Annotated in this window: 50 protein-coding genes and 1 pseudogene (2 of these 51 cut by a window edge); 38 read left to right on the top strand and 13 right to left on the bottom strand. The window is 61.0% G+C overall.

The features are described 5' to 3' along the window. Positions 1-144, bottom strand: the start of a protein-coding gene (locus tag ASC85_RS05400) for a TolC family outer membrane protein (protein WP_057448547.1). Its footprint begins 1,215 nt before the window's first position; the window shows 144 of its 1,359 coding nt (coding positions 1-144); it begins with the start codon at positions 142-144; its stop codon lies beyond the left edge, outside the window. A 184-nt stretch (positions 145-328) separates the two neighbouring features. Then, positions 329-583 carry a hypothetical protein gene (locus ASC85_RS32055; protein WP_156395614.1) on the bottom strand — a complete coding sequence of 85 codons (255 nt, stop codon included), beginning with the start codon at positions 581-583 and terminating at the stop codon, positions 329-331. 14 nt (positions 584-597) lie between these two features. On the opposite strand from ASC85_RS32055, the pseudogene ASC85_RS32925 reads away from it, so the two are divergent. Continuing rightward, positions 598-2,093 (top strand): annotated as a pseudogene (locus tag ASC85_RS32925) (retention module-containing protein); the annotation flags it as partial. A gap of 1 nt (position 2,094) precedes the next feature. Then, positions 2,095-6,369: Ig-like domain-containing protein (locus tag ASC85_RS05395; RefSeq protein WP_236712325.1), on the top strand; the 4,275-nt coding region annotated here is incomplete at its 5' end. 250 nt (positions 6,370-6,619) lie between these two features. Here ASC85_RS05395 and ASC85_RS05390 read toward each other — a convergent pair. Both ASC85_RS05390 and ASC85_RS05385 read right to left on the bottom strand, forming a co-directional pair. Then, positions 6,620-7,015, bottom strand: coding sequence for a YbaN family protein (locus tag ASC85_RS05390; RefSeq protein ID WP_057448545.1), 396 nt, complete (start codon positions 7,013-7,015; stop codon positions 6,620-6,622). Between the two features lie 8 nt (positions 7,016-7,023). After that, entirely contained in the window at positions 7,024-7,611 is a 588-nt protein-coding gene (locus ASC85_RS05385) for a UPF0149 family protein (protein ID WP_003198997.1), read from the bottom strand. 432 nt (positions 7,612-8,043) lie between these two features. On the opposite strand from ASC85_RS05385, the gene recQ reads away from it, so the two are divergent. The 3 genes from recQ (at position 8,044) to ASC85_RS05370 (ending at position 12,795) form a co-directional block, all read left to right on the top strand. Further along, the gene (recQ, locus tag ASC85_RS05380; RefSeq protein WP_057448544.1) at positions 8,044-10,170 is read left to right on the top strand and encodes a DNA helicase RecQ; all 2,127 of its coding nucleotides are present in this window, start codon (positions 8,044-8,046) and stop codon (positions 10,168-10,170) included. Between the two features lie 118 nt (positions 10,171-10,288). Continuing rightward, the gene (locus tag ASC85_RS05375; RefSeq protein WP_003199001.1) at positions 10,289-10,723 is read left to right on the top strand and encodes a MarR family transcriptional regulator; all 435 of its coding nucleotides are present in this window, start codon (positions 10,289-10,291) and stop codon (positions 10,721-10,723) included. A 119-nt stretch (positions 10,724-10,842) separates the two neighbouring features. After that, positions 10,843-12,795 (top strand): FimV/HubP family polar landmark protein, encoded by a 1,953-nt coding sequence (locus ASC85_RS05370; RefSeq protein WP_057448543.1) that lies wholly within the window; start codon positions 10,843-10,845, stop codon positions 12,793-12,795. A gap of 178 nt (positions 12,796-12,973) precedes the next feature. Here ASC85_RS05370 and ASC85_RS05365 read toward each other — a convergent pair whose 3' ends face one another. Continuing rightward, a complete protein-coding gene (locus ASC85_RS05365; protein ID WP_057448542.1) occupies positions 12,974-15,175 on the bottom strand; it encodes a patatin-like phospholipase family protein in 2,202 nt (733 codons plus the stop codon). A 71-nt stretch (positions 15,176-15,246) separates the two neighbouring features. Here ASC85_RS05365 and ASC85_RS05360 point away from each other — a divergent pair, with 71 nt between their 5' ends. Further along, positions 15,247-15,534 carry a SelT/SelW/SelH family protein gene (locus ASC85_RS05360; protein ID WP_003199006.1) on the top strand — a complete coding sequence of 96 codons (288 nt, stop codon included), beginning with the start codon at positions 15,247-15,249 and terminating at the stop codon, positions 15,532-15,534. Here ASC85_RS05360 and ASC85_RS05355 read toward each other — a convergent pair. After that, positions 15,528-16,418 (bottom strand): DMT family transporter, encoded by an 891-nt coding sequence (locus tag ASC85_RS05355; RefSeq protein WP_057448541.1) that lies wholly within the window; start codon positions 16,416-16,418, stop codon positions 15,528-15,530. The two genes, ASC85_RS05360 and ASC85_RS05355, sit on opposite strands and share 7 nt — an antisense overlap. A 253-nt stretch (positions 16,419-16,671) precedes the next feature. Beyond that, complete coding sequence (locus tag ASC85_RS05350) at positions 16,672-17,421, bottom strand: helix-turn-helix transcriptional regulator (RefSeq protein ID WP_057448540.1); 750 nt, start codon at positions 17,419-17,421, stop codon at positions 16,672-16,674. A 135-nt stretch (positions 17,422-17,556) separates the two neighbouring features. Between ASC85_RS05350 and ASC85_RS05345 the strand changes: the two genes are divergently transcribed. Then, positions 17,557-18,372, top strand: coding sequence for a UDP-2,3-diacylglucosamine diphosphatase (locus ASC85_RS05345; RefSeq protein ID WP_057448539.1), 816 nt, complete (start codon positions 17,557-17,559; stop codon positions 18,370-18,372). 104 nt (positions 18,373-18,476) lie between these two features. Here ASC85_RS05345 and ASC85_RS05340 read toward each other — a convergent pair whose 3' ends face one another. Both ASC85_RS05340 and ASC85_RS05335 read right to left on the bottom strand, forming a co-directional pair. Continuing rightward, positions 18,477-19,067, bottom strand: a complete 591-nt coding sequence (locus tag ASC85_RS05340) for an HD domain-containing protein (protein WP_057448538.1) — start codon at positions 19,065-19,067, stop codon at positions 18,477-18,479. Positions 19,068-19,081: 14 nt separating this feature from the next. After that, positions 19,082-19,393 (bottom strand): DUF962 domain-containing protein, encoded by a 312-nt coding sequence (locus tag ASC85_RS05335; RefSeq protein WP_057448537.1) that lies wholly within the window; start codon positions 19,391-19,393, stop codon positions 19,082-19,084. Positions 19,394-19,553: 160 nt separating this feature from the next. Between ASC85_RS05335 and ASC85_RS05330 the strand changes: the two genes are divergently transcribed. Further along, the gene (locus ASC85_RS05330) at positions 19,554-20,615 is read left to right on the top strand and encodes an AraC family transcriptional regulator (RefSeq protein WP_081001127.1); all 1,062 of its coding nucleotides are present in this window, start codon (positions 19,554-19,556) and stop codon (positions 20,613-20,615) included. Here ASC85_RS05330 and ASC85_RS05325 read toward each other — a convergent pair. Further along, positions 20,572-22,026 carry a TrkH family potassium uptake protein gene (locus tag ASC85_RS05325; protein ID WP_057448536.1) on the bottom strand — a complete coding sequence of 485 codons (1,455 nt, stop codon included), beginning with the start codon at positions 22,024-22,026 and terminating at the stop codon, positions 20,572-20,574. The two genes, ASC85_RS05330 and ASC85_RS05325, sit on opposite strands and share 44 nt — an antisense overlap. Before the next feature lie 161 nt (positions 22,027-22,187). Between ASC85_RS05325 and ASC85_RS05320 the strand changes: the two genes are divergently transcribed. Beyond that, a complete protein-coding gene (locus ASC85_RS05320) occupies positions 22,188-22,751 on the top strand; it encodes an NAD(P)H nitroreductase (RefSeq protein WP_046062975.1) in 564 nt (187 codons plus the stop codon). Positions 22,752-22,854: 103 nt separating this feature from the next. Here the strand turns inward: ASC85_RS05320 and ASC85_RS05315 are convergent, their stop codons facing one another. From ASC85_RS05315 to phhA, 3 genes are all read right to left on the bottom strand, one after another. Beyond that, positions 22,855-24,048, bottom strand: coding sequence for an amino acid aminotransferase (locus ASC85_RS05315; protein ID WP_057448535.1), 1,194 nt, complete (start codon positions 24,046-24,048; stop codon positions 22,855-22,857). Then, entirely contained in the window at positions 24,048-24,404 is a 357-nt protein-coding gene (locus ASC85_RS05310) for a 4a-hydroxytetrahydrobiopterin dehydratase (protein ID WP_057448534.1), read from the bottom strand. The genes ASC85_RS05315 and ASC85_RS05310 overlap by 1 nt, the downstream gene beginning before the upstream one ends. A gap of 98 nt (positions 24,405-24,502) precedes the next feature. Then, complete coding sequence (gene phhA / locus ASC85_RS05305; RefSeq protein ID WP_013692527.1) at positions 24,503-25,288, bottom strand: phenylalanine 4-monooxygenase; 786 nt, start codon at positions 25,286-25,288, stop codon at positions 24,503-24,505. A 431-nt stretch (positions 25,289-25,719) separates the two neighbouring features. Here phhA and ASC85_RS05300 point away from each other — a divergent pair, with 431 nt between their 5' ends. From ASC85_RS05300 to fliM, 29 genes are all read left to right on the top strand, one after another. Next, positions 25,720-27,279 carry a sigma-54-dependent phenylalanine hydroxylase transcriptional regulator PhhR gene (locus tag ASC85_RS05300; RefSeq protein WP_024617476.1) on the top strand — a complete coding sequence of 520 codons (1,560 nt, stop codon included), beginning with the start codon at positions 25,720-25,722 and terminating at the stop codon, positions 27,277-27,279. 339 nt (positions 27,280-27,618) lie between these two features. Next, positions 27,619-28,356 carry a flagellar basal body rod protein FlgF gene (locus ASC85_RS05295; protein ID WP_003199043.1) on the top strand — a complete coding sequence of 246 codons (738 nt, stop codon included), beginning with the start codon at positions 27,619-27,621 and terminating at the stop codon, positions 28,354-28,356. Positions 28,357-28,405: 49 nt separating this feature from the next. Next, the gene (gene flgG, locus ASC85_RS05290) at positions 28,406-29,191 is read left to right on the top strand and encodes a flagellar basal-body rod protein FlgG (RefSeq protein WP_057448533.1); all 786 of its coding nucleotides are present in this window, start codon (positions 28,406-28,408) and stop codon (positions 29,189-29,191) included. 72 nt (positions 29,192-29,263) lie between these two features. Further along, positions 29,264-29,959 (top strand): flagellar basal body L-ring protein FlgH, encoded by a 696-nt coding sequence (gene flgH, locus ASC85_RS05285; protein WP_003199049.1) that lies wholly within the window; start codon positions 29,264-29,266, stop codon positions 29,957-29,959. Positions 29,960-30,004: 45 nt separating this feature from the next. Beyond that, positions 30,005-31,075, top strand: coding sequence for a flagellar basal body P-ring protein FlgI (locus tag ASC85_RS05280; protein ID WP_161798353.1), 1,071 nt, complete (start codon positions 30,005-30,007; stop codon positions 31,073-31,075). 10 nt (positions 31,076-31,085) lie between these two features. Further along, positions 31,086-32,387, top strand: a complete 1,302-nt coding sequence (gene flgJ, locus ASC85_RS05275; RefSeq protein ID WP_057448532.1) for a flagellar assembly peptidoglycan hydrolase FlgJ — start codon at positions 31,086-31,088, stop codon at positions 32,385-32,387. Positions 32,388-32,397: 10 nt separating this feature from the next. After that, positions 32,398-34,413 carry a flagellar hook-associated protein FlgK gene (flgK, locus tag ASC85_RS05270; protein WP_057448531.1) on the top strand — a complete coding sequence of 672 codons (2,016 nt, stop codon included), beginning with the start codon at positions 32,398-32,400 and terminating at the stop codon, positions 34,411-34,413. Between the two features lie 13 nt (positions 34,414-34,426). Further along, positions 34,427-36,013: a flagellar hook-associated protein 3 gene (locus ASC85_RS05265; protein WP_057448530.1), complete on the top strand. Its 1,587-nt coding sequence runs from the start codon at positions 34,427-34,429 to the stop codon at positions 36,011-36,013. Positions 36,014-36,315: 302 nt separating this feature from the next. After that, complete coding sequence (locus ASC85_RS05260; protein ID WP_057448529.1) at positions 36,316-37,245, top strand: ketoacyl-ACP synthase III; 930 nt, start codon at positions 36,316-36,318, stop codon at positions 37,243-37,245. 251 nt (positions 37,246-37,496) lie between these two features. Next, positions 37,497-38,942, top strand: coding sequence for a flagellin N-terminal helical domain-containing protein (locus ASC85_RS05255; RefSeq protein WP_057448528.1), 1,446 nt, complete (start codon positions 37,497-37,499; stop codon positions 38,940-38,942). Positions 38,943-39,016: 74 nt separating this feature from the next. Further along, complete coding sequence (locus ASC85_RS05250; RefSeq protein ID WP_038858647.1) at positions 39,017-39,367, top strand: flagellar protein FlaG; 351 nt, start codon at positions 39,017-39,019, stop codon at positions 39,365-39,367. A gap of 80 nt (positions 39,368-39,447) precedes the next feature. Beyond that, a complete protein-coding gene (fliD, locus tag ASC85_RS05245) occupies positions 39,448-40,833 on the top strand; it encodes a flagellar filament capping protein FliD (RefSeq protein ID WP_057448527.1) in 1,386 nt (461 codons plus the stop codon). A 151-nt stretch (positions 40,834-40,984) separates the two neighbouring features. After that, positions 40,985-41,389: a flagellar export chaperone FliS gene (gene fliS / locus ASC85_RS05240; RefSeq protein WP_038858644.1), complete on the top strand. Its 405-nt coding sequence runs from the start codon at positions 40,985-40,987 to the stop codon at positions 41,387-41,389. A gap of 24 nt (positions 41,390-41,413) precedes the next feature. Next, positions 41,414-41,710 carry a hypothetical protein gene (locus ASC85_RS05235; RefSeq protein WP_057448526.1) on the top strand — a complete coding sequence of 99 codons (297 nt, stop codon included), beginning with the start codon at positions 41,414-41,416 and terminating at the stop codon, positions 41,708-41,710. A 168-nt stretch (positions 41,711-41,878) separates the two neighbouring features. Continuing rightward, positions 41,879-43,354 carry a sigma-54 dependent transcriptional regulator gene (locus ASC85_RS05230; protein ID WP_057448525.1) on the top strand — a complete coding sequence of 492 codons (1,476 nt, stop codon included), beginning with the start codon at positions 41,879-41,881 and terminating at the stop codon, positions 43,352-43,354. Positions 43,355-43,464: 110 nt separating this feature from the next. Further along, positions 43,465-44,673 carry a sensor histidine kinase gene (locus tag ASC85_RS05225; protein WP_057448524.1) on the top strand — a complete coding sequence of 403 codons (1,209 nt, stop codon included), beginning with the start codon at positions 43,465-43,467 and terminating at the stop codon, positions 44,671-44,673. Between the two features lie 5 nt (positions 44,674-44,678). After that, positions 44,679-46,073 carry a sigma-54-dependent transcriptional regulator gene (locus tag ASC85_RS05220; RefSeq protein ID WP_057448523.1) on the top strand — a complete coding sequence of 465 codons (1,395 nt, stop codon included), beginning with the start codon at positions 44,679-44,681 and terminating at the stop codon, positions 46,071-46,073. Positions 46,074-46,322: 249 nt separating this feature from the next. Further along, a complete protein-coding gene (gene fliE, locus ASC85_RS05215; protein ID WP_003199082.1) occupies positions 46,323-46,649 on the top strand; it encodes a flagellar hook-basal body complex protein FliE in 327 nt (108 codons plus the stop codon). A gap of 15 nt (positions 46,650-46,664) precedes the next feature. After that, complete coding sequence (fliF, locus tag ASC85_RS05210; protein ID WP_057448522.1) at positions 46,665-48,449, top strand: flagellar basal-body MS-ring/collar protein FliF; 1,785 nt, start codon at positions 46,665-46,667, stop codon at positions 48,447-48,449. Beyond that, complete coding sequence (fliG, locus tag ASC85_RS05205; RefSeq protein ID WP_003199086.1) at positions 48,442-49,461, top strand: flagellar motor switch protein FliG; 1,020 nt, start codon at positions 48,442-48,444, stop codon at positions 49,459-49,461. Before fliF ends, fliG begins: the two co-directional genes overlap by 8 nt. Before the next feature lie 7 nt (positions 49,462-49,468). Continuing rightward, entirely contained in the window at positions 49,469-50,314 is an 846-nt protein-coding gene (fliH, locus tag ASC85_RS05200) for a flagellar assembly protein FliH (RefSeq protein WP_057448521.1), read from the top strand. Then, entirely contained in the window at positions 50,304-51,662 is a 1,359-nt protein-coding gene (gene fliI, locus ASC85_RS05195) for a flagellar protein export ATPase FliI (RefSeq protein ID WP_057448520.1), read from the top strand. The genes fliH and fliI overlap by 11 nt, the downstream gene beginning before the upstream one ends. Before the next feature lie 6 nt (positions 51,663-51,668). Continuing rightward, the gene (gene fliJ / locus ASC85_RS05190; RefSeq protein ID WP_003199091.1) at positions 51,669-52,118 is read left to right on the top strand and encodes a flagellar export protein FliJ; all 450 of its coding nucleotides are present in this window, start codon (positions 51,669-51,671) and stop codon (positions 52,116-52,118) included. A 102-nt stretch (positions 52,119-52,220) separates the two neighbouring features. Beyond that, a complete protein-coding gene (locus tag ASC85_RS05185) occupies positions 52,221-52,526 on the top strand; it encodes an STAS domain-containing protein (RefSeq protein WP_003199093.1) in 306 nt (101 codons plus the stop codon). A gap of 5 nt (positions 52,527-52,531) precedes the next feature. Beyond that, a complete protein-coding gene (locus ASC85_RS05180; protein ID WP_057448519.1) occupies positions 52,532-54,238 on the top strand; it encodes an ATP-binding SpoIIE family protein phosphatase in 1,707 nt (568 codons plus the stop codon). A gap of 31 nt (positions 54,239-54,269) precedes the next feature. Next, positions 54,270-54,614: an Hpt domain-containing protein gene (locus ASC85_RS05175; RefSeq protein ID WP_057448518.1), complete on the top strand. Its 345-nt coding sequence runs from the start codon at positions 54,270-54,272 to the stop codon at positions 54,612-54,614. 88 nt (positions 54,615-54,702) lie between these two features. Next, entirely contained in the window at positions 54,703-56,094 is a 1,392-nt protein-coding gene (locus tag ASC85_RS05170) for a flagellar hook-length control protein FliK (RefSeq protein ID WP_057448517.1), read from the top strand. A gap of 227 nt (positions 56,095-56,321) precedes the next feature. Continuing rightward, positions 56,322-56,825, top strand: a complete 504-nt coding sequence (fliL, locus tag ASC85_RS05165) for a flagellar basal body-associated protein FliL (protein ID WP_013692537.1) — start codon at positions 56,322-56,324, stop codon at positions 56,823-56,825. 9 nt (positions 56,826-56,834) lie between these two features. Beyond that, positions 56,835-57,671, top strand: partial view of a flagellar motor switch protein FliM gene (fliM, locus tag ASC85_RS05160; RefSeq protein ID WP_003199105.1) — the 5' portion only. It continues 132 nt past the right edge of the window; the window shows 837 of its 969 coding nt (coding positions 1-837); it begins with the start codon at positions 56,835-56,837; its stop codon lies off the right edge, out of view.

The raw sequence follows: 57,671 nt of genomic DNA, 5'->3' as shown, positions 1-57,671 counted from the left end.
CAGACGGCTGTCCACCCGTTGTGCCAGCTCTGGGTGAGTGGCAATGGTGCTCTGGATCGCTTCGGTCAGGGACATGGCCTGCGCCTGAGAAGAGCAGGCCATGGCCAGCAAAACCGCGCTGCAGAGGGGGGTTAGAACGCGCATGGGGTGCATCTCCTGAGGTCTGTAGTGCTTCGCTTGTCGCCAAAATATTGACGTGTTTAAGATCAAAACCGTTTCAACCTTGTAACAACACAGCTAAGAACATCCTGAGCAAAAGCTAAGAAGAATTTCTCATAAGGCTTATGCCGAAAAAAACTTATGTGCTTAAAAAAAACCGGCACATTGTTCAAAGCGAAAGCCTTTGAATATGCGGGTTCTGACGGCTTTTAGGCGTCAATAAAAGTTCCATGCAGATTTTTAAGCAACGTGAAGAAGTGTCGAAAGAGCGATCTGTGAAGTGGTTTTTGGTGACGGTTTTTTGTCGTTTAGGCGAATTGCCAGCACCTTCTGCTTTCACGAAAGCTGGCAGATTTTCCAGCTTTTGGTCGCCAAACCTGAGGACGGATTCTTCACCCAGACAGGTGCCGATTGCGGTCGGCAACGGAGGAAATGCACATGGCAGCGCTCATCGGTATCGTCAGCAAAGTGGTCGGGCAAGTTTTCGCAGAAGCGGTCGGTGGCCTGCGGCGGCCTCTGGTCGAAGGCGATCGGCTTTATGCCGGCGAACACCTGGTCACCGGTGCCGAAGGGGCCGTGGCTGTTCATATGCAGAACGGCCAGACGTTGACTCTGGGCCGCGGAAGCAACCTGACTCTTACCCCGCAGTTGCTCGCCAACCATGCGCCTCATGTCGACACGCCTGACGCGGCGACACCGAGTAACGCGCAACTGACCGATGTGCAAAAGCTGCAGCAAGCCATCGCCGCCGGTGCCGACCCGACCCAGACCGGTGAAGCCACGGCCGCCGGCCCCGAGGGTGGCAACCCGGGGGGCGTGGGCGGCGGGCACAGTTTTGTGCTGCTGGAAGAAGTCGGTGGGGAGGTCGATCCGCAGATCGGTTTTCCGACGGCCGGGTTCAACGGGATTCCCGAGTTTCCACAGCTGCGCCTGGCCGGCGATCCGGACAACACGGGCGACGATGCAACCGTGCCGCCGGTGACACCGGATAACCCAGTGACCCTCGACGGGGTTGATGTCGAGGGCGGTGAGCTGACCACCAACGAAGCCAATCTGGCCGATGGTTCGGCCAGCAATCCGGGGGCGCTGGTGCAAAATGGCACCTTCACGGTTTCCGCGCCTGACGGGCTGAGCAGCCTGAGCATCGGCGGTATCAACGTGATCAGCGGCGGCGTGCCCGCGGGCTTCCCTCAAACCATCACTTCGGCGCTGGGCAACACGTTGACCATCACCGGCTATGACCCGGCCACGGGGGTGGTCAGTTACACCTACACCCTGACGGACAACGAAACCCATCCTGCCGGTGGCGGTGCCAACAGCATCACCGAGCAGTTCCCGGTGGTGGCCGTCGACACCGACGGTGACACGGCCACTGGCACCCTGGACGTCAACATTACCGATGACGTGCCCCAGGCGATCGACGACAGCCACGCCAACACGGCGTCGGAAACCCTGGTAACCCTCACCGGCAACGTATTGCCCAACGACCATCAGGGCGCCGACCGGATCCCCACCGGTCCCGACAGCGGGCCGATCATCGGCGGAACGTTCACCGGCACCTACGGCACCCTGGTGCTCAACCCCAACGGCACGTACACCTACACCCTGGACACCAGCGACCCGCAATTCGTCGCGCTGCATGGCGGGGGCAGCGGCACCGAGACGTTCACGTACACGCTGACCGACGCCGACGGTGATACCAGCACCGCGAACCTGGTGCTGCAGGTGCATAACAACGACGACCCAGTGGTGTTGGTGGGCCTTGATGCTGAAGGTGGTGAGCTATCGCTGCAGGAAAAAAACCTCAGCGATGGCAGCAGTCCGGATGCATCGGCCCTGACTCAAAGCGGTACATTCACCGTGACTGCGTTGGACGGTGTGCAGACCTTGAGCGTCGGCGGCATTAACGTCGTCACCGGTGGCGTGGCGGCTGGNAAAAACCTCAGCGATGGCAGCAGTCCGGATGCATCGGCCCTGACTCAAAGCGGTACATTCACCGTGACTGCGTTGGACGGTGTGCAGACCTTGAGCGTCGGCGGCATTAACGTCGTCACCGGTGGCGTGGCGGCTGGTTTCCCACAATCGATTACCACCGCACTCGGCAATACGCTGACCATCACCGGCTACAACGCCACCACCGGCGTGGTCAGCTACAGCTACACCTTGCTGGACAATGAAGCTCATCCAAACGCCAACGGCGCCAACAGCCTCAGCGAACAATTCGCCGTAGTCGCCACTGACGACAACGGCACCACCGCCAACGGCAACCTGGACGTGAACATCGTTGATGACCTGCCGACCGCCCATGCCGACTCCGCCTCGGTGGATGAGGGCGGGACGGTCAGTGGCAACGTCCTGAACAACGACGAAGGTGGTGCCGACGGACCGGCTGCGAGTGGTGCCGTGATCGGTGTGCGTGCAGGCAACGACACCTCGACTCCGGCGATTGGCGGCCTGAACACCCAGATCAACGGCACCTACGGCTACCTGACCCTGGACGCCAACGGCAACGCCGTCTATCACAGCAACCCGAACACTGTCAGCGTCCCGGGTGCGACCGATGTGTTCACCTACACCGTGCGTGACGCCGATGGCGACGAAAGCACCACCACCATCACCATCGATGTCCACGATATCTGCCTCGTCGCCACACCCGACCACGAAATCAGCGTCTACGAAAAAGCCCTCGACCTGAACCAGGACGGCCAGGACCTGGCCCCTGGCACCGTCACCGGCAGCGCCCCGAGCGCCACCAGCGAGACCGCCAGTGGCAGCCTTGTCGGCTCGATCAGCGGTGCCGTTGGCGCAGTGACCTTCGCGCTGGTGGGCAACGCCAACGGTGCCTACGGCCAACTGTCGCTTCAGCCCGACGGCTCCTACACCTACACCCTGACCTCGCCAGCCTCCACCACGCCTAACGCCAACGATGACCCGAACGTGTTGAGCGAAAGCTTCACCTACCAGGCCACGGACTCGTTGGGCAACACCGTTACCAGCACCATCGTCATCGACATCGTCGACGATGTGCCCAACGCCCATGCCGATTTCGCCTCGGTGGTGGAGGGCGGCACGGTCAACGGCAACGTGCTGGACAACGACGTGCTTGGCGCGGACGGCGGCATGGTGATCGGCGTGCGCGCCGGCAATGACACCTCGAACCCTGCCGTCGGCGGCCTGAACACCCAGATCAACGGCACCTACGGCTACCTGACCCTGGACGCCAACGGCAACGCCGTCTATCACAGCAACCCTGACGCAGTCGGCGCCGCGGGTGCCACCGATGTGTTCACCTACACCGTGCGCGACGCCGATGGTGATGAAAGCACCACCACCCTCACCATTGACGTGCACAACAGCTGCCTCGTCGCAGAAACCGACCACGACATTACTGTCTACGAAAAAGCCCTCGACCTGACCCAGGACGGCCAGGACCTGGCCCCCGGTACCGTCACCGGCAGCGACCCGAGCGCTACCAGCGAAACCGCCAGCGGCACCTTGGTCGGGTCAGTCAGCGGTGCCACTGGCGCCGTCACTTATACTCTGGTGGGCAACGCCAGCGGCGCCTACGGCCAGTTGCTGCTCCACTCGGACGGTTCCTACACCTACACCCTGACGTCGCCCGCCACGACCACGCCCCATGCCAACGATGGCCCGAATGCGCTGAGCGAAAGCTTCACCTATCAGGCCACGGACTCCCTGGGCAACAGCACCACCGGCAGCCTGGTGGTCAGCATCGTCGATGATGTACCGAAGGCCGCTGCGTCCGAGCGTTCGGTCACCGCGGTGGAGATCGATTCGAACCTGCTGATCGTGCTCGACGTGTCCGGCAGCATGGCCGATGACTCCGGTGTGCCGGGGCTTTCGCGGCTGGATCTGGCGAAACAGGCGATCAGCGCCTTGCTCGATAAATACGATGACCTGGGGGATGTGAAAGTCCAGCTCGTGACGTTCAGCAGCAGTGCCACCGACCAGACTTCGGTGTGGGTCGACGTGGCGACCGCCAAGTCGCTTCTCTCCAGCCTGTCGGCGGACGGCGGGACCAACTACGACGCGGCAGTGGCGACGGCCAAGACCGCGTTCGTCACGTCCGGGCAACTGACTGGCGCGCAGAACATCGGCTACTTCTTTTCGGACGGCAAGCCCAATTATGGCCTGGAAACCGGCACGGCAGACGAGGCGGCGTGGAAAGCCTTCCTTGATTCCAATGGCATCAAGAACTACGCCATTGGCCTGGGCGACGGTGTCAGTAACGACTACCTCGACCCGCTGGCCTACGACGGCAGCGCTCATACCAACACCAACGCCGTGGTGGTCACCGACCTGAACCAACTCAATTCGGTGCTCTCCGGCACGGTGCAAGGCGCGCCGGTTACCGGCAACCTGCTGGGCGAAGGCGGTTCGTTCGGCGCCGATGGCGGGTTTGTCAAAAGCCTGGTGGTCGATGGCACCACGTACAGCTACGACCCGGCGGCCAACGGTGGCCACGGTGCACTGAGCGCCAGTGGCGGGGTCAACCACGGCAGCTTCAATACAACCACCAACACACTGAGCATCGCCACTGCCCATGACGGTACCCTGGTGGTCAACCTTGATACCGGTGCGTTCAGCTACACCTCCCAGACCGCCACCAGCACCTTGATCACCGAGCACATCGGCTACACCGTCAGCGACAACGATGGCGACCTGGCCAGTTCCAACCTGGTGATCAACGTCGTGCCCGACAGCCCGCCGATCGCTGTCGACGACAACATCATCACCAACGTGCTGTCAGGCAACATCGTGATCCCGGGTGAGTTGCTGCTGGGTAACGACAGCGACGCCAACGGCGATCCGCTCACCGCGTCACCCACCAGTTTCAATACCGGTTGGAGCGCCAAAGGCGGGGACTTCACCGGCAGCACCGGCGCGGTCAGTTTCACCGGCAACAACGTGCAGTCGATCAACCTCAGCCGCAGTGCCTTTGTCGCCAATACCGCGAGCATGACGGCGATGCTGGTGGTCAGCGGCGCGCTGGGGATGGTGTCCAACAACAACGCCAACGATGAAGATCGGCTCAACATCAGCCTCAAGCAGGGCGAAACCCTCACTCTGGACCACAACCTTTCGGCCGGTCGCATTGCGATGGAGTATTCACTCAACGGCGGGCCTTTCATTGCCATCAGCGACGGCGCCTCGTTCACTGCGGCGGCGGATGGCAACTACCAGATCCACGTCACCAACATCCCCAATCCCGGCGGCGGTAATTCCAACGCTGCGGAAAACTATCAACTGACCCTGACCGTCGACTATGCCGGGGCGCAGGACAAAACACCGGATTACCACGGCAGCTACACCGCCAGTGACAACCACGGTGGCAGTGACAGCGCGGCGGTAGATATCAGCTATCAGTCGGGCCATACCTTGACCGGCACCACCGGGGACGATGTGCTGATTGCCGGCAACGGTGACAACACCCTCAATGCCGGCGATGGCAACGACATCCTCAGCGCAGGCTCGGGCAACAATACCCTGCACGGTGAGGCAGGCAATGACTTGCTCTACAGCGGCGCGGGCAACGACCTGCTCGACGGTGGTACGGGCAACGACACTGCGAGCTATGCCCACGCCACCGCCGGGGTCACGGTGAACCTGGGATTGTTGGCGGCGCAGAACACCGTGGGCGCTGGCACCGATACCCTGACAGGCATCGAAAACCTGGTCGGTTCGAACTTCAACGATACCCTCACCGGTGACAGCGCCAGCAACCGCATCAACGGCGGATTGGGCCATGACGTGCTCAATGGCGGTGGCGGTGATGACCTGCTGATCGGCGGCCTGGGCAACAACACCCTGACCGGCGGTAGCGGTGCCGATACCTTCCAATGGCAGGCAGGCAACAGCGGCCACGACGTGATCACGGACTTCGCGCCCGGCATCGACAAACTCGATCTGTCCCAGTTGTTGCAAGGGGAGAACGGCAGCACCGCGTCACTGGATGATTACCTGCATTTCAGCGTGAGCGGCAGCGGTGGGTCAGTCGTCACCAGTATCGATGTCAGTGCCATTGCCGGTGCCACGCCGAACCAGACCATCGACCTGGCCGGCGTCAACCTTGCCAGCCACTATGGCGTCACGCCGGGTGTGGACGGGATGATCGCGGGCGGGGCGGATACGGCGACCATCATCAACGGAATGCTCAACGATCATTCCTTGAAGGTGGACACGGTGTGAGTTGAGCTGAAACGACAAAACCCGTCATGTCCAGTCTGGACATGACGGGTTTTGTCATTGTGGCGAGGGAGCTTGCTCCCGCTCGGCTGTGTAGGAGCTGTCGAGTGCAACGAGGCTGCGATCTTTCCACTGCCAATTGAGTCTGGAGTGAAAGATCAAGATCAAGATCAAGATCAAGATCAAAAGATCGCAGGCTTCGCCAGCTCCTACAGAGCCCAGCGGGAGCAAGCTCCCTCGCCACAGTGGAGGCTCAGGGTTTGCGCAATGTCTTCTGCTTGAGGATATAAACCGTTACCAGCACCGCACTGGTGAGCATGAACCCCCGGGCCCACGGCAGGGGCACCAGGTAGCAGGAAAAGAGGATGCTCGCCCACATCAGCCCGATGGCATAGACCTTGCCCTTGAGCGGGATGCCGTTGCCGCTGAGGTAGTCGCGGATCCACGGGCCGAGGCGGGGATGTTCTACCAGCCATTGGTAGAAGCGTGGCGAGCTGCGGGCGAAACAGGCCGCCGCCAGGAGCAGGAAAGGGGTGGTGGGCAGAACGGGTACGAAGATGCCGATGACCCCCAGCACTACGCTCAGCCAGCCGATGGCCAACAGAACGTAACGCAGGATCAGCGGGCGATTGCCGACAGGCGAGGGCACCCGGTCACTCAGTGGTGGCGAGGCTTGAGGATCGCCGGTTTCTCGTCCGGTGCGTTGCACAGCAGGTACAGGGCCGTGAGGGCTTCGGGGATCTGGACGATCATGTCGTCCATCAGGTTGGCGTCGGCGGCAATGTCGGAAAATTCCGGTTGCTCGTCGAACAGGCCGGAACCGACCATGATCGGCAGCAGCATTTCGCTGACTTCCTCTTCGGCGGTTTCGAACCAGGCGGCTTCGCGCAGGAACACGCCTTCCATGAAGCCGATGCACCAGCCACGCAATTCCGAATCGTCCGGGTCATCGCCCAGGTCCAGGTCGCACGGCAGTTCGAATTCTTCGTCGGAGGCCAGTTGGCGGGCGATGTGGGCCTTGAGGCCGACCAGCGTGGCTTCGATTTCGGCACGCTGGGCTTCGTCGCTGTAATGCGGCTCTTCGGCGAACAGGGCGTCGATCCACTCACGGTCCGGCACCGTTTCTGCGCAGATCGACAGGGCGGTCAGATAGCCGTGAGCGGCCACGTAGTCCAGCGCCTCTTCGTGCAGCTCATCGGCGTCGAGGAAGACTTGCAGGCGGGTCAGTTGCTCAGCGAAGGACATTACGGGCTACCTTGGGGAATAAACAATGCGGGAATTCTAGGCCTTCTTGAGCGCCCAGGCCAGCCGCGTGGCGTATTTGCCTCGACTTGGGCGCACGGGCGGGCCGCGATACCTGTAGGAGCTGCCGAAGGCTGCGATCTTTTGATCTTGACCTTGCTCTGTTGGTTGTTCGCTTTAGACACAGTTGGCAGGGGAAAGATCGCAGCCTCGTTGCACTCGGCAGCTCCTACAGGGCGCATGGCGTGCAATCGCCTACATGATCGCCTCTGGTCAGCAGCCCCCTTTGCAACGAAGGCCTCGGGTATACTGCCGCGTTTTGTGATGCCCTGCGGCGTCCCGCCGGTTCGAAACGCACACTTACGATTTGCCGGTGCAGCGTTTGTGATTCTGAACCAGCCTTGCAGGGATGTTTCGGTGATTTTTGGAGTTTCTATGCTCGAACAGGCTCAACGCGTCCTCAAGGACATCTTCGGCTACGACAGTTTCCGTGGCCGCCAGGGTGCCATTATTGAGCGCGTGGCCAGCGGTGGCGATGCCCTGGTGCTCATGCCAACCGGCGGCGGCAAATCCTTGTGCTTCCAGGTCCCGGCGCTGTTGCGCAACGGCCTGGCCGTGGTGGTCTCGCCGCTGATTGCATTGATGGACGACCAGGTCGCGACCCTCGAGGAGCTGGGGGTTGCCGCTGCTTCGCTGAACTCCACCCTCAGCGCCGAGCAACAGCGGGACCTGGCGACACGCATCAAGCGCGGCGAAGTGAAGATGTTGTACCTGGCCCCGGAACGCCTGGTGCAGCCGCGCATGCTGGCGTTCCTGCAGAGCCTGGAAATTGCCCTGTTCGCCATCGACGAAGCCCACTGCGTGTCCCAATGGGGCCATGATTTCCGTCGTGAATACCTGCAACTGGGGCAGTTGGCGGAACTGTTCCCCGACGTGCCGCGTATCGCCCTGACCGCCACCGCCGACAAGCGCACCCGGGAGGAAATCGTCGAGCGCCTGCATTTACAGAACGCCGAGCGCTTCCTGTCCAGCTTCGACCGTCCGAATATTTTCTACCGCATCGTACCCAAGGAGCAGCCGCGCAAGCAGTTGCTGGCGTTCCTCGCCGAGCGCCGCAGCGATGCCGGCATCGTCTACTGCCTGTCGCGCAAAAAGGTCGATGAAGTGGCGGCGTTCCTGTGTGAGCAGGGGTTCCCGGCGTTGCCGTATCACGCTGGCCTGCCCAACGACCTGCGGGCCTATCACCAGAAGCGCTTCCTCAACGAGGAAGGCCTGATCATGGTGGCCACCATTGCGTTCGGCATGGGCATCGACAAGCCCAACGTGCGTTTTGTCGCGCACCTGGATCTGCCCAAGTCCCTCGAGGCGTATTACCAGGAAACCGGGCGTGCCGGCCGTGATGGCTTGCCGGCCGACGCCTGGATGGCCTACGGCCTGCAAGACGTGGTGATGCTCAAGCAGATGCTGCAGAACTCCGAAGGCGATGAGCGCCACAAGCGCCTGGAGCAGCACAAGCTCGACGCGATGCTCTCGCTGTGCGAAGAAACCCGCTGCCGTCGCCAGACCCTGCTGGCCTATTTTGACGAAGACATGCCCCAGCCTTGCGGGCATTGCGACAACTGCGTCGATGGCGTGGAAACCTGGGACGCCACCGAGCCGGCTCGCCAGGCCTTGTCGGCGATTTTCCGCACCGGCCAGCGCTACGGTGTCGGGCATCTGGTGGACGTGTTACTGGGCAAGGACAACGAGAAGGTCCGCAGCTTTGGCCACCAGCACCTGTCGGTGTTCGGCGTGGGCAAGGCGCGCACCGAGGGTGAGTGGCGTTCATTATTCCGACAACTGGTGGCCCGCGGTCTGGCCGACATAGACCTGGAAGGCTACGGCGGCCTGCGCCTGAGTGCGACGTGCCGGCCGTTGCTCAAAGGTGAGGTCTCCCTCGAACTGCGTCGCGACCTCAAGCCGGCAACGGCGGTCAAGAGCAGCAAGAGCCAGGCCAGCCAACTGGTGCGTGGCGAAGAACGCGATCAGTGGGAAGCCTTGCGCACCTTGCGGCGCAAGCTGGCCGAGGAGCACGGCGTGCCGCCGTACGTCATCTTCCCCGACTCGACGCTGCTGGAAATGCTCCGCAGCCAGCCCACCTCCCTGGCGGAAATGGCCCGGGTCAGTGGCGTGGGCGCGCGTAAGCTGGAGCGGTATGGCGAGGCCTTCCTCCAGGTCCTGGGTGGCGAGGCCGAGGCACCGAAAGTAGTGGCCGATGTACGCCACGAACTCATCACGCTGGCCCGGGCCGGCATGACGCCATTGCAGATCGCCGGGCAACTGCAGTGCTCGGAAAAGAACGTCTACACGATGCTGGCCGAAGCCATTGGCAAACAGCAGTTGTCCCTGGAGCAGGCGCTGGATCTGCCCGAGGAACTGATGGGCGAGGTACAGGACGCGTTCCTGGATGGCGAAGGTGAGTTACCCCCAGTGTCTGAAGTCGCCGCACTGTTTGTCGGACGGGTTCCCGAAGGCGTGCTGTACTGCGTCAGGGCTGCATTGCAGTCGGAATTTGAAGTCTGATCAGTGAGTTGCGTGCCTTTAACGATTCAGTACAAGGTGAACCTTGCTTGAATCCAAAGCTCATGCTTAGCTGACTAATAATTAGTTTTTCTCTATTTCAGATCTGATGAGTTTTTTTATGCCGTTAACCGATCAACACCGTTTTGGCATGCAGTTGGCGCAAATGTCTAGAGGCTGGCGTGCCGAACTGGATCGCCGCCTGGCCGGGCTGGGCCTGTCCCAGGCGCGTTGGCTGGTGCTGTTGCACCTGGCCCGTTTCGAACAGGCGCCGACCCAGCGTGAATTGGCCCAGAGCGTCGCCGTCGAAGGCCCGACACTGGCCCGGTTGCTCGACAGCCTGGAAACCCAGGGGCTGGTGCAGCGCCAAGCCGTGGCCGAGGACCGTCGGGCCAAGAAAATCGTGCTCTGCGCACCGGCCCTACCGTTGATCGAACAAATTGAAACCATTGCCACGCAATTGCGTCGTGAGCTATTCGAAGGGGTCGACGAAGCGGACATGCGCGTGTGCATGCGGGTCCACGGTACGATCCTGGCCAACCTGGAAAAATCCTGAGGCAGATCCCTGGCGTCAGACTTTTGAGATTCGCCGGTTAGCGAACTATAACCAGTACTAAGCGTTCCTATTGTGAGCGTTTACGCTGCGGTTGGTTCTGGTAATCGAAAGGGATACCCATGCTTGAAAGTTTGCAGTCCACGTTGCGCAGTTGGGTCAACGTGTCGGTCGTCGTGGGTGCCCTGGGGTATTCGGCCTTGGCGTCGGCGCTGGGACTGGGGGACATCACGCTCCATTCCGCCCTGAACCAGCCGTTGCGCGCCGATATCGCCCTGGTCGATGTGGCCGGGATCGGCGAGGGCGATCTGTCGGCCAGCCTGGCGAGCCCGGACGATTTCAATCGTGCGGGTGTGGAACGGGCGTTCTTTCTCAATAACCTGCGCTTCACGCCGGTCTTGCGTGGGGAGCGCAGCTTCATCCGGGTGACCTCCAGCAAACCGGTGGAGGAACCGTTTCTCAATTTCCTGGTGCAGCTCAATCAGCCCAACGGGCGCCTGCTGCGCGAATACACCGTACTGATCGACCCGCCGGGCACGCCGGGTATCGTGCCGGTTCGTGAAGAACCGTCCGAGGCCCCGCAGTCCATCAAGCCGCCTCCGGCGGTACAGGGCAAGCGCTACACCGTGGTACCGGGAGACAACCCCTGGCTCATCGCCAAACGCCTGCATGACGCCGGCAGCAACGCGTCGGTCAATGAGTTGATGCAAGGAATCCAGGCCTTGAACCCCGGCAGTGACCGGCTTTCCATCGGCCAGCGCTTGTTGTTGCCCGACTCGGCCGTGCTGCCGACGTCTACTGCAACCCCCGCCGGCCAGGCCCCCGCCGCGTCCGATGAGCAATTGGCCGCCAGCGTGCTGCAAAACCAGCAGCAACAGAAGACTATCGATGAACTGCAGGCCCGGCTCCAGGCCCAGGACGAGGAAATCGCTGGCCAGCGCCAGCAGATCAGCGAATTGCAGGCCCGGCTGACCGAGGTTGCGCCAGCCCCTGTTGCACCGACACAGCCGCAACCGGCGCTTCCTGCAGCAGAACCGGCGCCGGACGTGCAACCCGCTACAGAACCGGTAGCAGAGCCAGAGGGCATCAATTGGACATGGGTGGCGGGGCTGGTGGGCCTGTTGGGGTTGCTGGCGCTGTTATTGTTCGTTCGGCGTCGGCAGCAGCAGGCCGAGTTGGAGCCGATGACCGGGCGTCCCGAGCCGATGTTGGAGGAGGGCGAGGAAAGCTTTGCAGCAATCCCCGATACGGAGCCGTCCGAGACCGCAGCATCGTTCAACAACGGGGATACGCCCATGGGCGATGTGCTGGAGGGCGTCGGGATCTACTTGACCTACGGTCGATTCACCGAGGCCGCAGGGCTGTTGCGCGCCGCGTTGCTGGCGGAGCCGGAACGCACCGACCTGGGCCTCAAGTTGCTGGAGGTACTGGGCAAGCAGGGCGATGTCATCGGTTTCCAGGCCCAGGAACATCATCTACTGGCACAGGGTATCGATGCCGGGACGTTGGAGGAGATCCGCGGGCGCTACCCCAAGGTTGCCATGATCGCCGCGCCGACGGTGGCGTCGGTACAACCTCAGGTACCGGTTCTTGCACCTGCACCGACACCTGCTCCTGAACGTGAGCCGGCGCCCGGTGACGAGTTCGAGTTGGACCTGGATGCACTGTCCATGGAAACCAGCTGGGACCTCGCCGATGCCCAGGACAACACTGCGGATACAGAGACTGTTTCACCCCATGCCGCCGAGGGCTTGTCGCTTTCAGGGTTCGACGAGCCGGAGTTGCAATGGGAATCGCCACTGGAAACCGAGTCGCTGGACGATGCCTTCCTCGATAGCTTTGCCGACGAAGAACAGTCGCTGGAACTCGAGCCGCTGGCCCTTGAAGCTGTTTCCCTGGACACCTTGTCCCTCGAACCTCAGGCCCCGGAACACTCGGTCAAGCTGGAACAGGCACAGAATTGCATCGACGACGGAGACCTGAAAACCGCGGTCTCCCTGCTTGAAGAACTGCTCGAGGAGGGCGACGAACCCCTCAAGCAGACCGCCCGGGTGCTGCTGGCAGGGATTCGCTAAGGTTGCAGCACAGTCAACATCACCGACACTGACCCACCGCTATCGCGAGCAAGCTCGCTCCCACAGGGAGTTGTGGTGAACAGCCATTGCGCGGACATCCCGGACCCCATCCCATGTGGGAGCGAGCTTGCTCGCGATAGCGGCCTATCAGGCTGTCAAATCCTGTCCAGGCAGCCCCTCAAAACGTCTGCCCCAGGTTCAGGTACACCGCCTGCTCATCATCGTCGTTAAAGCCATAGCTGAAATTCAGCGGTCCCAGCGGCGTATCGAAACCGAGGAAAATGCTGGCCGCGTTGATGTAGCCGCTGTCGAATTCGTTATCGTTGTTCCAGGCCCGGCCGCGTTCCAATGAGCCGCCGATGTACAGCGGGAAGTCCAGTGGCAGGTAGGCCCGCGGTGTGAGGCGGCGGTAATACACTGCGCGCATCAGGCTGATGTTCTGCCCGGATACCCCGTCTTCGCGAAAGCCTGACAGTTGCCGCGCGCCACCGAGCACAAAGCTGGACGTCACCACTTCAGCGGTGTCCAGTGTTCGACCATAGCGTCCGCCCAGGATGAAGGTGTCCGGGCCGCTGCTCAGGGCCTTGTCCAGCTTGAACTCCCACTGGCGGTAACGCTGGTCGGAACCCAGCCCCGGTTCGTATTGGCGCCAGCTCAGGCCGATGTCTTCCCCTTCGTGGGGGAAATACACGTTGTCGAAGGAGTCGAAGGAATACTTCAGCTCATAGAAACCTTCATTGAAGTTTTCGCTGGGTTGGTCATGGTCGCCAATACGCACATCCGCCTTGCCCCAGGCCTGGCCGACACCGAAGCGGATTTCGCCGTTGTTGCCGATCTGGCGGCCCACGTTCAGCCCGAAGCCATAGCGCTCGACGCGATACTGGGCCACCGGATCGTTGTCCAGGATCGACTCCACGTTGCGGGATTCGAATTGCCCGTAGGGGGCGATGAAGTAGCGTGAACCGACATCCAATGGCTGGTAGAACTCGCTGTACAGCTCCTGCTTGTCGCCGATCTGCGCCCGGGTCAACCATTCGGCACCGAGGCGATTGATGCCGTTGACCCGATAGCTGGCCCCCAGGTTGAAAGCGCTGTCGCCGCGCATGTCGTCCGACAGGCTCAGCCCCAGCCGCAGGTAGTCGGTGCCGGTGCGTCTTCCCCGGGCGCTGATCACCAGCGTGTGATCCGGGCCCTTGCGGGCCACGCGGTATTGCACCTGTTCGAAGTAATCCAGGCCGTAAAGCGTGCCCATGTCGGTCTGCAGGCGTCCCAGGTCCAACGGCTCACCGATCTTCTGGCGAACGTAATAGCGGATCACGTCATCGCCGACTTTCGAGTCGTTTTCCACGCGAATGGCGGTGATGACCGGTGTGCGTTCGTTGGGAGTGCGCGCGGCCATGAGCTCGGCGTCGGGCGCCTCGGATGGGCGTAGAGGAGCCAGGCGTGCCTCGAGTATCTGCGTGGCACGGTAACCGGCGTCGATCATGTCCTGGGCCCGGCCGAAATCGGTGGAGCCGAAGCTCGCCAGCGCCGGTTGGATCAGCACGTCGTCTTTCTTCAGCGTTGCCAGTTGCTCTTCAGAGTTGCGCCGGGTCATCAGGGTGGTCGATTGGTTCAGCACATCGACCACCGTGACCAGTTGCTTGCGGTTGCGCAGCGGCGTGCCGATGTCGACCACGATGGCCACGTCCACGCCCATTTCCCGGGCCACATCCAGCGGGATGTTGTCGGACATGCCGCCGTCTACCAGCAGCCGGCCGTCCAGTTCCACCGGGGCGAATACCGCCGGGATCGACATGCTGGCGCGAATGACCTTGGGCAAGTGGCCTTTGCGAAACACGACTTTTTCGCCCGTGGCGATGTCCGTGGCGACTGCGCGAAACGGGATCGGCAGTTTGTCGAAATCTCGCGTGTCGCTGGCGTGGGCCAACAGGCTTTCGAGCAGCAGGGCCAGGTTCTGGCCCTGGATGACCCCCAAGGGCAGGCCGAGGCTGCCGTCGTCACGAAAACTCAGTTTCTGTTTGACCAGGAAGTCCCGGTCATCCTGCTTGCGCCGGAATGGTACGTCCTTGCGTGGCGGCGCATCGGACAGAGCCTGTTGCCAGTCGATGCCCAGGGCGAGCTTTTCCAGTTCGTCGATCTTGTAGCCCGAGGCATACAGCCCGCCGATCACCGCGCCCATGCTGGTGCCGGCGATGGCATCGATCTTGATGCCTTGCTCTTCCAGGGCCTTGAGCACGCCGATGTGGGCCAGCCCCCGTGCGGCACCGCCGGACAGCACCAGGCCGATTTTCGGGCGTGGCGCTTCGACGGCGGGCTCGTTGGCATGGCCGAGCAGGGGCAACAGCAACAGAAGCAGGAGAGGCAGGAGGCGGCGCATCGTCAATCTCGGGGCGGGCGATCAAAGGCGGGTATTATAGCGACGCCTTCGAACCCAGGAGTCCACCCGCAATGACCGAACACAAACCGGAAGTCGTCATCACCTATTGCACCCAGTGCCAATGGCTGCTGCGCGCCGCCTGGCTGGCCCAGGAGCTGCTCAGCACCTTTGGCGATGACCTGGGCAAGGTGTCGCTGGTGCCGGGCACCGGCGGTGTGTTCCACATCAGTTGCGACGGCACGCAGATCTGGGAGCGCAAGGCCGATGGTGGGTTTCCCGAGGCCAAGGTCCTCAAGCAGCGGGTCCGCGACCGGATCGACCCGGAGCGGGACCTGGGCCACAACGATCGGGTTCAGTGAGACGCGGCTTGGGCGCCAACCCCCGGTTTCTTTGAACCGCTCAGTTGGCTTGAGATCACGATGGCCGTGATGATCACCACGCCGCCCAGCAGCATGCGCAGGGTCGGGCTCTCATCGAACAGCCACCAGGCCATGGCGATGCCGTAGACCGGCTCCATGGCGAACACCACCGCTGCCGTGCGCGCCTTGATCACCGCCAGGCTGGCGACGAACAGACTGTGGGCCAGGCCGGTGCAGAACACGCCGAGCAAGCCGATCCACAACCAGTCGATGGGGCGAACGTCGCTCAATTGTGGCGCGGCCATCGGCAGCAGACACAACCCGACCACCACGTTCTGGCACAGCGCTGCCTGCACCGGCGGGACGTGCGCCGAACCGGCGCGGTTGGTCAATGAGAGCAGGGAAAAGAGCAACCCCGAGAACATGGCCCACAGCAGGCCAGTGGTGGCGCCGCTGGCCAGGTCGAAGTTCGGCGTGACCAACACCAGGCCGACGCTCACCAACACCACCAACCAGATTTCATTGGCGCGAATCCGCTCGCGGAAGATCAGCCCTTCAAGCAGTACCGTGAAGGCCGGGAAGCTGGTGAACCCCAGCGTGGCGACCGCCACGCCGGCAACCTTCACGGCGATGAAGAAACTCACCCAATGCCCGGCCAGCAACAGCCCTCCAAGGAGCAATCGCCGACCATCCTGGGCCCGCAGTTTCTGCCAGCGGCTGTTGCTGGCGAACCGGGCGAACATCGCCAGGGCGAGCACGGCGAAGACGGCGCGACCAAACACAATGATCGTTGGCGAGGCTGCGGCGAGTTTGCCGAATACACCAGTGAGGCCAAACATGAGTGCGCCGATGTGCAGGGCGCCGAGGGCGGTACGAGGTGTCATTTCAATCCTTTCAACAGATAAGCCAAAACCGACGGACAAACATCAATCCCCTGTAGGAGCTGCCGGAGGCTGCGATCTTTTGATCTTTTGATCTTTTGATCTTTTGATCTTTTGATCTTTCGCTTGAGATTCAAGTGTCTTGGGAAAGATCGCAGCCTCGTTGCACTCGTCAGCTCCTACAGCTCCTACAGGGCATTTAAGCGTTTGGGAGGTGGTGGCGTCTGTCGCGATCCTAGCGATTTTTAGCGCGAAGCTAGCGCTGACGCCGCAGCTTGCCCGGCGAGACGCCGAATTCGCGCAGCACCGCAGCGGCGAAGGCACTTTGGGAGCTGTAGCCGACGCGGTGGGCGATCTCGCCGATGGGCAACTGCGAATCACGCAACAACGCCACGGCCTTGTGCAAGCGGCGGCTGCGGATGTAATCCATCGGGGTTTGCCCGCACTCGGCGACGAAGCGTGCGTGCAGGCGGGCGCTGGAGAGGTCGGCGATTCGCGCCAGGTCCGCCACTTGCAGCGGATAGGCGGCGTTCTGGTCGATGTGGGCGTTGAGTGCGGCGTAGGGCAGGCGCCGGCCGCCGAGGGTTGCCTGGCGAGCGTTATTGAGACTCGCCAGCAGCAGCACCGCGCCTTGCTGGGCGATCACCGGATCGTCCACCGGGCTGCCCGCCAACCAACTGACCAACTGGCTTTGCCCCGCATCCAGGGGCAGGCGCGCGGTGTCGTCGAGCAAACGGCGGCTGGCGTCGGCGTGATCCCCCAGGCATTGCCCGACCCAATCATCACTGGGCACATCCAACACCAGGCAGCGGCTGCCGTGGGGGCTGCCGCAGCCGTGATGCGCGCCGGCCGGTACCACCACGAAGCTTTGTTGCACCACCTGGCTGCCATGCCCTTCGACCTCGAAATCCAGCGCGCCAGACAGCCCGAACACCAGTTGGGCATGGTCATGGCTGTGGGCGATCAAGTCGTGGCTGTAGTGGCGTAGCGTGAGGATCGGTCTCATCGCGGTCTCCCGTGTCAGGCCGCCAGCATACACCGAGGGCGCCACGCCCGGCGCTGTCATGCAATGGACTTGTGTTTGTCATGGGCCATTAACCGCTGGCGTGCACAGTGGCAAAAACGATCAGAGGGTTGCCCAATGACCAGCGCCGAGCTCGCCAGACCCAGCCGCAAACAGCGTGTTCGCACCCTGTGGATTTCCGATGTGCACCTGGGTACCCGGGATTGCCAGGCCGAGCACCTGTCGCAGTTTCTCAAGGGCTACCACGCCGACAAGATCTACCTGGTGGGTGACATCATCGACGGCTGGAAACTGCGCGGTGGCATGTATTGGCCCCAGGCCCACACCAACGTCATTCGCCGCTTGCTGACCATGAGCAAGCGCGGCACCGAAGTGATCTACGTCACCGGCAATCATGACGAATTCCTGCGGCGCTATTCGAAGCTGATCCTGGGCAATATCCAGTTGGTGGACGAAGCGGTGCACGTCACTGCCGATGGTCGGCACCTGTTGGTGATCCATGGCGACCAGTTCGATGTCATTACCCGGTACCACCGTTGGCTGGCGTTCCTCGGGGATTCGGCCTACGAGTTCACCCTCACGCTGAACCGCTGGCTCAACCATTGGCGGGCCCGTTACGGCTACGGCTACTGGTCGTTGTCGGCGTACCTCAAGCACAAGGTCAAGACCGCCGTCAGCTTCATCAGCGATTTCGAAGAAGCCATCGCCCATGAATGTGTGAAGCGCGAACTGCATGGTGTGGTCTGCGGGCATATCCACCATGCCGAGATGCGCATGGTGGGCGAGGTGGAATACCTCAATTGTGGCGATTGGGTCGAATCCTGCACGGCGCTGATCGAGCACTGGGACGGGTCGATCGAGTTGTATCGGTTGGCGGAGGCCCAGGCGCGCGAAGCGCAGCTGAAAGCACTGAAAGTCGCCGAACCTGCTTGAGCCCGTAGGAGCTGACGAGTGCAACGAGGCTGCGATCTTTCCCCTGACGCTTGAGTCTCAAGCGAAAGATCAAAAGATCGCAGCCTCGTTGCACTCGTCAGCTCCTACAAGGCCGGTGTGTCAGCCATCGCCGCCTTGTAGATCGACTGCTTCGGCGCGGCAAACACCCTTTCGAGCATCGGCTCGAAGAAACTCAACGGCAGGGTGTCGTACTCGGGATCGAACGCCGCCGCGTCATATTTCGCACAAAAGTCGACGGTCGCCTGGTACTGCGGATGTTCGAAAAACTGCTCTCGCAGGTGTCGGTCCATGCCCAGGTGATGGAAGAAGTAGTAGCCCTGGAAAATCCCGTGTTTTTCCACCATCCACAGGTTTTCGGCACTGACGAAGGGCTTGAGGATCGCCGCGGCGATGTCCGGGTGGTTATACGAACCCAGGGTGTCACCGATGTCGTGGAGCAGGGCGCAGACCACGTATTCCTCGTCCCGCCCGTCACGGTAGGCGCGGCTGGCGGTTTGCAGGGAATGGGTCAGGCGGTCCACCGGGAACCCGCCGAAATCACCGTCCAGCAGCTTCAAGTGGGCCAGGATCCGCGCCGGCAATTGCCGGGCGTAGGCGCTGAAATCGGCTGCGATGATCGCCCAGTCTTCCTGGGTGCCGTCCTGCATGTGGGTAAAACGTGCATGAGTGTTCATAGGCAATCCTTTGGCTAGAACGCCACCTTGCCCAGCAGCATGTCGCGGTACATGACGAAATCGCCGAGCAGGCTGTAGAGCGGATGCTGGAAGGTGGCGGGACGGTTTTTTTCGAAGAAGAAGTGCCCGACCCAGGCAAAGCCATAGCCGGCCACCGGCAGGGCGAGCCACAGCCACCCGCTACCCACAACGAGGGCCATGACGAACACCAGGATGACCAGGGAGGTGCCGATGAAATGCAATCGTCGGCAGGTGCTGTTGCTGTGTTCGCTGAGGTAATACGGGTAGAACTCGGCGAAGGTATTGAATCGTTTGGCATTTTCCAAGACTGCAGGCTCTTTGGTTATTGTTCTGGCAACCGATAAATCCAGCGGCTTACTTTGAGTCTAGAGCGATCACTTGCAACAGCCAGTGACAATGGGCGCCACTTTAGTATCCTTCGCAAATCCAGCCGTACCCTGCGGCTCGTCATGCAAGTAAAACGTCATGAACGAACGAACGACTTCTTCAAGCTGGGCGATGGGGATTGTCAAGGCGTTGGAAATCGACGGCCTGGATTGTCGGGTGCTGTTCAAGCAACTGGGGCTGGACTTTGATGCGCTGGACGATCCGGATGCACGCTTCCCCCAGGACTCGATGACGCGGCTCTGGCAACGGGCGGTGGAATTGTCCGGTAACCCGGCCATTGGCTTGAACATGGGTAAAGTGGTGCGCCCGGCCTCGTTCCATGTGGCGGGCTACGCCTTGATGTCCAGTCGCACGCTGGCGGAGGGTTTCCAGCGACTGGTGCGATACCAGCGGATCATTGCCGAAAGCGCCGACTTGAGTTTTCGTCGGTTGGAAGAAGGCTATGGGCTGATCCTGACGGTGCATGGCGACCATCTGCCCCCCACTCGCCAAAGTGCCGAAGCGTCCCTGGCCTGTGCGTTGGCCCTGTGCAACTGGCTGACCGGGCGCACCTTGCACCCGGTAAAAGTGTTGTTCCAAGGCACCGAACCCCTGGACCCGGCGCCTTATCAGCGAGCCTTCTGCGCGCCGCTGGTGTTCGGCGCGTCTTATGACGCGCTGATTTTTCAACGGGCCGACATGGAGGCGCCGCTGCCGACGGCCAACGAAGCCATGGCGCAGTTGCATGATCGGTTTGCCGGTGAGTACCTCGCGCGTTTTTCGGAAAGCCGTGTGACCCACAAGGCGCGACAAGTGTTGTGCCGACTGTTGCCCCAGGGCGAGCCCAAGCGTGACGTGGTGGCGCAGACGCTGCACCTGTCACAGCGCACCCTGCAGCGGCGCTTGCAGGAAGAGGGCACCAGTTTCCAGAGTTTGCTTGAGGACACCCGTCGCGAATTGGCCGAGCAGTACCTGGCGCAGCCGGGCATGACGCTGCTGGAGATCGCCTATCTGCTGGGGTTTGCCGACCCGAGCAATTTTTTCCGGGCCTTCCGCCGCTGGTTCGACGCCACGCCTGGCGAATACCGGGCACGGTTGGCGAGCCAGCCTGAAGCGGTCAGTGACGCCAGAACGCCGGGATACACAGCACGAACACCGTGATGATCTCCAGTCGGCCCAGCAGCATGCCTCCTGACAGAATCCACTTGGCGGCGTCCGGCAGCGGTGCGAAGTTGCCGGCCGGCCCGATGGTTTCCCCCAGCCCCGGGCCGACGCCGGACACGGTACTGGCCGCACCGGTCAGCGCCGTCATCCATTCCACGCCCAGCAGCGACAGCAGCAGGGCGATCACGCAGATGGTGATGGCGAAGAAGAACGAGAACGTAAGGATCGAGCGGACGATCTCCTCATCGAGGCGATGACCGTTGTATTTCTGCTTGATCACCGCGCGGGGGTGGATCAGTTGATTAAGGTTGGCCCGCAGCAGGATGTAGGCGACCTGGAAGCGAAAAATCTTGATCCCGCCGGCCGTCGAGCCTGAACAACCGCCGACGAACCCCAGGTAGAAAAACAGCATCAGTGAAAAATTGCCCCACAGGCTGTAGTCGCCGAGGGCAAAACCGGTGGTGGTGACGATGGACGTCACGTTCAGCGCCACGTGCCGCAGCGCCTCCAGCCAATGCAGGTCGGTGGTCGCCCAATACCAGGTGCCAAGCACCAGCCAGGTCACCAGCAACACCCCGATGAGCCCCTGGACCTGCTGGTCCTTGATCAGTGCCCGGCGATTGCCCCGCAACATCGAGACATAGAGGGCAAACGGCAGGCTGCCGAGGATCATGATGACAATGATGACCCAGTGCACGGCCGGCTGGGTCCATTTGGCCAGGGACAGGTCCGAGGTGGAAAAACCGCCGGTGGAGATCGCCGACATCGCGTGGTTGATGGCATCGAACAGGCTCATCCCGGCCCACCAGAGCGCCAGGGTGCCGAGAATGGTGATGCCCACATAGGACGCCACGATCAGCCGCGCCACCATGTGGGAGCGGGGCATGACTTTTTCCGAGCGGTCCGACGATTCGGTCTGGAACAGCCGCATGCCACCGATGCGCAGCAAGGGCAGGATCGCCACCGCCATGCCGATGAAGCCGATACCGCCGAGCCAGTGCAGCAGCGAGCGCCACATCAGGATGCCCGGGGACATGCTGTCCAGGCCACTCAGGACGGTGGCGCCGGTGGCGGTGATGCCGGACATGCTTTCGAAAAACGAGTCGGTGTAGCTGATCTTCTGGGTCAGCAGGAACGGCAGCGCGGCAAACACACATACCACCAGCCAACTGCTGACGGTCAGCAGGTACATGTCCCGAGGACGCAGGTGGATGTGTTCCGGGCGTCCAGGAAGAATCAGGGCCAGGCCGGCAACAAAGGTGATCATGCTCGACCAGAGGAAAGACGGCAGGTCGCTGGTGCGCTCGTAGATCAGCAGCGTGGCCATGGGCACGACCATGAAGATCGCCAGGGTGATCAGGAAGATGCCGATGATGAAACCAATGATCCGCAGGGTCGGCAACGCCATGAAGTCCGCTCAGGCTGAAAAGGAAGGGCGCCATTCTACCCGTGGCAAGCGCCCTGTAAACCGGCACCCGGCGCCGAGTGGGCGCCGGGCCGCGGAATTTGCGCTAACGAACTCGCCGCACAGCCACTAGAATAGCCGGACATTTTTTCAGGAGGTGGCCGATGCAGGCTCTCGACGCTTTGCTCAACCGTGTTTCCGTCCCGCGCCTGGTGGACCCTGCCCCCACGCCGGAGCAGCGCGAGCTCATGTTCGCCGCAGCCATGCGGGCACCGGATCACGGCCAGTTGCGGCCCTGGCGTTTTTTGACGGTCGAAGGGCAGGCGCGCAATCGCATGGGCGAACTGCTGGCCGAAGCTGCGCGGTTCAATGACCCGCTGGTACCGGAAGCCGTCGTGGAAAAGGCCCTCAACGGCCCATTGCGCGCGCCCCTGGTCGTGGTGGTGATCGCCCGTCTGCAGGACCATTTCAAGATCCCCAAATCCGAGCAATTGCTGGCGGCCGGCTGCGCGGCCCATGGCATCTTGTTGGCGGCGTATGCCCAAGGGGTTGGTGGCGTTTGGCGCACGGGTGAACTGGCGTATTCGCCGCATGTGGCCAGGGGGCTTGGCCTTGAGGACGGGGAAGAGGTGATTGGTTTCCTCTACCTGGGCACGCCGCAGAAAGAAGCGCGCACGGCGCCGAAGGTGGAAACCGCCGAATTTGTCAGCGAGTGGACAGGCCTGTAGGAGCTGCCGAGCGAAGCGAGGCTGCGATCTTTCCCCAGACACTTGAGTCTCAAGTGAAAGATCAAAAGATCGCAGGCTTCGCCAGCTCCTACAGCGTGTGCTCCTACTTGCAAACGTCAGCAATCGCCTCGGCCAGCAGGTCCAGGCGTGTGGCGTCGATGCCAGCCACGTTGGCCCGGCCGGTGCCGACCATGTAGACGCTGTGGCGCTCGCGCAGATGCTTGACCTGTTCTGGCGTCAGGCCGGTGTAGGAAAACATCCCGCGTTGCACGCCGATATGGGCGAAGCGCTCGCGCAAGCCATGGGGTTCGAGGGCCTCCAGCAAGCCGCTGCGCAATTGCGCGATGCGCAGGCGCATGGCCTGGACTTCATCGGCCCACAGGCTCTTGAGTTCCGGGTTGCCGAGAATGGTCGCCACCACGGCCGCACCATGATCCGGTGGTGTCGACCACAGGTTGCGGGCAATGTTTGCCAGTTGGCTGCGGATGTCCACCAGCTTCTCGGCATCCCGGGCACAGACGATCAGTGCACCCGTACGATCGCGGTAGAGGCCGAAGTTCTTCGAGCAGGAACTGGTGACCAGCATTTCCGGCAGGGCCTGGGCAAACAGCCGGACCGCCCAGGCATCCTGCTCCAACCCATCGCCGAAGCCCTGGTAGGCGAAGTCGATCAGCGGTAGCAGGTCGCGGCTGCGCACCACCTCCAGCACCTGACGCCATTGCTCATGGGACAGGTCGAACCCGGTGGGGTTGTGGCAACAGGCGTGCAGCAGCACTACATCACCTTTGGGCGCCTGGTTCAGGGCCGCCAGCATTGCTTCGAAATCCAGGCGGTTATCAGCGCCCACATAAGGGTAGTGACTGACCTTGACCCCGGCCGCGGCGAAAATGGTTTCGTGGATCGGCCAGGTTGGGTTGCTCAGCCATACGCCACGGCCCGGCAGGCATTGAGCGATGAAGTCGGCACTCAGGCGCAGCGCACCGGTGCCGCCCGGTGTCTGGGTGGCGCCGGCACGTTTTGCGCTGATCAGCGGAGAGTCGGCGCCCAGCACCAATTCGTTGATCAACTGGCCGAATGCAGCGTCGCCGTGGCCGCCGATGTAGGTCTTGGTGGTCTGGCGATCCACCAGCCATTGTTCAGCCTGTTTCACTGACTGAAGAATCGGCGTCAGGCCCTGGGCGTCCTTGTAGACCCCCACGCCCAAGTCGAACTTGCTGGGATTGCTGTCCGCCCCGTAGGCCTCCATCAGGCCTAGGATCGGGTCGCCGGGCACCCGGCCGATGGCATCGAAATGCATTACTTGCGGCCCTCGGCGGTCTTGGCCACGTCATCGGTGCGGGCGGCCATGATGAAGTCGTTGCGGTGCAGGCCCTTGATGGAGTGGCTCCACCAGGTCACGGTGACTTTGCCCCATTCGGTGAGCAGGCCAGGGTGGTGGCCTTCGGCCTCGGAAATTTCACCGACAGCGTTGGTGAATGCCAGGGCGTGCTTGAAGTTCTTGAACAGGAAAATTTTTTCCAGCTGCATCACGCCGTCGCGCACTTCGATGTTCCAGTCGGGGATCTGCTTGATCAGTACCGGCAGTTCTTCGTCGCTGACTTGTGGGGCGTCGGCGCGGCAGGCTTCGCAATGGGCTTGGTTCAGAGTGTTCATGGTGTGTTCCTGGATCGAATTTTTGAAAACGTCGATGCACCCACGCTAAAGCAAAGCCGCGTTGTGCAACAGACTCAATTGAGATTAAAAGACGCGGTTCACGCAGCCTTTGGTGGGAATTTCGGGGCGTGCAAGCCCAGTTCCCGACCGCGCTTGACCATGCCCATGATGTCTTCGTGGGCCAGGTCGAACAGGCGCTTGAGCTCGGGCAGCACGAAATACACCGGTTGCAGGATGTCGATGCGATACGGCGTGCGCATGGCTTCCAGTGGATCGAAGGCCTGGTGCTCGGGCTCGTCGGACAGGCAGTACACGGTTTCCTTGGGCGAAGACAGGATGCCGCCCCCGTAGATGCGCCGGCCCTGCGGGGTTTCCACCAGGCCGAACTCGATGGTCATCCAGTACAGGCGCGCCAGGTAGACGCGTTCTTCCTTGGAAGCCTGTAGGCCGAGTTTGCCGTAGGTGTGGGTGAATTCGGCAAACCAGGGGTTGGTCAGCAATGGGCAGTGGCCGAAGATCTCGTGGAAAATGTCCGGTTCTTGCAGATAGTCCAGCTCTTCGCGGGTACGAATGAAGGTCGCCACCGGAAACTGTTTGCTGGCGAGCAATTCGAAAAAGGTCTGGAAGGGGATCAAGGCCGGTACCCGGGCGACTTGCCAGCCCGTGGTCGCGCCCAGCACTTGGTTGATTTCGCCCAGTTGCGGGATACGGTCGTGGGGCAGGCCAAGCTTGTCGATGCCGTCCAGGTATTCCTGGCACGCACGGCCTTCGATGACTTTCAGCTGGCGGGTGATCAGCGTGTTCCACACCGCGTGTTCTTCAGCGGTGTAGTGGATAAAACCTTGCGCATCGGGCTCGCGGGCCACGTACTGCGTCTGCTTCATGCTGCTCTCCTGCTGATTTCCCTCTGGGGGAAGACGTGTTGTTGTTATGTCCAGCGATGTATTAGAGATAACTCGAAGCGGGGAGATGTGCAGCACTCTGACAAAGGTGGGACAGGTGAAAGAATGGCAAATTCGTAAAGTTTTCGTTACGAATTGACGGGTGTACCGATGTTGTCGGGATTTTCAGGTGGGAATCTGCCTACAGCTGTCACATAATCTTGACGATTATTTCCGCTGCCGGTCAGAAAACCTCAAGGCAAAGGCCGTGCTGCGCCGTAGGAGCTGCCGAAGGCTGCGATCTTTTGATCTTGATCTTTTCGCTTGGGATTCAACTGTCTGGGAAATGATCGCAGCCTCGCTTCGCTCGGCAGCTCCTACAAGCGAGAACAAGCTCCCTTGCCACGAATTTCCAATACACATCGGGCCTTTTCATGCGCATCAAAGTCCATTGCCAGAACCGCATCGGCATCCTGCGGGACATCCTCAACCTGTTGGTGGAGTACGGCATCAACGTCGCCCGGGGGGAGGTGGGTGGCGAGCATGGCAACGCGATCTACCTGCACTGCCCAAACCTGATCAACATCCAGTTCCAGGCGCTGCGTCCGAAATTCGAAGGCATTGCCGGGGTATTTGGCGTCAAGCGGGTAGGGCTGATGCCCAGCGAGCGTAGGCACATGGAACTCAACGCCTTGCTCGGCGCCTTGGAATTCCCGGTGCTGTCCATCGACATGGGCGGTTCCATCGTTGCGGCCAACCGGGCGGCGGCGCAGTTGCTCGGGGTGCGAGTGGACGAGGTGCCGGGGATTCCCTTGTCCCGCTATGCCGAGGATTTCGACTTGCCGGAACTGGTGCGGGCCAACCAGTCGCGCATCAATGGCCTGCGGGTCAAGGTCAAGGGCGATGTGTTCCTGGCCGACATCGCACCACTGCAATCGGAACACGACGACAGCGAAGCCATGGCCGGTGCGGTGCTGACGCTGCACCGGGCCGACCGGGTGGGCGAACGTATCTATAACGTGCGCAAACAGGAGCTGCGCGGCTTCGACAGTATTTTCCAGAGTTCGAAGGTCATGGCGGCGGTGGTTCGTGAGGCCCGGCGCATGGCACCGCTGGACGCGCCGCTATTGATAGAGGGTGAAACCGGCACTGGCAAGGAGCTGCTGGCTCGCGCCTGTCACTTGGCGAGCCCGCGCGGGCAATCGCCATTGATGGCGCTCAACTGTGCCGGGCTGCCGGAGTCCATGGCTGAGACCGAGCTGTTCGGCTATGGGCCGGGGGCATTCGAAGGCGCTCGGGCCGAAGGCAAGCTCGGCCTGTTGGAATTGACCGCCGGGGGAACGCTGTTCCTCGACGGTGTGGGGGAGATGAGCCCGCGCCTGCAAGTGAAATTGCTGCGCTTCCTGCAGGACGGTTGCTTCCGGCGTGTCGGCAGCGATGAAGAGGTGTACCTGGACGTCAGGGTAATCTGCGCCACCCAGGTCGATTTGTCCGAACTCTGCGCCCGGGGCGAATTCCGTCAGGATTTGTACCACCGTTTGAACGTGCTTTCCTTGCACATCCCACCCCTGCGCGAATGCCTCGATGGCCTGGCGCCGCTGGTGGAGCATTTCCTCGACCAGGCCAGCCGCCAGATCGGCTGCGCCCTGCCCAAGCTGGCCCCGGCGGCGATGGACCGTCTCAGTCACTACCACTGGCCGGGCAATGTCCGGCAATTGGAAAACGTGCTGTTCCAGGCCGTTTCCCTGTGCGATGGCGGGACGGTGAAGGCCGAGCATATCCGCTTGCCGGACTACGGCGTGCGTCAGCCCCTTGGCGATTTTTCCCTTGAGGGGGGGCTGGACGAGATCGTCGGACGCTTCGAGAAAGCCGTGCTGGAGCGCCTGTACTCCGAGCACCCGAGCAGCCGACAACTGGGCAAGCGGTTGGGGGTTTCCCATACGACCATTGCCAACAAGTTGCGTGAGTACGAAGTCGGCAAAACCGAGTCATAGCTATTTATCTGTTGTGTTTTTGCTGGCCCCATCGCGAGCAAGCTCGCTCCCACAGGGTTATCCAAATGCACACAAACCCGGTGAGCCCTGAAGATCCAAAGTGGGAGCGAGCTTGCTCGCGATGGCGGCGGTGGCCATTGCCCAAGGACAAGCATTGCCACCAACCGGCACGACACCGCCGGTTTTTCGTCTTCGATATATTCCCATAATCCCTTCCAGTCCCCCCAAGCCCTTTGTTTACCGGGTCCATCAGCGCCAGAAAAAAGTTGGTCTGCAAATTGCTTAAGGCTGTGCAACACAGCAGTGGGCGGCAAACGTCCGGCATGCAGAGGAACGACAGTGGACAAGTACCTTTATGTGGCAATGACCGGCGCCAGCCAGAACGCACTGGCGCAGCGGGCCCATGCCAACAACCTGGCGAACATCTCCACCAACGGTTTTCAGAAAGACCTGGAACAGGCGCGCTCGATGCCTGTATTCGGTGACAGCTTTCCGGCGCGGGCCTTTGCCATGTCCGAACGGCCTGCCACTGACTTCACCCCGGGTGCGCTGGTGGAAACCGGTCGCGACCTCGACGTCGCGGTGAGCGGGCCGGGCTGGATGGCCGTGCAGAACCCTGACGGCGGTGAAAGCTACGTGCGCACCGGCAGCCTCAATGTTGACGCCCTGGGCGTGCTGCGCGCCGGCAACGGCATGCCGGTGATGGGCAACGGCGGTCCGATCGCCGTGCCGCCAGAGCAGAAAATCGAAATCGGCCAGGACGGCACCATCAGCATCCGCGCCATGGGCGAAGGCCCGCGGGTGATGGCTGAAGTGGACCGCATCAAGCTGGTCAACCCTGACCTCAAGAACATGACCAAGGGCCTGGACGGCTCGATCCGGACCAAGGACGGCCAGCCGGCGCCCATCGATGCCAACGTGCAGTTGGTGTCGGGTTTCCAGGAAGCGAGCAACGTCAATGCCGTGGATGAGATGACCTCGGTGCTGGCCCTGGCCAAGCAGTTCGAGCTTCACGTCAAGATGATGAACACCGCCAAAGAAGGCGACGAGGCCATGGCTCGGGTCTTGCAGATCTAACCATTAACTAAAGCGTCGCGCCGAAAAACAGGCGTACGAGGAGAATCGAATGCTTCCGGCTCTATGGGTTGCCAAAACAGGTCTGTCCGCCCAGGACACCAACCTTTCTACTATTTCCAACAACCTGGCGAACGTTTCGACCACGGGTTTCAAGCGTGATCGCGCCGAGTTCCAGGACCTGCTCTATCAGGTAAAACGCCAGCCTGGCGCCCAGTCGACCCAGGACAGCGAACTGCCGTCGGGCCTGCAAGTGGGTACCGGTGTACGCATTGTCGGCACCCAGAAAAACTTCAACGCCGGCAGCCTGCAGACCACCGAGCAGCCGCTGGACATGGCCATCGACGGTCGCGGTTTCTTCCAGATCCTGCAGCCGGACGGCACCACGTCCTACACCCGTGACGGTACGTTCCACCTCGATTCCAATGGCCAGATCGTCAACGCCAGCGGTTTCGCCCTGGAGCCGGCCATCATCATCCCGAACGATGCCCAGACCTTTACCGTGGGTCGCGACGGCACCGTGTCCATCACCATTGCGGGCAACCCGGCCTCACAGGTGATCGGCAACCTGCAGACCGCCGACTTCATCAACCCGGCCGGCCTGCAAGCGGTGGGCAACAACCTGTTCATGGAGACCGCCGCCAGCGGCGCGCCGCAAGTCGGCACTCCGGGCTTGAATGGTTTCGGCACCACGCTGCAGAACACCCTGGAAACCTCCAACGTGAGCACCGTTGAGGAAATGGTCAACATGATCACCACCCAGCGCGCCTACGAGATGAACTCCAAGGTGATCTCCACCGCCGACCAGATGCTCTCGTTCGTTACGCAGAATCTGTAATCACGTCGCAACGTCCGTCATCACGTAGACAGGGCGGCCCCAGGGTTGCCTGCAACACCAAGAGGTAGGGTCATGAAACGCTTCGTATCTGTTCTGGCACTGAGTGGCATCACCGCACTCGCGGGCTGTGTCGCCCCGACACCCAGGCCCAATGACCCGTATTACGCTCCGGTGTTGCCGCGCACGCCGTTGCCGGCTGCCGCCAATAATGGCTCGATCTACCAGGCCGGCTTCGAGCAGAACCTGTACAGCGACCGCAAGGCCTTCCGGGTCGGCGACATCATCACCATCACCCTGAACGAGCGGACCCAGGCCAGCAAGAATGCCAACTCGCAAATGGACAAGACCAGCAATACCAGCGTTGGCCTGACCTCGCTGTTCGGCTCCAGCCTGACCACCAACAACCCGATCGGGGGCAATGACCTGAGCCTCAACGCCGGCTACAACTCTGACCGTGCCACCAAGGGCGACAGCAAGTCCGGCCAGAGCAACAGCCTGACCGGTTCGATTACTGTGACCGTCGCCGATGTGTTGCCCAACGGCATCATCGTCGTGCGCGGCGAGAAGTGGCTGACCCTTAACACGGGTGACGAACTGGTGCGTATCGCCGGCATGGTTCGCGCCGATGACATCGCCACCGACAACACGGTTTCGTCGACTCGGGTGGCCGATGCGCGCATCACCTACTCGGGCACCGGTGCCTTTGCCGATGCGAGTCAGCCGGGTTGGTTCGACCGTTTCTTCCTCAGCCCGAAGTTCCCTTTCTAGGTGGCCCAGTTGAATCTTAAGCAGCTGTTGCTCGGTGCCCTGGTAATGTCGGCAGCCTTTACCGCTCAAGCCGAGCGTCTGAAGGACATTGCCAGCATTTCCGGCGTGCGTTCCAACCAGTTGATCGGCTACGGCCTGGTCGTGGGCCTGAACGGCACCGGTGACCAGACCACCCAGACCCCGTTCACCTTGCAGACCTTCAACAACATGTTGTCGCAGTTCGGCATCAAGGTGCCGGCAGGTTCCGGCAACGTGCAACTGAAGAACGTCGCGGCGGTGTCGATCAGTGCCGATCTGCCGGCGTTCGCCAAGCCTGGCCAGCAGGTGGATATCACCGTCTCGTCCATCGGTAACTCCAAGAGCCTGCGTGGCGGCACCCTGCTGCTGACGCCGCTCAAGGGTATCGACGGCAACGTCTACGCCATCGCCCAGGGCAACCTGGTGGTGGGCGGTTTCGATGCCGAGGGACGTGACGGTTCGAAGATCACCGTCAACGTTCCGTCGGCCGGTCGCATCCCTGGCGGTGCGTCGGTGGAACGTGCAGTGCCGAGCGGTTTCAACCAGGGCAACAGCCTGACGCTGAACCTCAACCGTTCCGACTTCACCACCGCCAAGCGTATCGTCGACAAGATCAACGACATGCTCGGCCCAGGCGTGGCCCAGGCCATCGACGGCGGCTCGATCCGCGTCACCGCGCCACTGGATCCGAGCCAGCGGGTCGACTACCTGTCGATCCTGGAAAACCTCGAGGTCGACCCGGGCCAGGCGGTGGCGAAAGTCATCATCAACTCGCGCACCGGCACCATCGTGATCGGCCAGAACGTCAAGGTTTCCCCGGCCGCCGTGACCCACGGCAGCCTGACCGTGACCATCACCGAAGACCCGATCGTCAGCCAACCGGGGCCTCTGTCCAACGGCCAGACCGCCGTGGTGCCGCGCTCGCGGGTCAATGCCGAGCAAGAAGCCAAGCCGATGTTCAAGTTCGGCCCGGGCACTACCCTGGATGAAATCGTCCGGGCGGTGAACCAGGTCGGCGCGGCGCCGGGCGACTTGATGGCGATCCTCGAAGCCTTGAAGCAGGCCGGCGCGTTGCAAGCCGACCTGATCGTGATTTAAGGGGCGAGCCATGGATATGCGCAAGGGCGCTTTGATCAGCGGGGATTCGGGTTCCTACTCGGACCTGAACCGTCTGAACCAGCTCAAGGTCGGCGACAAGAACAGCGACGGCAACCTGCGTAAAGTGGCTCAGGAATTCGAGTCGCTGTTTCTTGGCGAAATGCTCAAGTCCATGCGTTCGGCCACCGAGGCCTTGGGCAAGGACAATCCGATGAACACGCCGGAAGCCAAGCAGTACCAGGAAATGTACGACCAGCAGTTGGCCGTCTCCATGTCCCGCGAGGGCGGTGGTATCGGCCTGGCCGATGTGCTGCTGCGCCAGATGTCCAAGAACAAACCGCTGGCTTCCGGCGAGGCCGCCACGTTGTCGGCCGCCAAGCAGCAGGAGGCGCTGGACAAGGTCGCCAAGGCTCCGGTGCCCACGCCAGTGGCCGCCGGAACGCTGCCTGACGGACCTTTATCGCGCAGCAACGGCCAGCGTCCGCTCTGGGCCTCGCGGGCCGTGAGCGCGCCGCAAGGGTCCGAGGGCGTCCACCGCAACGACATGGAACTGCTCAACCAGCGTCGCCTGGCCCTGCCGCCGAAACTGGCCGACCGCCTGCTCGCTGGGCTGGTGCCTTCGGCCGCGGCCAACGCCGATGTGCCTGCGCAGAACGTCCTGACGGATCGCGCCATCGCCGCCGTCAAACCGGCGACTGGCGAACTGGCCAATGGCGACTGGCTGGCCGCGCTCAAGGCCGCCGAGCCGAAAGGGGACATGCAGGTCTATGGTCGCGCCGTGGCCCAGCCACCGCTGGCACCGGCGCGCAAGGCCTTCCGCGATGCCGATGAGTTCGTCAACGCGATGCTGCCAATGGCCAAGGAAGCCGCCGACCGCATCGGTGTCGATCCACGCTACCTGGTGGCCCAGGCCGCGCTGGAAACCGGTTGGGGCAAATCGGTCATGCGCCAGCCCGATGGCAGCAGCAGCCACAACCTGTTTGGCATCAAGGCCAGCAAGAACTGGACGGGCGATTCGGCGCGGGCGATCACCAGCGAATTCCGCAATGGCGCGATGGTCAAGGAGACGGCCGAGTTCCGTTCCTATGCCTCGTACCGCGACAGTTTCCATGACTTGGTCAACCTGCTGCAAAGCAACAGTCGCTATCAAGATGTGCTGAAGTCGGCCGATAACCCCGAACAGTTTGTACGCGAGTTGCAGAAGGCCGGTTACGCCACCGACCCGAACTACGCCAATAAGATTTCGAACATAGCCCGGCAGATGACGAGTTACCAAAACTACGCATCGGCTAGTGCCACCACGACTTTATAAGGTCTGAACCATGAGTTTGCTCAATATCGGGATGTCGGGTCTGTCCGCAAGCCAGTCCTCGTTGATGACCACCGGTAACAACATCGCCAACGTCGATACCGCTGGTTATTCGCGTCAGCAGACCGTGCAGACCACCAAGGCGTCCAACCAATACGGCAATGTGTTCATTGGCACCGGCACGACCCTGGCCGATGTGCGCCGGGTGTACAGCAGCTATCTCGATGCGCAGTTGCGAACCTCCACATCGCTCGACAATGACGCGCAGATCTACCTGGGGCAAGCTTCACAGGTGGACAAGCTGCTTTCCGACAGCGGCACCGGCGTGACCAAGACGCTGCAATCTTTCTTTGCGTCTTTGCAGACGCTGGCGGGCAACTCCAACGACACAGCTGCGCGCCAGGCGTTGTTGACCAATGCCCAGGGATTGAGCAACCGTTTTAATGCTATCTCCCAGCAGTTGACTCAGCAGGGCACCTATATCAACGACCAGTTGGGCTCTATGGCAGAGCAGGTCAATAAGCTGGCGGCCACTGTTGCGTCCTACAACCAGAAAATCAGCGAGGCCACCGGGTCTGGTGCCGGTGGCATGCCCAATGATTTGCTGGACCAACGCAATGAGGCCGTGCGCCAACTGTCTGCGCTGGTGGGCACGCAGGTGACCGAAACCGACGGGCGGATGGATATCTACTTGGGCAGCGGCCAGCCATTGGTTATCGGCAATACCGCCAATAGCTTGCAGGTAGCGGCTGACCAAAGCGACCCGACCCGCTCCGCGCTCATCATGACGCGTGGCAGTTCGACACTCGACATCACGTCCGTGACGAGCGGCGGCCAGATTGGCGGCCTTTTGCGCTATCGCAATGAGGTGCTGACACCAGCGGTCAACAGCCTGGGTCGCATCGCCATGGTCGTCACCGATCAGGTCAACCGGCAATTGGGCCAGGGCCTGGACCAGAACGGTAACTTTGGCGCGGCATTGTTCAATGACATCAACAGTGCCGCGGCCATCAGCCAGCGCAGCATTGCCAATGGCAACAACAACCCTGCGTCCGGCAACCTGAACGTCACCATCAAGGACACCAGCAAACTGGCGGCCAGTGATTACCAAGTCACTTTCACCAGTGCAACGGGCTATAGCGTGCGTCGCTTGTCGGATAACACCGACATGGGTGCGTTCACCCTGGGCGCGACGCCTGCACCGGTCATCGACGGCTTCAGCCTGAGCCTCAACGCCGGTCCGGTAAACGCCGGTGACAGTTTCAAGATTACTCCGACTCGCAGTTCTGCCTCGGACATGACAGTCGTCATGACCGATGCCAAGACCTTGGCCACCGCCGCCCCGCTGACGTCCACCAAAGCCTCGGGCAACGATGGCACCGGCGCCATCGGCCAGCCGACTCTGAGCACTGTTCTGGACGTGTATGATCCGGTCCAGCGCCTGGAAGTGCAGACAGCGGTCAAGAATTCGATGCCGATTCGCCTGCTCATGACCAGTGCGACCGCCTATGAAGCCTTCGACGCCAAGGGCAACAGCATCGGCACCGGCAACATCGTACCTGGTCAGAACAATGACCTGAGCATTTCGGTGCCGTACATCGACGGCGGCGGTGTCGCCAAGACGTTCAGCGTAGCGATGACTCTGAGCGGCAGTCCGGCTGCGGATGACAGCTTCAATATCGCCATGACCACGGCCAGCAGCACTGACAACCGCAACGCTCAAGCGTTGCTCGGCCTGCAAACCAAGGCCACGGTTGGCGCCAATGCCACTAGTCCCGGCGTGAACTTCACCGATGCCTACGGCGCTCTTGTTTCATCGGTCGGTTCCCAGGCCAAGCAAGGCCAGCTCGATGCCACGGCTACCGGTACCATCCTGACTCAGGCGCGCAATTCCCGCGACTCGATGTCGGGTGTCGATCTCGATGAGGAGACCGGCAACCTGGTCAAGTACCAGCAGTACTACTCGGCCTCTTCGCAGATCATCAAGGCTGCGCAGGACACCTTCAACACTTTGATTAATGCCCTTTAAGGAGCCGTGAGACATGCGTATTTCTACTGCTCAGTACTATGCGACGACGGCTGCCAACTATCAGCGTAACTTCAACAACTTGGTTAAGACTGCTGAACAGGCCAGCAGCGGCGTGAAACTCGAAACCGCAGCGGATGACCCGGTTGGTGCGGCCCGCCTGCTGCAGCTCGATCAGCAAAAAGCCATGTTGGGGCAATACACCACCAATATCAGCGCTTTGAATACGGCCCAGGCGCAGGAAGAGGCGGTGCTGGACAGCATCAACAACGTGTTGCAGAAGGTCAGCGAGCTGGCGGTACGTGCCGGTGGCGGTTCATTGAACGATGACGACCGCAAGTCCATTGCCGCCGAGCTCGGTGCATCCGAAGATCAATTGCTGAGCCTGATGAACAGCAAGGATGCCAATGGCAAGTTCATTTTTTCCGGTGCCAGCAACAATACCGAGCCCTTTGTGCGCAACAGCGACGGCACTTACAGCTACCAGGGTGACCAGACTCAACTGCAATTGAAGATCGGTGACTCGATGTCCCTGGGGCTCAACGATACCGGTTGGGATGTATTCCAACAGGCGATCAATGCCAGTCGCAGCTCGACCACAATGACCGCGCCGGCAGTTGATGATGGGCGTGTGGCCCTGTCGGAAGGCCTGGTGACTTCCGCTCCGAGTTTCGATGCGAATTTCCGGGGCGGCCAGCCCTACACCTTGTCGTTCACCAGCAGTACCCAGTTTGTAATCACCGATGCCTTGGGCAATGACGTGACCGCAGAGGCGAGCCAGGGCGGAGTATTCGACCCGAAGAAGGAGGGTGGCTCCGACATCAACTTCCGTGGCGCGGTGTTCAAGCTCGATATTACTTTCCAGGCGGGTGACAACCCTGCCGACGCTGCCAGTGCTGATGCAGTGATTGCCGGTCACAGTTTCCAGCTGGCGGCCAAGCCCGACAGCTTCGTCGCCAACCGCGCCCCGGGTAACGGGTCGACGGCAGTGATCGGCCAGGCTTCGGTAACCAACGCAGCGGATTACAAGAGTTTTTTCCCTGAAGGCGGGGCTGTCCTGAAGTTCACCAGCCCGACAACGTTCGACCTATATGCCCGTCCACTGACCAATACCAGTACTCCGGTCAGCTCCGGAACCGTGGCTGCCGGCGTGGCGACTGCGGCAGGTGTCAGCTTCACCTTGGGGGGCGGCGCGCCCGTTGCCGGTGACCAGTTCGATATAGCGGTCAATACCCATCAGACCCAGAACGTGCTGGATACCATCAGCCAATTGCGTCAGGCGCTGAATACGCCGACCCAGGGTAATGCGGCCGCACAGCGCCTGCTGGAAGACACCATTGCGTCATCCATCGCCAACCTGAGCAATGCCAAGAACCAGGTCGACCTGGCACGTGGCGCCATTGGTGCCCGGGGTAATGTGATGGACATGCAGAGCGATCAGAACCAGAGCACCAGCCTGATCAACGATTCGACCCAGAACGGAATCAAGAACACCGATCCGGCAGAAGTGCTGACCCGCCTGACCTTGCAGCAGACGATGCTGCAGGCCGCACAGCTGGCTTTCTCGAAGATTTCTCAGTTGGGCCTGTTCAATAAGCTTTGAGTAGGTCTTGACCGCTCGCGGCCAGCCCCTGTCACAGGGGGCTGGCTTTTTTTTGGGGGGGATTTTAGGGTGTGGCAGGGCGGAGCGAGGCGCTATCGTGGCCACAAAATCAAATAAAGCATCGATCCCTGAGTGACCCGTCAGTCAAAACGCGCATCTTCACTGTATCCTGTCTGCGGGCGGTGAAGGTGGTGGGGCCGTTTGAGTCCCGACGTTGCCTCCTCTGGGGGCCCATTCCTGACTGTAGACGCCCTCGATTCAGCGAGCGGCGGTGTTCAGCTGTTTATTATTGGGAAGCCATAATGATTGGCATAAAAAATATAGCGAGTTACGTGCCGGCGGCCGGGGTTGACAACTACGCCCAGGGTGCAAAGTTCGACAAGGACGAAACCTTCATCCTTGGCAAGATTGGCTCGGCGTTTTTGCCGCGCAAGGGTGCAGAGCAGGAAACTTCCGATCTGTGCGTTGAAGCCGTCAATGCACTGTTTGCCGCCAGTCCTGAACTCAAGCGTGAATCCATCGACTGCTTGATCGTTGTCACCCAGAACGGCGATGAAGAAGGCTTGCCGCACACGGCAGCAATCGTTCAGGACAAACTGGGTTTGCCGACCCATGTCGCCGCTTTTGATATTTCCCTGGGCTGTTCCGGCTATGTGTACGGCATCTATGCCCTCAAGGGCTTCATGGAAGCGACAGGGTTGAAAAATGGCCTGCTGGTGACCGCCGACCCGTACTCCAAGATCGTCGATCCGGAAGATCGCAACACCACCATGCTGTTCGGCGATGCTGCCACTGCGACCTGGATGGGCGAAAACGCTATCTGGCAGTTGGGCAAGTCGAAGTTTGGTACTGATGGTTCCGGCGCGCCGCACCTTAAAGTCAGCGACGGTGTGTTCTTCATGAACGGTCGCCAGGTTTTCAACTTTGCCTTGCTGAAAGTCCCGGCGCATTTGCATGAGTTGCTGGATGAGTCGAATCTGCAGGCTGGCGATATCGATGCCTTCTGCATTCACCAGGGCAGCGCAGCCATTGTCGACGCTGTGGCGCGCCGCTTCGATGAGGGCGGTTCGGCAACGTTCGTCAAGGACATGCTCGAGACCGGGAACACGGTGTCCTCGAGTATCCCGCTGTTGTTGCAGAACCATGTGTTCGATTCAAAATGGACGCGCGTGGCCATCAGCGGCTTTGGTGTCGGTTTATCCTGGGGCTCGGCGATTCTTTATCGCGGCTGACCCTTACCGCCTGGCATCGGCATGGCAAACGCCCGGTAACGCAAGTTACCGGGCGTTTTGCGTTTTTCTGGCGCCAAAGAATAGCTCTAAATCCTTGAAAATAAAGGGCTGGCAAGCTGCCACTAAAAATTTCCAAAAAAACCCTCAAGCAAAGCACCTTGACGACGATAACTAGTATGTAGGTTCTCTAGGCCACACCCGACGGATGTCAGGGCCGGAAGCCGCAGTATCCATCCAACGAGGATTTCGTCATGGCTTTAACAGTAAACACCAACATTGCATCGCTGACCGTTCAGAACAACCTGAACAAGGCTTCCACCGCTCAGCAAACTTCGATGCAGCGTCTGTCTTCCGGTCTGCGTATCAACAGCGCTAAAGACGATGCCGCTGGCCTGCAAATTTCCAACCGTCTGACCAGTCAGATCAACGGCCTGGGCACTGCCATCAAGAACGCCGGTGACGGTATCTCCATCGCACAAACCGCTGAAGGTGCGATGCAAGAATCCACCAACATCCTGCAGAAAATGCGTACCCTGGCCCTGGCTTCCGCTAACGGCTCGCCAAGCGCCGATGACCGTAAGTCGAACAACTCCGAATACGCCGCTCTGACTGCCGAGCTGAGCCGTATCGCTACCACCACTACTTTCGGTGGTCGCAAGATCCTCGACGGTTCGTTCGGTACTACCGCTTTCCAAGTGGGCGCCAACGCCAACGAAACCATCAACATGAGCCTGGGCGACGTGTCGGCCAACAACATCGGCTCCCAGCAGCTGAAAAGCGTGGCCATCGCGCCAAACGCTACCGGTGTTGGCGCTGGTGCGATCGCTATCACCGGTGGTGGCCAGACGGCTAACATTGCTATTGCTGCCGGTCAATCCGCCAAGGCTACCGCTGCCCAACTGAACGGCGCAGTCGGCGGCCTGTCGGCTACCGCCAGCACTGAAGTACGTTTCGGCGTGAACACTGCTGCCATCACTGGTGCCGCTCCTGGTACTGCGAACTTCAGCATCCAGGTAGGTTCGGGCACTGCGGTCAACCTCGTCGGCGTAACCGACACTGCTGGCCTGGCTGACCAACTGAAGTCCAACGCCGCCAAACTGGGCATCAGCGTTAACTTCAACGCCACCACCAACAACCTGGAAATCAAATCCGACACGGGTGAGAACATCATCTTCGCCGGTGCTGACGCTAGTGCACAGGCTGGTATCACTGTTGCTGCCAAAGACGGTGCAGGTACCTACGGTGCAGGTGTTGCTGCTACCGCCGCTGCTCTGCAGGTGACTGGTGCCGTTTCCCTGAACTCCACCAACAGCTACTCGATGAACGGTGCTGGTGCAACTGGTTTGTTCGTAGCCGCCGGTACTACCGTCAGCTCGGCCAAGACCGTCGTCAGCAACACTGACGTGACCACAGCAGCCAACGCGCAAAACGCGGTTGACGTGATCACCCAGGCCATTGCCAACATCGACTCCCAGCGTGCTGACCTCGGTGCTGTACAAAACCGTTTCGACAGCACCGTGGCTAACCTGCGCAGCATCTCGGACAACTCCACCGCTGCTCGTGGTGTGGTCCAGGACGTAGACTTCGCGTCGGAAACCGCTCAGCTGACCAAGCAACAAACCCTGCAACAGGCTTCGACCGCGATCCTGTCCCAGGCTAACCAGCTGCCATCCGCTGTACTGAAGCTGCTTCAGTAATCCTAGCGCTTGGTGATTGACGGAAGGGCGCGTTTACGTGCCCTTTTGTCTTTTCCGTGATGAGGTGATCTAGCATGGACATGAGTGTCAAGTTGAATCTGTCTTATCCGGCCGTTGCTCCTCAGGGTGTAACGCCGATGGTGGTTGCAAAGCCGGACCAGCCCAAGACTGAAGTCGTTGCGCCATCGAACGCCGAACCCAAGCGCGAGGACTTGGAAAAAGCCGTGACCGATATTCAGGAGTTCGTCCAGGCTGCGCAGCGCAAATTGGATTTCTCCATTGATGATTCCTCTGGACGGATCGTGGTTAAAGTCATCGCCACCGAAACGGGTGACGTGATTCGCCAGATCCCTTCGGAAACCGCGCTGAAATTGGCGCAAAGTCTGTCGGACGCCAGCAACCTGTTGTTCAACGACAGGGTCTGAGCTGGCACGAATATTGTTGTTGTCGTTGATTAGGCGCTCTCAGTCAAAAAAACGGCAGCCACTGGATAAGGAGAAAGATGATGGCGGGTACAACGGTTAGTGGTATTGGTTCGAATATCGATACTCAAGCGATCGTGGCATCCCTGGTCGCCGCCGAAAAGGCGCCGAAGCAGACGCAGATCAACAACCAGACGCTGAAAGCGACCACCTCGCTGTCGTCGATCGGTAAAATCCAGGCGGCGCTGGATGCTTTCCGTGGCGCATTGGACAACATGAAGACCGCTTCCAGCTTTAGCGGGTTGACCGGTTCATCGTCCGACGAGAAGGTCGCTACCGTAACCACAGGTAATGGTGCGGCAGCCGGTAGTTTTGCGCTGGTAGTCGACAAGTTGGCGACGGCGTCGAAGATTTCCACCAAGGTCTTTGCTGGTGGCGCCTCTTCAGTGGTCAACGCTGGTGCTGCGCCGACTACGCTGAACATCAAGCAGGGCTCCAACACATTCGCCGTCAGCGTTCCCGCCGGCGCGACCCTGCAACAGGTCCGTGATTCGATCAACTCCCAGTACACCAACCAGGGCTTGAGTGCCAACATCGTGACCGATGCCAGTGGTTCGCGCATGGTGCTGACCTCGACGACCACCGGTGTCGGTTCGGACCTCACCCTGACAGGGGATTCTGGCTTGGAAACCGGGACGTCGATCCTGGCGACGCCGCAGAACGCTCAATATAAGCTTGATGGGTTGGTAATGGAGTCCAAGACCAACACGATCGCTGATGCGGTAAGTGGCGTAACCCTCAAGTTGACAGGCGTTTCCGTGGTGCCTTCCGGCGGTACGGCCACACCGACCACCATTGCGGTTGCTGCCAGCGGTTCGACCCTGAAGTCTTCGGTCAAAGGTTTTGTCGATAGCTACAACGCCTTGATCAAGGCTGCTAACGCCGAGACGCAAGTCACCACCAGCGCCGATGGTACTGTGACGTCCGGTGCGCTGACGGGCGATGCCTCATTGCGTTCGATGCTGTCGGCGGTGCGTACCGAACTCAATGCCATGTCGGGCACCGGCCAGTTGAAAGCGCTCTCGCAATTCGGCGTCCAGACCGACCAGAAGACTGGTTTGCTGTCGATCAATGACAAGCTGTTCGATGCAGCCGCGTTGACCAACGCGGCAGACATCAACGGGATCTTCGCTGGCGATACTGGGCTGCTGGCACGCATGAAGTCCGCCACTGACAGCTTCGCCTTGAGCAAGACCGGTGTTTTTGCTGCGCGTTCGGCGAGTCTCAGTGAGAGCCTGACGGATCTGAAGAAGCAGCAGGAAACCCTGGATTCGCGAATGGCCAGCCTGCAGACGAGTCTATCCGCCAAGTACACTGCCATGGACTCCTTGGTTGCTCGGTTGAGGGCGCAGGGTGACAGTGTCATGGCCACGTTGAACGCGCTGAACAAAGCATCGTCAGACGATTGATTCAAATTGAATGCGAAAACCCAGGCCGACTGTCTCAACAGTGCCTGGGTTTTTTCATGAGTGGCGGGCCCGCGTTAAAGTTATGCAGCGCTCAGTCGACATAAAGGCTAGAGCAATCCTTTTTCAGTGTTATCTGTTACGAGGTAGAAACATGAACCCCATGAGAGCCCTTCGTCAGTATCAGAAGGTCAATTCCCATGCCCAGATTTCTGAAGCCAGTCCTCATCGCCTGGTGCAGATGTTGATGGAGGGCGGACTGGATCGCATGGCTCAGGCCAAGGGCGCCTTGGAGCGGGGCGATGTCGCGCTCAAGGGGTTGCTGTTGGGTAAGGCTGTCGACATCATCATCGGCCTGCGGGATGGCCTGAATCCGGAAAAAACCGAAGATCCGGCGTCCCTCCAGCAACTCGACAACTTGTACGCTTACATGATGACGCGCCTGATGGAAGCCAACCGCAATAACGACGTCGCAATCATCGATGAAGTCTCGGGTTTGCTCGATACCCTGAAAAGTGGTTGGGATGCAATTGCCGATCATGCGACTGCCAATCAATAGACCGGTAGGTCTGAGGATGCCGTAATGAGTCAAGCACTGCAGCGAATCGAACAAACCCGTGATGCCCTGGTCGATGCCCTGGCCGAGCGTAACTGGGAGGCGATCAGTCAATTGGACATGACGTGCCGTTCCTGCATGGAAGACGTCCTGAGCGAGTCCCAAGTGGATGAGGCGGCGTTGCGGACCAATCTTGAGGCGTTGCTAGGGGTGTATCGGCAATTGCTGGAGGCGGCGACGGGAGAGCGTCAGGCGATTGTCGACGAGATGCAACAGATCCATCAAGCACAGAACGCGGCAAAGGTTTACCATCTGTTCGGTTAATGCTCAGTTAATCCGAGCCGTTGCGCCATAAATTTGACTGTGCGCGGTTTTTTGACTTAACTAGTAGCTGTTTACAGATTTAAGGCGTCTACAGGCATGACAAGTCTGCAAGCGTCTAGCTTGCCCCCTAATTTCGGGCATTGGGTTGACTAGGGAAGTTGCTATTGCATGTGGCGTGAAACCAAAATTCTCCTGATCGATGACGATAGCGTCCGCCGCCGCGACTTGGCGGTGATCCTGAATTTTCTCGGCGAAGAAAATTTACCCTGCGGAAGCCATGATTGGCAGCAGGCTGTCGGCGCATTGTCGTCCAGTCGTGAGGTCATCTGTGTCCTTATCGGGACCGTAAATGCTCCCGCAACGCTTTTGGGCTTGCTAAAGACACTCTCAACCTGGGATGAGTTCCTTCCGGTTTTGTTAATGGGCGAAAATTCTTCCCTTGACCTGCCTGAAGACCAGCGCCGCCGGGTACTTTCCACCCTCGAAATGCCGCCCAGCTACAGCAAGCTGCTTGATTCGCTGCACCGCGCGCAGGTTTATCGCGAGATGTACGACCAGGCCCGCGAGCGCGGCAGGCATCGCGAACCCAACCTTTTCCGCAGCCTTGTCGGCACCAGCCGGGCGATCCAGCACGTGCGCCAGATGATGCAGCAGGTGGCCGATACCGACGCCAGCGTGCTGATCCTGGGCGAGTCGGGCACCGGCAAGGAAGTGGTTGCGCGCAATCTGCATTACCACTCCAAGCGCCGCGAAGCGCCGTTCGTGCCAGTCAACTGTGGCGCGATCCCGGCCGAGTTGCTGGAAAGCGAGCTGTTTGGCCATGAGAAGGGCGCCTTTACCGGCGCGATCACCAGTCGCGCCGGGCGTTTCGAACTGGCCAATGGCGGTACGCTGTTCCTCGACGAAATCGGTGACATGCCGCTGCCGATGCAGGTCAAGCTGTTGCGGGTCCTGCAGGAGCGCACCTTCGAACGCGTGGGCAGCAACAAGACCCAGAGCGTCGATGTGCGCATCATTGCCGCCACGCACAAGAATCTCGAGAGCATGATCGAGGTTGGCAGTTTCCGCGAAGACCTCTATTACCGCCTCAACGTTTTCCCGATCGAAATGGCGCCGCTGCGCGAGCGCGTCGAAGACATTCCGTTGCTGATGAACGAACTGATCTCGCGCATGGAGCACGAAAAGCGCGGTTCGATCCGCTTCAACTCGGCAGCGATCATGTCCCTGTGCCGCCATGGCTGGCCGGGCAACGTCCGTGAGCTGGCCAACCTGGTGGAGCGCATGGCGATCATGCACCCGTACGGGGTGATCGGCGTGAACGAACTGCCGAAGAAATTCCGCTACGTCGACGACGAAGACGAGCAAATGGTCGACAGCCTGCGCAGCGATCTGGAGGAGCGGGTGGCAATCAACGGCCATACGCCGGATTTCACCGCCAATGCCTTGTTGCCACCGGAAGGCCTGGATCTCAAGGATTACCTGGGAGGCCTGGAGCAAGGGCTGATCCAGCAGGCGCTGGACGATGCCAATGGTATCGTGGCCCGCGCGGCAGAACGCCTGCGCATCCGACGCACCACCCTGGTGGAGAAGATGCGCAAGTACGGCATGAGCCGTCGCGACGGAGATGAACAGGCGGATGATTGACGCCTGTTTTCCAACCGCCTGATTTTCAGGCGGTTTTTTTTCGGCACGGGTATTGCTATAGCCCTCGCAACGTTCCGTTTAACTGACGGTCAGCCAAGCGAGAGAGCACGATGACCCAAGCCGCCCAGATGTCTCCTGTCCCCGAGCCGGGACACATGCCGTCCGCCGAGCAGGCAAGCCGGCTTGGACTTGAGCAGGCATTTTCGCTGTTCAACCAGATGTCCAGCCAACTAACTGATTCCTACAGCCTGCTCGAAGCCCGGGTCACCGAGCTCAAGGGTGAGCTGGCCGTGGTCAGCGCCCAGCGCATGCAGGAGCTGGCGGAAAAGGAACGCCTGGCCAATCGTCTGCAAAATCTCCTCGATCTGTTGCCCGGTGGCGTTATCGTCATCGACGCCCACGGCCGTGTGCGCGAAGCCAACCCCGCGGCTTGCGAGTTGCTCGGCCTGCCGTTGGAAGGCGAGCTGTGGCGGCATGTCATCGCCCGCTGCTTTGCGCCCCGCGAAGACGACGGTCATGAGGTGTCCCTCAAGGACGGTCGGCGCCTGTCCATCTCGACGCGCTCGCTGGATGCCGAGCCGGGACAGTTGGTGCTGCTCAATGACTTGACTGAAACCCGTCACTTGCAAGACCAGCTGGCTCGCCATGAGCGCCTGTCTTCATTGGGGCGGATGGTGGCGTCGCTGGCCCATCAGATTCGTACACCACTTTCTGCCGCGCTGCTCTATGCCAGTCATTTGACTGAACAGCAATTGCCGATGGAAACCCAGCAACGGTTCGCCGGACGCTTGAAAGAGCGGCTGCACGAACTGGAGCACCAGGTGCGCGACATGCTGGTATTCGCTCGCGGCGAGCTGCCGTTGACCGACCGTGTCACGCCCAAGGCCTTGCTGCAATCACTGCAGGCCGCGGCGTTCACCCATGTGCAGGAGCTGCCGATCCGCTGGCAGTGCGACAGTCACGTGGGTGAAGTGTTGTGTAACCGCGACACGTTGGTAGGCGCGGTGTTGAACCTCATCGAAAACGCGATCCAGGCCAGCGGCGGCGATGTCCAGCTGAAAGTGCACTTATATACGCGCGATCACACCTTGCGCCTGTGTGTCAGCGACAACGGCAGTGGTATCGCGCCGGCCGTGCTGGCGCGCTTGGGCGAGCCATTCTTCACCACCAAGACCACGGGCACCGGCCTGGGCCTGACCGTGGTCAAGGCCGTGGCACGTGCCCATCAGGGAGAATTGCAACTGCGCTCGCGGCTGGGCCGTGGCACCTGTGCGACGGTGTGCTTGCCGCTGTTTTCCAATGCGCCAGGGGTGGAGTGAAAGCAATGGCGATCAAGGTGTTACTGGTTGAGGATGACCGGGCCCTGCGCGAGGCGCTGGCCGATACGCTGGTGCTGGCCGGGCACGACTACGCCGCTGTCGGTTCGGCGGAAGAAGCGCTGCTGGCGGTGGGTCGCGAAGCGTTCAGCCTGGTGGTCAGTGACGTCAATATGCCGGGCATGGATGGCCATCAGTTGCTCGGCCTGTTGCGCGCCCGTCAGCCGCAATTGCCGGTCTTGCTGATGACCGCTCACGGCGCCGTCGAGCGCGCGGTGGATGCCATGCGCCAGGGCGCCGCGGATTACCTGGTCAAGCCGTTCGAGCCAAAAGCGCTGCTGGACCTGGTCGCGCGTCATGCCTTGGGCAGCCTCGCGGTCGAGGGCGAAGGCCCGGTGGCCATTGAACCGGCCAGTGCGCAGCTGCTGGAATTGGCCGCGCGGGTGGCACGCAGTGATTCAACCGTGTTGATTTCTGGCGAGTCCGGTACGGGCAAGGAAGTGCTGGCGCGCTATATCCATCAACAGTCCCGGCGCGCCAGCGAACCGTTCATTGCGATCAATTGCGCGGCGATTCCTGACAACATGCTCGAGGCGACACTGTTCGGTCACGAGAAGGGTTCGTTCACGGGGGCCATCGCGGCCCAGGCTGGCAAGTTCGAGCAGGCCGACGGCGGCACGATCCTGCTCGATGAAATTTCCGAAATGCCGATGGGCCTGCAGGCCAAGCTGTTGCGGGTCTTGCAGGAGCGGGAAGTGGAACGGGTCGGTGCGCGCAAGCCCATCAGCCTGGATATCCGCGTGGTGGCAACCACCAACCGCGACCTGGCCGGCGAAGTGGCGGCGGGGCGGTTTCGTGAGGACCTCTATTACCGCCTGTCGGTATTCCCGCTGGCCTGGCGTCCGTTGCGCGAGCGCACCGCCGATATCCTGCCGCTGGCCGAGCGTCTGCTGAATAAACACGTCAATAAAATGAAGCACGCGGCTGCACGGTTTTCAGCGCAGGCTCAAGCCTGCCTGATTGCCTACCCATGGCCGGGAAATGTCCGAGAGCTCGATAACGCCATTCAGCGGGCCTTGATCCTGCAGCAGGGCGGCTTGATCCAGCCGGAGGATTTCTGTCTGGCCGGCCCGGTGGCCTGCGCGCCATTGCCTGCGCTGTCGCCAGTACCAGCAGCGGCCTTTGCGCCTGCGGTGGAAGTGGAGGGCGAGTCGGCCGGCGCCTTGGGCGACGATCTGCGTCGTCGCGAGTTCCAGATGATCATCGACACCCTGCGCGCCGAGCGCGGTCGTCGCAAGGAGGCGGCCGAACGCCTGGGGATCAGCCCGCGCACCCTGCGCTACAAACTGGCGCAAATGCGCGATGCCGGCATGGATGTCGAGGCTTATCTGTTCGCCAGTTGAATTATTGATCCAAGGAGTTGCACCGCTAACTCCTGTGGGAGCGAGCCTGCTCGCGAAGGCGATGATTCAGGCGATGTAGATGTTGACTGGCAGACCGCTATCGCGAGCAGGCTCGCTCCCACAGGAGTCAGGATGGGCTCGTGCGCGCATTTGTTTTTTGCGGCCATGGAGCTGGCACCCTTGTTGCTAATACCTGAGTACCCGCTGAGTAAGTGTCAAAAAAATGCGGGCCGCCAGAGAGAGTAGACCATGAGCCAAGGTATTGAATTTAATCGGTTGATGTTGGACATGCGGGCCATGCAAATGGACGCCATGGCCCAGCCTAAATCGGTCGCGGTCCCCCAGGTGGGTGGCAGCAGCTTTTCCGACATGCTCGGTCAGGCCGTCAATAAAGTGAACGATACCCAGCAGGCATCGAACCAGTTGGCCAGTGCTTTCGAGATTGGCAAAAGTGGCGTCGACCTGACGGACGTGATGATCTCCTCGCAGAAAGCCAGTGTCTCGTTTCAGGCGTTGACCCAGGTTCGCAACAAACTGGTTCAAGCCTACCAAGACATCATGCAGATGCCGGTTTAAGGAAATTATTGAGTCATGGCAGAAGCAGCCGTTGATAACGTTCCGGCCAAGGCCACTCCGGTAGACGGCAAACCGCCGCTGTTCGGTCTGTCCTTCCTGGAAAATCTCTCCGAGATGACCATGCTGCGTCAGGTGGGCCTGTTGGTCGGCCTGGCTGCCAGCGTGGCGATTGGTTTTGCCGTGGTGCTGTGGTCCCAGCAGCCGGACTACCGGCCGCTGTATGGCAGCCTGGCGGGTATGGACGCCAAGCAAGTCATGGAAACGCTGGCTTCCGCCGACATTCCTTACACCGTCGAACCCAATTCCGGCGCGTTGCTGGTCAAGGCCGATGACGTTGCCCGTGCGCGCCTCAAACTCGCAGCCGCTGGCGTGACGCCTACCGATGGCAACATCGGTTTCGAGATCCTCGACAAGGACCAGGGCCTGGGCACTAGCCAGTTCATGGAAGCGACTCGTTATCGTCGCGGCCTGGAAGGTGAGCTGGCGAGGACCATTTCCAGCCTGAACAATGTCAAGGGCGCCCGCGTGCACCTGGCGATCCCGAAAAGCTCGGTGTTTGTGCGCGATGAGCGCAAGCCCAGCGCTTCGGTATTGGTCGAGCTGTATTCGGGCCGCTCCCTGGAGCCAGGCCAGGTCGTTGCCATCGTCAATCTGGTGGCGACCAGCGTACCTGAGCTGAGCAAGTCGCAGATCACGGTGGTCGACCAGAAAGGCAACCTGCTGTCCGATCAGGCGGAAAACTCCGAACTGACCATGGCCGGCAAGCAATTCGATTACAGCCGTCGCATGGAAGGCATGCTGACCCAGCGGGTGCACAATATCCTGCAACCGATCCTGGGTAACGATCGCTACAAGGCCGAAGTGTCGGCCGATGTCGACTTCAGTGCCGTCGAGTCCACTTCCGAGCAGTTCAACCCCGATCAACCGGCGTTGCGCAGCGAGCAGTCGGTCAATGAACAACGTACCGCCAGCAATGGCCCGCAAGGCGTACCGGGTGCCCTGAGCAACCAGCCGCCGTCGCCGGCCAGCGCGCCGCAGACCACCGGTGGCGCCACGGCGGCCGCCGGCATGGTGCAGCCAGGCCAGCCGCTGATCGATGCCAATGGCCAGCAGATCATGGACCCGGCCACCGGCCAGCCGATGTTGGCGCCGTACCCGGCCGACAAGCGTCAGCAGTCGACCAAGAACTTCGAGCTCGACCGTTCCATCAGCCACACGAAGCAACAACAGGGTCGTTTGAATCGCCTGTCGGTCGCCGTGGTGGTGGACGATCAGGTCAAGGTCAACGCGGCCAACGGCGAAACCAGTCGTGCGCCATGGAGCGCCGACGAATTGGCGCGCTTTACTCGCCTGGTGCAGGACGCCGTCGGTTTCGACGCCAGCCGCGGCGACAGCGTCAGCGTGATCAACGTGCCGTTCTCCCTGGAGCGCGGTGAAGTGGTCGCCGATATTCCGTTTTATTCGCAACCCTGGTTCTGGGATGTGGTCAAGCAAGTACTGGGTGTGCTGTTTATCCTGGTGCTGGTGTTTGGCGTGCTGCGTCCGGTGCTCAACAACATCACCGGTGGCGGCAAGAACAAGCAGTTGGCAGGCTTGGGTGATGTCGAGCTGGGAGGCATGGGCGGCCTGGATGGCGAATTGGCCAACGATCGCGTCAGCCTCGGCGGGCCGCAGAGCATTCTGCTGCCAAGCCCGAGCGAAGGCTATGACGCTCAGTTGAACGCCATCAAGAGTCTGGTGGCAGAAGATCCGGGTCGTGTGGCCCAGGTCGTGAAAGAGTGGATTAACGCAGATGAGTGATAATCGAGCCGCTGTTGCCAAATTGTCCCGGGTCGACAAAGCCGCGATCCTGCTGCTGTCCCTGGGTTCGACCGACGCTGCCCAAGTGCTGCGCCACATGGGGCCCAAGGAGGTCCAGCGTGTGGGCGTGGCCATGGCACAAATGGGCAACGTGCACCGTGAGCAGGTCGAGCAGGTGATGAGTGAGTTCGTCGACATCGTCGGCGATCAGACCAGCCTGGGCGTCGGTTCCGACGACTATGTGCGCAAGATGCTCACCCAGGCACTGGGCGAGGACAAGGCCAACGGCCTGATCGACCGGATCCTGTTGGGCGGCAATACCAGCGGCCTGGACAGCCTCAAGTGGATGGAGCCGCGGGCGGTTGCCGACGTGATCCGTTACGAGCACCCGCAGATCCAGGCAATCGTGGTGGCTTACCTCGATCCGGACCAGGCCGGTGAAGTGCTGGGCAATTTCGACCACAAGGTGCGCCTGGACATCATCCTGCGGGTGTCTTCGCTCAACACCGTGCAGCCGGCGGCCCTGAAAGAATTGAACCAGATTCTCGAGAAGCAGTTCTCGGGCAACTCCAATGCCTCGCGCACCACCCTGGGTGGCATCAAGCGCGCGGCGGACATCATGAACTTCCTCGACAGTTCGATCGAAGGTCAGTTGATGGACTCGATCCGCGAGTTCGACGAAGACCTGTCCGGTCAGATCGAAGACCTCATGTTCGTGTTCAACAACCTGTCCGATGTCGACGATCGTGGTATCCAGGCGCTGTTGCGCGAAGTGTCGTCCGACGTGCTGGTACTGGCCCTCAAGGGGTCGGACGAAGGCGTCAAGGAAAAGATCTTCAAGAACATGTCCAAACGGGCGGCCGAACTGTTGCGCGACGATCTCGAGGCCAAGGGCCCGGTACGCGTCAGCGACGTGGAAACCGCACAGAAGGAAATCCTCACCATCGCCCGCCGCATGGCCGAAGCCGGGGAGATCGTTCTCGGTGGCAAGGGCGGCGAAGAGATGATCTAAGGTCGTTATGTCTGCCAAGAGTGATGAAGCACCCAGCGACCTGATCCGCGCCCGTGACGTCGGTGGTTTCGACGTCTGGTCGCTGCCCAGCTTCGACCCCCATGTTCCCGAGCCTGAGCCGGAACCGGTGGAAGAACTGCCGGAACCGGAGGAAGTGCCGCTGGAGGAAGTCCAGCCGCTGACCCTCGAGGAAGTCGAGAGCATTCGCCAGGAAGCCTACAACGAAGGCTTTGCCGTGGGTGAAAAGGAAGGCTTCCACAGCACCTCGCTCAAGGTCCGCCAGGAAGCCGATGTGGCGCTGACGGCCAAGCTCCGTGCCTTGGAATCGCTGATGCTCAATCTGTTCGACCCTATCGCCGAGCAGGACACCCAGATCGAGAAATCCCTGGTGGGGCTGGTGCAGCACATCGCCCGGCAAGTGATCCAGCGCGAACTGGCTATCGATTCGACTCAGATCGAACATGTCATGCGCGAAGCGCTCAAGTTGTTGCCATTGGGCGTGGGCAACGTGCGGCTGTACATCAATCCCCAGGACTTCGAGCTGGTCAAGGCCCTGCGCGAACGCCATGAGGAAACCTGGCGCATCGTCGAGGACGCTTCGCTGCTGCCCGGCGGCTGCCGTGTGGAAACCGAACACAGCCGCATCGACGCCACCGTTGAAACCCGCATCAGCCAGATCATGGCCAAATTGTTCGACCAGTTGCATGAACAGGCCCTGCATCCGGCCGCTCCCGATCTGAGCCTGGAGTTGCCGGACGAGCCCCTGATCGGCGCTGATGCCGCGCCGGCCGATGCTGGCTTGGATGTACCTGAATTGGACGCTTCTGCACTGGACAGCCGCGATGCGCCTTGAGCGAACCAGCTTCGCCAAGCGCCTGGGCAGCTACGCCGAGGCCAGCGAGCTGGCCGGCCAACCGATCCTGGAAGGCCGCCTGCTGCGCATGGTCGGCCTGACCCTCGAAGCCGAAGGTCTTCGTGCCGCCATGGGCAGCCGCTGCATGGTGATCAACGATGACAGCTATCACCCGGTGCAGGTCGAAGCCGAAGTCATGGGCTTCTCCGGCAGCAAGGTTTTCTTGATGCCGGTGGGCAGTGTCGCGGGCATCGCCCCGGGTGCGCGCGTGGTGCCCCTGGCCGACAACGGCCGCCTGCCCATGGGCATGAGCATGCTCGGGCGCGTGCTGGACGGGGCCGGACGGGCCCTGGACGGCAAGGGCGGCATGAAGGCTGAAGACTGGGTGCCGATGGACGGCCCGACGATCAACCCGCTCAAGCGCGACCCCATCAGCGTACCGCTGGACGTGGGCATCCGCTGCATCAACGGTTTATTGACGGTCGGTCGCGGCCAGCGCCTGGGCCTGTTTGCCGGTACCGGGGTGGGCAAGAGTGTGCTGCTGGGCATGATGACCCGCTTCACCGAAGCCGACATCATCGTGGTGGGGTTGATCGGCGAGCGGGGTCGTGAGGTGAAGGAATTCATCGAGCACATCCTCGGCGAGGAAGGGCTCAAGCGTTCGGTGGTGGTGGCTTCGCCAGCGGACGATGCGCCATTGATGCGCTTGCGGGCAGCCATGTACTGCACGCGCATTGCCGAGTACTTCCGCGACAAGGGCAAGAACGTCCTGCTGTTGATGGATTCGCTGACCCGTTTCGCCCAGGCCCAGCGGGAAATCGCCCTGGCCATCGGCGAGCCGCCGGCCACCAAGGGTTATCCGCCTTCGGTATTCGCCAAGCTGCCGAAACTGGTGGAGCGCGCCGGCAATGCGGAAAAGGGCGGCGGTTCGATCACTGCTTTCTATACCGTGCTGTCCGAAGGCGACGACCAGCAGGACCCCATCGCCGACTCGGCCCGGGGTGTACTCGACGGGCACATCGTGCTGTCCAGGCGCCTGGCCGAAGAAGGCCATTACCCGGCCATCGACATCGAGGCGTCCATCAGCCGGGTCATGCCGTCGGTGATCAGCGCCGAACACATGAAGCGCGCCCAGCAGTTCAAGCAGTACTGGTCGCGCTACCAGCAAAGCCGCGACCTGATCAGCGTCGGCGCCTATGTCCCTGGTGGTGACCGCGAGACCGACACCGCCATCAGTCTTTACCCGGCCATGGCCGTTTACCTGCGCCAGGGCCTGAACGACAACATCGGCATGGGCGCCAGCGAGGCGCATTTGCAGACTATTTTCGCCCCGGTCTCAGGCACTTAACCGGCCATGGCCACGAGTCGTGCGGCACGCCTGGCGCCAGTGGTGGACATGGCGGAAAAGGCCGAGAAGACCGCCGTCCAGCGACTGGCGTATTTTCAGGGCCAGGTCAAAGTCGCCGAAAGCAAACTGGCAGACCTCGAAAACTTTCGACTCGAATACCAGGAGCAGTGGATCGCCCGTGGCGCCCACGGGGTTTCCGGGCAGTGGTTGTTGGGTTACCAAGGATTCCTTGCGCAGTTGGGTACCGCTATCGACCAGCAGCGCCAGAGCCTGGTCTGGCACCAGAACAACCTGGAGAAGGCCCGCCAGAGCTGGCAAGAGGCGTTTGCCCGGGTCGAAGGGCTGCGCAAACTGGTGCAGCGCTATATTGATGAGGCCCGGCAACTGGAAGACAAGCGCGAACAGAAACTGCTCGATGAGTTGTCCCAGCGCCTGCCACGCCAGAATCCCTATTGATGCGAAACCGCGATTTTGTCGGCTGAATGAGGCAAAACCTTGCTCAGACCTTTACCAGATGCTACACCTTGTACACGTATGTCCATGACAAGGAAGCCGATCATGTCAGTTGTTACCGAAGTATCCCCCGATGGGCATAAGCTGACGATCTCGATCAAAGGTCGATTCGATTTCGGGCGGCATCAGGAGTTTCGTGAGTCCTATGAACGGCTCAACAAGAAACCTGACTCCATCGTGGTGGATTTGAAAGACGCCACTTATCTCGACAGTTCCGCCTTGGGCATGCTCCTGCTGTTGCGCGATCATGCCGGTGGCGATGCGTCGGATATCCGCGTTGTCAACAGCAGCAATGACGTCAAGAAAATCCTCGCGATCTCCAATTTCGACAAGCTGTTCGACATCAGTTGATCGCCATGCAATCGTCGTCGGAGTCGCTGACGGTCCTGATTGCCGAAGACAGTGCCGCTGATCGACTGCTGTTGTCGACCATCGTCCGCCGCCAGGGGCATCATGTTCTCACTGCGGCCGATGGCGCCGAAGCGGTCGACGTCTATCTGGAGCAGCGTCCGCACCTGGTGTTGATGGACGCGATGATGCCGGTGATGGACGGCTTCGAAGCCGCGCAGAAGATCAAGCAGTTGGCCGGGGACCAGTTGGTCCCGATCATTTTCCTCACCTCGTTGACTGAGGGCGAAGCCCTGGCACGTTGCGTGGAAGCGGGTGGCGATGATTTCCTGGCCAAACCCTACAACCAAGTGATCCTGGCGGCCAAGATCAAGGCCATGGATCGCTTGCGTCGGTTGCAGGCCACGGTGGTGGAGCAGCGTGACCAGATTGCCCGGCACCATGACTACTTGCTCAACGAGCAACGGGTCGCCAAGGCCGTGTTCGACAAGATCGCCCACTCCGGCTGCCTGAGCGCGCCGAACATCCGTTACTTGCAATCGCCTTATGCCTTGTTCAACGGTGACCTGCTGTTGGCAGCGTTCAATCCGGCCGGCGACATGCACGTCCTGCTGGGGGATTTCACCGGCCACGGTTTGCCCGCGGCGGTCGGCGCGATGCCGCTGGCCGAAGTGTTCTACGGGATGACCGCCAAGGGCTACGGCCTGGCGCAGATCCTGCGAGAGATGAATGCCAAGCTCAAGCGCATCCTGCCGGTGGACATGTTCTGTTGCGCGACGTTGTTATGCCTGAGCTTCCAGCGTTGCACGGTAGAGATCTGGAACGGCGGCATGCCCGATGGATACCTGCATGACAGCCTCAGCGGCGTGCGTACGCCATTGCCGGCGCGGCACCTGCCATTGGGCGTGCTCACACCTCAATTATTCGATGACCGCACCGAAGTGCATACCATGTCGCTGGGGGACCGGGTGTTCCTGTTGTCCGACGGCGTCATCGATACCACTGACGAAGACGAGCAACTGTTTGGCGTGGAACGGCTGCAACAGGTGTTCGCCGCCAACCGTGAACCCGACCTGCTGTTTGAAGACATCCAGCAGGCCTTGCGAGATTTTCGTGGTGAGTCGCGGGATGACTTCAGCATGGTCGAGTTGCGATTGGTCGCACCGACGCAACTCAATCCGCCGCCACCGGTCTATTCCGATAGCGGCCAGTCCAGCCCGCTGGATTGGTCGGTGAGCTTCGAGTTCCGGGCACAGACGCTAAAACGCTTCAACCCGATGCCCTACTTGCTGCAATTGCTGCTTGAGGTCCATGGGCTCAGGGTGCAGAGTGGCGCCCTTTACAGCGTCATGTCGGAGCTGTATTCCAATGCCCTGGATCATGGGGTACTGGGGCTCGACTCCAGCCTCAAGCGTGACGCGGCGGGTTTTGCCCGCTATTACCGGGAGCGCAATACGCGCCTGGATGAGCTGAGCGACGGTTACGTGCGGGTGCACTTGCATGTCTCGCCAAACGGTGAGGGTGGACGCCTGGCCATAGAGGTCGAGGACAGTGGCGAGGGCTTTGATGTCGCCAGGGTGATGGCGCGTCCTGTGGACACTGATCGGTTGTCGGGGCGCGGCGTGAGCCTGGTACGTCAGTTGAGCCACCAAGCCAGTTGGTCAGACGATGGTCGTAGTGCGCGCGTGGAATTTTTCTGGGAGGCTCCGGCATAATCGGCGCCATTCTTGATCAGGGAGCGAACAAGTGAACGAGATTCATCTGGACCGCGACGTGCTCAGCACGCTGAAGGAGGTCATGGAGGAGGGGTATCTGGAGTTGCTGGATACGTTTCTCAATGACTCGGAGGCTCGCTTGCGCGTGCTGCATGAGGCACGGGACGCTGAAAAACTGGGCGCCACGGCTCACAGCTTCAAGGGTAGCAGCAGCAACATGGGCGCTATCCGCCTGGCCGAGCTGTGTGGCGAACTGGAGCAGCGTGCCAAACAGCCGTCATTGGGCGGTATCGAGAAACTGGTCAACGAAATCGACAGTGAATTCGCTTATGTTCGCAAGCTTTGCAGGGAAGAGCGCGAAGGCTTTCACTGCTGAGATTTGAAGGTCGGGCAGACGTTGGCCCGTGCCTTGCATTGCCTAGTCTCGACTGTACCTATGATTCCAGTGCAGCGGAGACCTTCTTATGCCCGTTACCCCCAATACACTGCTTCAGGCCTCTGTCCAGGCCAAGCCCCAGGTCGCCGTCAATTCACCGGCAGCGGCCGCGGATCTCGGGGATAGAGCCTCCAGCTTCGCTCAAGTCTTCGCCAAGCAGGCGCCTGCCAAGGCCGCGGCGGCCCCTGAGCCACCGGTGAAATCGGCGCGCGACAACGCTTCCAGCAACACCGTCAAAAAAGACACCGGCAACCAGACCCCTGCCGCCTCGGAACCGACGGTTGCCGATAGCGGCAAACCCTTGCCCGCGGACAAACCGGCGAGCGCCGACGACAAGGCTGGCAGCGACGACAAGGCCACCCGCGACGACAACGCCGACTCGGCTGAAACGCCAGTGGCGGATGCTGCACCTGTCGATCCGAGTCTTGATCCAGGATTGCTGCCCGACATGACGGTGCCGGTGGCGACAATCGCACCGGAACCTGCGCCTGTGGTCACGTCCGAGGTTCAGGTCACCACGGCCATCGCGGCACCGGTTGCCTCGCTGGTCACGCCGGCCCAGGCTGCGGTTGCCCCGGAGGTCGATCCAGCCTTTGACCCTGAAGCCGACCCGCTCGACGCATTGCCAGCGCTGCGCTTGGCGATGGAGCAGGGCGGTCATGTTTCCGCCGCCAGCCAGGCCCAGCCCAAGGGGGCTGCCCCAACGTCGCCCGACGGTGAGCCGACTTCGGCGCAGACCTTCGCCGCCGGCATGGCGAGCATGCTCACCGTGCAGGCCGACCAGAACAGTACCGAGTCCGGCAGCCAGGGCGGCGACAAGGCATTCGGTGGCTTGATCAGCGAAGGCCTCAAGGACCTGGGCGCCGCTTCCAGTGACACTCGCGTGGACGATTTCGCCAACCGCCTGGCCGCGCTGACCCAGGCTGCTACGCCCAAGACCGCCAACGCGGTGCCGGTCAATCAACCTATCGCAATGAATCAGAGCGGTTGGACCGAGGAGGTGGTCAACCGGGTGATGTACCTGTCCAGCGTCAATCTCAAGGCGGCCGACATCCAGCTGCAACCCGCCGAACTCGGGCGCCTGGATATCCGAGTGAACATGGTTCCGGACCAGCAGACCCAGGTCACGTTCATGAGCGCCCACTCCGGCGTTCGCGAAGCCCTTGAAGGCCAGTTGCATCGCCTGCGGGACAGTTTTGCCCAGCAGGGCATGGGCCAGGTCGACGTCAGCGTGTCCGATCAATCCCGAGGCTCGCAGAATCAGGAACAGCAGGCCCAGCAACAAGCCCAGGCCGGGCGCACGACCTCGTCCGGTGGGCGAGTGGACTCGGTGGATGAGCACCTGCCGGCCAGCGTTGCTGAAGTGGCGGCCAGTACCACCAGCGTCATCGGCAGCAGCGCGGTCGACTACTACGCCTGACGCCTCAACCCCCTCTGTGGGAGCGAGCTTGCTCGCGATAGCGGATTGTCAGTCACCCTTGTAGGTGACTGATCCACTGCTATCGCGAGCAAGCTCGCTCCCACATTGCTTTTTGGGGGATCAAGGAATGCATCCGGCCCGCCATCTCTCTTGCCACTTCTGGCATAACACTTGCTCCAGCCTTGCCGTGCAACAGTGAAAACCCCGATTAGTGACGGATTATTGGCATGGCGAAGAGTGAAGCAGCAGCTGTAAAAGACCCTGCAACCAAAGGCAAACTCAAGCTGATCATCATGATCGTGGTGGGTTTGCTCCTGGCGATCGGTGTGTCCGTGGGCGCGACCTGGTATTTCATGCACAGCGCTCAAAGCAAGCCGGCCGTCGCGGTCGAAGCTGCGCCAGTGGGCAAGCAGCCGGCGATTTTCGAACCGATGGCGCCAGCCTTCGTGGCCAACTACACCCAGAACGGTCGTCAACGCTACATGCAGGTGAGCATTACCCTGCTGGGTCGCAACCAGGCTGATCTGGAGGCGCTGCGGGTGCATATGCCACTGATCCGCAATAACCTGGTGATGCTGTTCTCCGGACAGAATTTCGACACCCTGGCCACTCCGGTCGGCCAGGAAATGTTGCGTCAGAAAGCCACGGCCAGCGTGCAGGAAGTCGCTCAGAAAGAGCTTGGCAAAGTGGTGATCGAACAGTTGCTCTTCACTAACTTCGTATTGCAGTAGGAACACGACATGGCCGTGCAGGACCTGCTGTCCCAGGACGAAATCGATGCGCTGTTGCATGGTGTCGACGACGGTCTGGTACAGACCGAAAACGCTGCTGAACCGGGCAGCGTCAAAAGCTACGACCTGACCAGCCAGGATCGCATCGTTCGCGGACGCATGCCGACCCTGGAAATGATCAACGAACGTTTTGCCCGTTACACCCGCATCAGCATGTTCAACATGCTGCGCCGCTCGGCCGACGTGGCCGTCGGTGGCGTGCAGGTGATGAAGTTCGGTGAGTACGTGCATTCGCTGTACGTGCCCACCAGCCTCAATCTGGTGAAGATCAAGCCGTTGCGCGGCACCGCGTTGTTCATCCTGGACGCCAAGTTGGTGTTCAAGCTGGTGGACAACTTCTTCGGTGGTGACGGCCGTCACGCCAAGATCGAAGGTCGGGAATTCACCCCGACCGAGCTGCGGGTCGTGCGCATGGTGCTGGAGCAGGCCTTCGTCGACTTGAAGGAAGCCTGGCAGGCGATCATGGAAGTGAACTTCGAGTACATCAACTCGGAAGTGAACCCGGCCATGGCCAACATTGTCGGCCCAAGCGAGGCCATTGTGGTCTCGACTTTCCACATCGAGCTCGATGGTGGTGGTGGCGACCTGCACGTGACCATGCCGTACTCGATGATCGAGCCGGTGCGTGAAATGCTCGACGCCGGTTTCCAGTCGGACCTCGACGACCAGGACGAACGCTGGATCAACGCGCTGCGCCAGGACGTGCTGGATGTCGACGTGCCGATCGGCGCTACGGTCGCCCGGCGGCAACTGCGTCTGCGGGACATCCTGCACATGCAACCGGGG

The organism is Pseudomonas sp. Root401 (assembly GCF_001425105.1).
GTDB classification, from domain to species: Bacteria; Pseudomonadota; Gammaproteobacteria; order Pseudomonadales; family Pseudomonadaceae; genus Aquipseudomonas; species Aquipseudomonas brassicacearum.
The sequence above is the reverse complement of the archived record's forward strand: the minus strand, read 5'-3'. Positions and strand labels throughout refer to the sequence as shown.

What these genes read in the sequence shown, in the direction of transcription:
- ASC85_RS05310 (WP_057448534.1), bottom strand. Translation starts at nt 24,404, where the DNA reads ATGAACACTCTGAACCAAGCCCATTGCGAAGCCTGCCGCGCCGACGCC.
- ASC85_RS05185 (WP_003199093.1), top strand. Translation starts at nt 52,221, where the DNA reads ATGTCAGTTGTTACCGAAGTATCCCCCGATGGGCATAAGCTGACGATC.
- ASC85_RS05220 (WP_057448523.1), top strand. Translation starts at nt 44,679, where the DNA reads ATGGCGATCAAGGTGTTACTGGTTGAGGATGACCGGGCCCTGCGCGAG.
- fliG (WP_003199086.1), top strand. Translation starts at nt 48,442, where the DNA reads ATGAGTGATAATCGAGCCGCTGTTGCCAAATTGTCCCGGGTCGACAAA.
- ASC85_RS05250 (WP_038858647.1), top strand. Translation starts at nt 39,017, where the DNA reads ATGGACATGAGTGTCAAGTTGAATCTGTCTTATCCGGCCGTTGCTCCT.
- recQ (WP_057448544.1), top strand. Translation starts at nt 8,044, where the DNA reads ATGCTCGAACAGGCTCAACGCGTCCTCAAGGACATCTTCGGCTACGAC.
- ASC85_RS05340 (WP_057448538.1), bottom strand. Translation starts at nt 19,067, where the DNA reads ATGAACACTCATGCACGTTTTACCCACATGCAGGACGGCACCCAGGAA.
- ASC85_RS05385 (WP_003198997.1), bottom strand. Translation starts at nt 7,611, where the DNA reads ATGTCCTTCGCTGAGCAACTGACCCGCCTGCAAGTCTTCCTCGACGCC.
- ASC85_RS05345 (WP_057448539.1), top strand. Translation starts at nt 17,557, where the DNA reads ATGACCAGCGCCGAGCTCGCCAGACCCAGCCGCAAACAGCGTGTTCGC.
- ASC85_RS05330 (WP_081001127.1), top strand. Translation starts at nt 19,554, where the DNA reads ATGAACGAACGAACGACTTCTTCAAGCTGGGCGATGGGGATTGTCAAG.
- fliI (WP_057448520.1), top strand. Translation starts at nt 50,304, where the DNA reads ATGCGCCTTGAGCGAACCAGCTTCGCCAAGCGCCTGGGCAGCTACGCC.
- fliH (WP_057448521.1), top strand. Translation starts at nt 49,469, where the DNA reads ATGTCTGCCAAGAGTGATGAAGCACCCAGCGACCTGATCCGCGCCCGT.
- ASC85_RS05280 (WP_161798353.1), top strand. Translation starts at nt 30,005, where the DNA reads ATGTCGGCAGCCTTTACCGCTCAAGCCGAGCGTCTGAAGGACATTGCC.
- ASC85_RS05300 (WP_024617476.1), top strand. Translation starts at nt 25,720, where the DNA reads ATGCGCATCAAAGTCCATTGCCAGAACCGCATCGGCATCCTGCGGGAC.
- ASC85_RS05170 (WP_057448517.1), top strand. Translation starts at nt 54,703, where the DNA reads ATGCCCGTTACCCCCAATACACTGCTTCAGGCCTCTGTCCAGGCCAAG.
- ASC85_RS05235 (WP_057448526.1), top strand. Translation starts at nt 41,414, where the DNA reads ATGAGTCAAGCACTGCAGCGAATCGAACAAACCCGTGATGCCCTGGTC.
- ASC85_RS05265 (WP_057448530.1), top strand. Translation starts at nt 34,427, where the DNA reads ATGCGTATTTCTACTGCTCAGTACTATGCGACGACGGCTGCCAACTAT.
- fliD (WP_057448527.1), top strand. Translation starts at nt 39,448, where the DNA reads ATGGCGGGTACAACGGTTAGTGGTATTGGTTCGAATATCGATACTCAA.
- ASC85_RS05325 (WP_057448536.1), bottom strand. Translation starts at nt 22,026, where the DNA reads ATGGCGTTGCCGACCCTGCGGATCATTGGTTTCATCATCGGCATCTTC.
- phhA (WP_013692527.1), bottom strand. Translation starts at nt 25,288, where the DNA reads ATGAAGCAGACGCAGTACGTGGCCCGCGAGCCCGATGCGCAAGGTTTT.
- flgK (WP_057448531.1), top strand. Translation starts at nt 32,398, where the DNA reads ATGAGTTTGCTCAATATCGGGATGTCGGGTCTGTCCGCAAGCCAGTCC.
- ASC85_RS05180 (WP_057448519.1), top strand. Translation starts at nt 52,532, where the DNA reads ATGCAATCGTCGTCGGAGTCGCTGACGGTCCTGATTGCCGAAGACAGT.
- ASC85_RS05225 (WP_057448524.1), top strand. Translation starts at nt 43,465, where the DNA reads ATGACCCAAGCCGCCCAGATGTCTCCTGTCCCCGAGCCGGGACACATG.
- ASC85_RS05355 (WP_057448541.1), bottom strand. Translation starts at nt 16,418, where the DNA reads ATGACACCTCGTACCGCCCTCGGCGCCCTGCACATCGGCGCACTCATG.
- ASC85_RS05370 (WP_057448543.1), top strand. Translation starts at nt 10,843, where the DNA reads ATGCTTGAAAGTTTGCAGTCCACGTTGCGCAGTTGGGTCAACGTGTCG.
- ASC85_RS05260 (WP_057448529.1), top strand. Translation starts at nt 36,316, where the DNA reads ATGATTGGCATAAAAAATATAGCGAGTTACGTGCCGGCGGCCGGGGTT.
- ASC85_RS05375 (WP_003199001.1), top strand. Translation starts at nt 10,289, where the DNA reads ATGCCGTTAACCGATCAACACCGTTTTGGCATGCAGTTGGCGCAAATG.
- ASC85_RS05365 (WP_057448542.1), bottom strand. Translation starts at nt 15,175, where the DNA reads ATGCGCCGCCTCCTGCCTCTCCTGCTTCTGTTGCTGTTGCCCCTGCTC.
- flgJ (WP_057448532.1), top strand. Translation starts at nt 31,086, where the DNA reads ATGGATATGCGCAAGGGCGCTTTGATCAGCGGGGATTCGGGTTCCTAC.
- fliF (WP_057448522.1), top strand. Translation starts at nt 46,665, where the DNA reads ATGGCAGAAGCAGCCGTTGATAACGTTCCGGCCAAGGCCACTCCGGTA.
- ASC85_RS05315 (WP_057448535.1), bottom strand. Translation starts at nt 24,048, where the DNA reads ATGCATTTCGATGCCATCGGCCGGGTGCCCGGCGACCCGATCCTAGGC.
- ASC85_RS05255 (WP_057448528.1), top strand. Translation starts at nt 37,497, where the DNA reads ATGGCTTTAACAGTAAACACCAACATTGCATCGCTGACCGTTCAGAAC.
- ASC85_RS05350 (WP_057448540.1), bottom strand. Translation starts at nt 17,421, where the DNA reads ATGAGACCGATCCTCACGCTACGCCACTACAGCCACGACTTGATCGCC.
- flgH (WP_003199049.1), top strand. Translation starts at nt 29,264, where the DNA reads ATGAAACGCTTCGTATCTGTTCTGGCACTGAGTGGCATCACCGCACTC.
- fliE (WP_003199082.1), top strand. Translation starts at nt 46,323, where the DNA reads ATGAGCCAAGGTATTGAATTTAATCGGTTGATGTTGGACATGCGGGCC.
- ASC85_RS05360 (WP_003199006.1), top strand. Translation starts at nt 15,247, where the DNA reads ATGACCGAACACAAACCGGAAGTCGTCATCACCTATTGCACCCAGTGC.
- fliJ (WP_003199091.1), top strand. Translation starts at nt 51,669, where the DNA reads ATGGCCACGAGTCGTGCGGCACGCCTGGCGCCAGTGGTGGACATGGCG.
- ASC85_RS05320 (WP_046062975.1), top strand. Translation starts at nt 22,188, where the DNA reads ATGCAGGCTCTCGACGCTTTGCTCAACCGTGTTTCCGTCCCGCGCCTG.
- fliS (WP_038858644.1), top strand. Translation starts at nt 40,985, where the DNA reads ATGAACCCCATGAGAGCCCTTCGTCAGTATCAGAAGGTCAATTCCCAT.
- flgG (WP_057448533.1), top strand. Translation starts at nt 28,406, where the DNA reads ATGCTTCCGGCTCTATGGGTTGCCAAAACAGGTCTGTCCGCCCAGGAC.
- fliL (WP_013692537.1), top strand. Translation starts at nt 56,322, where the DNA reads ATGGCGAAGAGTGAAGCAGCAGCTGTAAAAGACCCTGCAACCAAAGGC.
- ASC85_RS05230 (WP_057448525.1), top strand. Translation starts at nt 41,879, where the DNA reads ATGTGGCGTGAAACCAAAATTCTCCTGATCGATGACGATAGCGTCCGC.